At 52.3% G+C, this 45,651-nt stretch carries 33 protein-coding genes, 1 tRNA gene and 1 other RNA gene; 9 read left to right on the top strand and 26 right to left on the bottom strand.

The features are described 5' to 3' along the window. Positions 1-55: 55 nt before the first annotated feature. Positions 56-1,453, bottom strand: a complete 1,398-nt coding sequence (gene ccp / locus QZF50_RS06830) for a cytochrome c peroxidase (protein WP_000784805.1) — start codon at positions 1,451-1,453, stop codon at positions 56-58. Between the two features lie 404 nt (positions 1,454-1,857). Between ccp and QZF50_RS06825 the strand changes: the two genes are divergently transcribed. Next, the gene (locus QZF50_RS06825) at positions 1,858-3,507 is read left to right on the top strand and encodes an alpha,alpha-trehalase (protein ID WP_000934218.1); all 1,650 of its coding nucleotides are present in this window, start codon (positions 1,858-1,860) and stop codon (positions 3,505-3,507) included. Between the two features lie 50 nt (positions 3,508-3,557). Here the strand turns inward: QZF50_RS06825 and QZF50_RS06820 are convergent, their stop codons facing one another. Beyond that, positions 3,558-4,160, bottom strand: a complete 603-nt coding sequence (locus QZF50_RS06820; protein WP_001472478.1) for a response regulator transcription factor — start codon at positions 4,158-4,160, stop codon at positions 3,558-3,560. A 519-nt stretch (positions 4,161-4,679) separates the two neighbouring features. On the opposite strand from QZF50_RS06820, the gene QZF50_RS06815 reads away from it, so the two are divergent. The 3 genes from QZF50_RS06815 to QZF50_RS06805 all read left to right on the top strand — a co-directional run bounded on the left by QZF50_RS06815 (position 4,680) and on the right by QZF50_RS06805 (position 8,374). Then, positions 4,680-5,579: a LysR family transcriptional regulator gene (locus QZF50_RS06815; protein WP_001307449.1), complete on the top strand. Its 900-nt coding sequence runs from the start codon at positions 4,680-4,682 to the stop codon at positions 5,577-5,579. Between the two features lie 48 nt (positions 5,580-5,627). Next, positions 5,628-6,641, top strand: coding sequence for an inner membrane protein YhjD (gene yhjD, locus QZF50_RS06810; protein ID WP_000191257.1), 1,014 nt, complete (start codon positions 5,628-5,630; stop codon positions 6,639-6,641). Between the two features lie 410 nt (positions 6,642-7,051). Beyond that, positions 7,052-8,374, top strand: coding sequence for an MFS transporter (locus tag QZF50_RS06805; protein WP_001149003.1), 1,323 nt, complete (start codon positions 7,052-7,054; stop codon positions 8,372-8,374). A 233-nt stretch (positions 8,375-8,607) separates the two neighbouring features. Here QZF50_RS06805 and QZF50_RS06800 read toward each other — a convergent pair whose 3' ends face one another. Then, on the bottom strand, positions 8,608-10,668 hold the full coding sequence (locus QZF50_RS06800; RefSeq protein ID WP_077899903.1) for an AsmA family protein: 2,061 nt from the start codon (positions 10,666-10,668) through the stop codon (positions 8,608-8,610). A 69-nt stretch (positions 10,669-10,737) separates the two neighbouring features. After that, on the bottom strand, positions 10,738-11,505 hold the full coding sequence (gene pdeH / locus QZF50_RS06795; protein ID WP_001295219.1) for a cyclic-guanylate-specific phosphodiesterase: 768 nt from the start codon (positions 11,503-11,505) through the stop codon (positions 10,738-10,740). Positions 11,506-11,736: 231 nt separating this feature from the next. Here pdeH and kdgK point away from each other — a divergent pair, with 231 nt between their 5' ends. Beyond that, complete coding sequence (gene kdgK, locus QZF50_RS06790) at positions 11,737-12,666, top strand: 2-dehydro-3-deoxygluconokinase (protein WP_001296796.1); 930 nt, start codon at positions 11,737-11,739, stop codon at positions 12,664-12,666. A gap of 95 nt (positions 12,667-12,761) precedes the next feature. On the opposite strand, the gene QZF50_RS06785 is transcribed toward kdgK, so the two are convergent. From QZF50_RS06785 to bcsR, 9 genes are all read right to left on the bottom strand, one after another. Beyond that, the gene (locus QZF50_RS06785; RefSeq protein ID WP_001163149.1) at positions 12,762-14,258 is read right to left on the bottom strand and encodes a pitrilysin family protein; all 1,497 of its coding nucleotides are present in this window, start codon (positions 14,256-14,258) and stop codon (positions 12,762-12,764) included. A gap of 220 nt (positions 14,259-14,478) precedes the next feature. Further along, positions 14,479-15,765, bottom strand: coding sequence for a C4-dicarboxylate transporter DctC (gene dctA / locus QZF50_RS06780; protein WP_000858214.1), 1,287 nt, complete (start codon positions 15,763-15,765; stop codon positions 14,479-14,481). Between the two features lie 182 nt (positions 15,766-15,947). After that, a complete protein-coding gene (hmsP, locus tag QZF50_RS06775; protein ID WP_001266306.1) occupies positions 15,948-17,936 on the bottom strand; it encodes a biofilm formation regulator HmsP in 1,989 nt (662 codons plus the stop codon). An 81-nt stretch (positions 17,937-18,017) separates the two neighbouring features. Beyond that, positions 18,018-21,491, bottom strand: coding sequence for a cellulose synthase complex outer membrane protein BcsC (gene bcsC / locus QZF50_RS06770; RefSeq protein WP_290388837.1), 3,474 nt, complete (start codon positions 21,489-21,491; stop codon positions 18,018-18,020). Beyond that, positions 21,473-22,579 (bottom strand): cellulose synthase complex periplasmic endoglucanase BcsZ, encoded by a 1,107-nt coding sequence (gene bcsZ, locus QZF50_RS06765; RefSeq protein ID WP_001307453.1) that lies wholly within the window; start codon positions 22,577-22,579, stop codon positions 21,473-21,475. The genes bcsC and bcsZ overlap by 19 nt, the downstream gene beginning before the upstream one ends. Before the next feature lie 6 nt (positions 22,580-22,585). Continuing rightward, positions 22,586-24,925, bottom strand: coding sequence for a cellulose biosynthesis cyclic di-GMP-binding regulatory protein BcsB (gene bcsB, locus QZF50_RS06760; protein ID WP_001748969.1), 2,340 nt, complete (start codon positions 24,923-24,925; stop codon positions 22,586-22,588). Between the two features lie 10 nt (positions 24,926-24,935). Continuing rightward, a complete protein-coding gene (gene bcsA / locus QZF50_RS06755; protein WP_061892561.1) occupies positions 24,936-27,554 on the bottom strand; it encodes a UDP-forming cellulose synthase catalytic subunit in 2,619 nt (872 codons plus the stop codon). Then, positions 27,551-28,303 (bottom strand): cellulose biosynthesis protein BcsQ, encoded by a 753-nt coding sequence (bcsQ, locus tag QZF50_RS06750; protein WP_000279528.1) that lies wholly within the window; start codon positions 28,301-28,303, stop codon positions 27,551-27,553. Before bcsQ ends, bcsA begins: the two co-directional genes overlap by 4 nt. An 11-nt stretch (positions 28,304-28,314) precedes the next feature. After that, a complete protein-coding gene (gene bcsR, locus QZF50_RS06745; RefSeq protein ID WP_001063318.1) occupies positions 28,315-28,503 on the bottom strand; it encodes a cellulose biosynthesis protein BcsR in 189 nt (62 codons plus the stop codon). Between the two features lie 272 nt (positions 28,504-28,775). Here bcsR and bcsE point away from each other — a divergent pair, with 272 nt between their 5' ends. Genes bcsE through bcsG form a run of 3 tightly spaced genes read left to right on the top strand, consistent with a single transcriptional unit; the run spans position 28,776 to position 32,211 of the window. Continuing rightward, the gene (gene bcsE / locus QZF50_RS06740) at positions 28,776-30,347 is read left to right on the top strand and encodes a cellulose biosynthesis c-di-GMP-binding protein BcsE (RefSeq protein ID WP_001204931.1); all 1,572 of its coding nucleotides are present in this window, start codon (positions 28,776-28,778) and stop codon (positions 30,345-30,347) included. After that, positions 30,344-30,535: a cellulose biosynthesis protein BcsF gene (bcsF, locus tag QZF50_RS06735; protein WP_000988308.1), complete on the top strand. Its 192-nt coding sequence runs from the start codon at positions 30,344-30,346 to the stop codon at positions 30,533-30,535. Before bcsE ends, bcsF begins: the two co-directional genes overlap by 4 nt. Further along, positions 30,532-32,211: a cellulose biosynthesis protein BcsG gene (gene bcsG, locus QZF50_RS06730; protein ID WP_000191596.1), complete on the top strand. Its 1,680-nt coding sequence runs from the start codon at positions 30,532-30,534 to the stop codon at positions 32,209-32,211. The genes bcsF and bcsG overlap by 4 nt, the downstream gene beginning before the upstream one ends. An 86-nt stretch (positions 32,212-32,297) precedes the next feature. Here bcsG and QZF50_RS06725 read toward each other — a convergent pair whose 3' ends face one another. Continuing rightward, positions 32,298-32,405 carry a type I toxin-antitoxin system toxin Ldr family protein gene (locus tag QZF50_RS06725; RefSeq protein WP_001295224.1) on the bottom strand — a complete coding sequence of 36 codons (108 nt, stop codon included), beginning with the start codon at positions 32,403-32,405 and terminating at the stop codon, positions 32,298-32,300. Between the two features lie 375 nt (positions 32,406-32,780). Beyond that, positions 32,781-32,888, bottom strand: coding sequence for a type I toxin-antitoxin system toxin Ldr family protein (locus QZF50_RS06720; RefSeq protein ID WP_001295224.1), 108 nt, complete (start codon positions 32,886-32,888; stop codon positions 32,781-32,783). A gap of 475 nt (positions 32,889-33,363) precedes the next feature. Here QZF50_RS06720 and QZF50_RS06715 point away from each other — a divergent pair, with 475 nt between their 5' ends. Further along, the gene (locus QZF50_RS06715; protein ID WP_001307456.1) at positions 33,364-34,635 is read left to right on the top strand and encodes an aromatic amino acid transport family protein; all 1,272 of its coding nucleotides are present in this window, start codon (positions 33,364-33,366) and stop codon (positions 34,633-34,635) included. Positions 34,636-34,664: 29 nt separating this feature from the next. On the opposite strand, the gene dppF is transcribed toward QZF50_RS06715, so the two are convergent. The 11 genes from dppF to QZF50_RS06660 form a co-directional block, all read right to left on the bottom strand. Next, on the bottom strand, positions 34,665-35,669 hold the full coding sequence (dppF, locus tag QZF50_RS06710; protein WP_000107035.1) for a dipeptide ABC transporter ATP-binding subunit DppF: 1,005 nt from the start codon (positions 35,667-35,669) through the stop codon (positions 34,665-34,667). Further along, positions 35,666-36,649 (bottom strand): dipeptide ABC transporter ATP-binding protein, encoded by a 984-nt coding sequence (gene dppD / locus QZF50_RS06705; RefSeq protein WP_001196496.1) that lies wholly within the window; start codon positions 36,647-36,649, stop codon positions 35,666-35,668. Before dppD ends, dppF begins: the two co-directional genes overlap by 4 nt. Positions 36,650-36,659: 10 nt before the next feature. After that, positions 36,660-37,562: a dipeptide ABC transporter permease DppC gene (gene dppC / locus QZF50_RS06700; protein WP_000084677.1), complete on the bottom strand. Its 903-nt coding sequence runs from the start codon at positions 37,560-37,562 to the stop codon at positions 36,660-36,662. 9 nt (positions 37,563-37,571) lie between these two features. Beyond that, positions 37,572-38,591: a dipeptide ABC transporter permease DppB gene (gene dppB / locus QZF50_RS06695; protein WP_000938855.1), complete on the bottom strand. Its 1,020-nt coding sequence runs from the start codon at positions 38,589-38,591 to the stop codon at positions 37,572-37,574. 150 nt (positions 38,592-38,741) lie between these two features. After that, complete coding sequence (gene dppA, locus QZF50_RS06690; protein WP_001222883.1) at positions 38,742-40,349, bottom strand: dipeptide ABC transporter substrate-binding protein DppA; 1,608 nt, start codon at positions 40,347-40,349, stop codon at positions 38,742-38,744. Positions 40,350-41,093: 744 nt separating this feature from the next. After that, a non-coding RNA gene (locus QZF50_RS06685) (RtT sRNA) lies at positions 41,094-41,227 on the bottom strand. A gap of 34 nt (positions 41,228-41,261) precedes the next feature. Then, positions 41,262-41,338: transfer RNA gene (locus QZF50_RS06680), tRNA-Pro, on the bottom strand. Between the two features lie 91 nt (positions 41,339-41,429). After that, a complete protein-coding gene (gene eptB / locus QZF50_RS06675; RefSeq protein WP_001269222.1) occupies positions 41,430-43,121 on the bottom strand; it encodes a kdo(2)-lipid A phosphoethanolamine 7''-transferase in 1,692 nt (563 codons plus the stop codon). Between the two features lie 252 nt (positions 43,122-43,373). After that, on the bottom strand, positions 43,374-43,898 hold the full coding sequence (gene lpfE, locus QZF50_RS06670) for a long polar fimbrial protein LpfE (protein WP_000831422.1): 525 nt from the start codon (positions 43,896-43,898) through the stop codon (positions 43,374-43,376). 5 nt (positions 43,899-43,903) lie between these two features. Beyond that, positions 43,904-44,959, bottom strand: a complete 1,056-nt coding sequence (gene lpfD, locus QZF50_RS06665) for a long polar fimbrial protein LpfD (RefSeq protein WP_000694926.1) — start codon at positions 44,957-44,959, stop codon at positions 43,904-43,906. A gap of 10 nt (positions 44,960-44,969) precedes the next feature. After that, positions 44,970-45,651, bottom strand: a 682-nt coding sequence (locus QZF50_RS06660) for a fimbria/pilus outer membrane usher protein (RefSeq protein WP_160461606.1), incomplete at its 5' end; no start/stop codon positions are given.

Genomic DNA, 45,651 nt, shown 5'->3' with positions numbered 1-45,651 from the left:
CTTTATTATCGTAATAAAAATCGCCCAAACATTCCTGTTCGGGCGATCAAATTAATTATTGTTTATCCTGCATATACGGCGTGTACACCCCGTTCAGACTGTGCAGGAAAGCTACGATATCATCCACATCCTCCTGCGGCAGCTCTTTGCCTACCTGATAGCGCAGCATCAGTTTCACCGCCCCGTCCAGCGTCGGCACGTCACCGCGATGGAAGTACGGTGCCGTTAAAGCAACGTTACGTAAACCGGGTACTTTCTGACGCAATTTATCACGCTCTTCTTTAGTCACATTCATACGACCAATATCCGCCGCCGTAATTTCCCCAAAGTTAAAGTCTTTTTTCAGCCCCAACGGTTCAAAGGAACGTCCGCCGAGAATAATACCACCATGACAAGTTGCACATTTATTATCTTTAAATAATTGATAGCCTTTTTTCTGTTGCGCCGTCAGCGCATTTTCATCTCCACGCAACCATTTATCAAATGGGGAATCCGGCGTAATTAATGTTTTCTCAAATTCAGCAATGGCATCAGTAATATTTTCGCCACTGAAACCTTGCGGATAAACTTCGAGGAACTGCGCTTTAAGCTGCGGATCTTTTTCCAGCTTAGCAATAATTTCGTCCCAGGATTTCGACGCCATTTCAATCGGGTTCAACGGCGGTCCACCTGCCTGATCCTGCAATGTTGCCGCACGACCATCCCAGAACTGCTCAACGTTAAATACTGAGTTAAATACCGTCGGCGCGTTAATCGGCCCAACTGCGCCACCAACACCAATCGATGTTTTTCTGCCATCGACGCCCCCCGCATTCAACGCATGGCAATGAGCGCATGAAATGGTGCTATCAGCCGATAAACGGGGATCGTGATACAGCGCAAAGCCCAACGCCACTTTTTGCGCATCGGTAGGCAGTTTTTGCGGGATGGGCTGCACCGGTTCATTGCGATGCTCCGGAGCAGTATCATTGCTGGCGTAATATTCCGCGCGCTGTTTTGCAATCCAGGCCAGTATTTCCGCCCGCTCTTCATCACTCACCTTACCCGCCCAGTGTAGCGCGGTATAACGCGTTGGTGGCATAGTTTCATACTGCATCACCCATTCAATCTTATTCAGATCGCTTTGCGAAACGGGTTTATCAGCCAGCAGTGCCGCACGCACGGCCTCGAGGTTAAAAGATTTATATCCAAGCTTAATGTCGTAATCCATCAACTGTTTCGCGCCAGGAATATAATAATAGGCGGGTAATTCTGCCGAAGGTGTGTGGCAATAGTCGCATCCTTTTTCGCGGAGAAAGCCTAAAACCTTATTATTTTCACTGACAGCAGATGCCTGAACATCGGCCTGTTTACTGCGTTTATTATCGTCGTACCACACATAACCAGATAACCCTAAATAGCAAATCGCGACGCCAGCCAGGCCGATCGCGGTAATACGTGAGACCATTTTCATTATTCTTCCCTCACGGTGGTGAGTTATTGTGACCCAGAAAATTTTCCAGAATGCTGCAAACGTCTCTGCGAGACAAAGCCATCATAAAAAACAGGGAGATACGCTTTTTGATAGGAATCAATCAATTACATGAATATAAACTATCAATAAGATAGCCTGTGCCTATTACCCAGATCAGGAATGGCATATCATGATTGCGGCGAGAGCAGGATTGAATGTTCTGAAAATGAAAAACAACACGAAATCCGTATTTTTATAAATTCCATGGATATTAGTGCGTTATATTTTTTGACAGGTTAATAAACGTGATCCACCGCACGCTTTGTCGCCCACCAGGCGGAGCGAATGACTACCCTTAAAGAAAAGCCCGATAATTAGCGACGAATTTCGGAGGTTGGATCCTTATGCTCAATCAGAAAATTCAAAACCCTAATCCAGACGAACTGATGATCGAAGTCGATCTCTGCTATGAGCTGGACCCGTATGAATTAAAACTGGATGAGATGATCGAGGCAGAACCGGAACCCGAGATGATTGAAGGGCTGCCCGCCTCTGATGCGCTAACGCCTGCCGATCGCTATCTCGAACTGTTCGAGCATGTTCAGTCGGCGAAAATTTTCCCCGACAGTAAAACCTTTCCCGACTGCGCACCCAAAATGGACCCGCTGGATATTTTAATCCGCTACCGTAAAGTGCGCCGTCATCGTGATTTTGACTTGCGCAAGTTTGTTGAAAATCACTTCTGGCTGCCGGAGGTCTACTCCAGCGAGTATGTATCGGACCCGCAAAATTCCCTGAAAGAGCATATCGACCAGCTGTGGCCGGTGCTAACCCGCGAACCACAGGATCACATTCCGTGGTCTTCTCTGCTGGCGCTACCGCAGTCATATATTGTCCCGGGCGGCCGTTTTAGCGAAACCTACTATTGGGATTCCTATTTCACCATGCTGGGGCTGGCGGAAAGTGGTCGGGAAGATTTGCTGAAATGCATGGCCGATAACTTCGCCTGGATGATCGAAAACTATGGTCACATCCCCAACGGCAACCGCACCTATTATTTGAGCCGATCGCAACCACCGGTTTTTGCGCTGATGGTGGAGTTGTTTGAAGAAGATGGTGTACGCGGTGCGCGCCGCTATCTCGACCACCTTAAAATGGAATATGCCTTCTGGATGGACGGTGCAGAATCGTTGATCCCTAATCAGGCCTATCGCCATGTTGTGCGGATGCCGGACGGATCGCTGCTCAACCGTTATTGGGACGATCGCGACACGCCGCGTGACGAATCCTGGCTTGAGGACGTTGAAACCGCGAAACATTCTGGTCGCCCGCCCAACGAGGTGTACCGCGATTTACGCGCGGGAGCGGCCTCAGGTTGGGATTACTCTTCCCGTTGGCTGCGTGATACTGGTCGTCTGGCGAGCATTCGTACCACCCAGTTCATCCCCATCGATCTGAATGCCTTCCTGTTTAAACTGGAGAGCGCCATCGCCAACATCTCGGCGCTGAAAGGCGAGAAAGAGACAGAAGCGCTGTTCCGCCAGAAGGCCAGTGCCCGTCGCGATGCGGTAAACCGTTACCTCTGGGATGATGAAAACGGCATCTACCGCGATTACGACTGGCGACGCGAACAACTGGCGCTGTTTTCCGCTGCCGCCATTGTGCCGCTCTATGTCGGCATGGCGAACCATGAACAGGCCGATCGTCTGGCAAACGCCGTACGCAGCCGGTTACTGACACCTGGCGGGATTCTGGCAAGCGAGTACGAAACCGGTGAACAGTGGGATAAACCCAATGGCTGGGCACCGTTACAATGGATGGCAATTCAGGGATTTAAAATGTATGGCGATGACCTTCTGGGTGATGAAATCGCGCGCAGCTGGCTGAAAACGGTGAATCAGTTCTATCTGGAACAGCACAAAATGATCGAGAAATACCATATTGCCGATGGTGTTCCCCGCGAAGGCGGCGGTGGCGAGTATCCGTTGCAGGATGGGTTTGGCTGGACTAACGGTGTGGTACGCCGTTTAATTGGTTTGTACGGCGAACCATAATATTTTTACAGCCAGCCGCTAACTTCCTGCTGGCTGTAAAATTATCCTCTTCAGGAGGAGATATTTAACATCATTGCCGCCTGGGTGCGATTTTTCACTTCCAGACGGCGATACAGGGATTCCAGATGCGCTTTTACCGTTCCGGTACTGATATTCAGCGCTCTGCCGATCTCCTTATTTGATTCGCCCGCCGCTAACATGGTTAAAATCTCCCGCTGGCGGGCGCTTAACGATTTGAGATCTTTAATGTCCTTTTCCGGCGTCGTCCGCCAGTCTCCAGGCAGAAACATCATCCCCATCGCCGCACTATTTACCGCCAACGCAAATGTCTCGACGGTTGAATCACGAGGCACAATGGCCAGCACATTAAAATGAATAACTTCCTGTAACCACCGTTTATTGCAATCCGTCGCCGTGATTAACACCTTAACCTCAGGAAACTGCACCACGGTTTTTTGCAGCAACCAGTAGCAAAACTCACCATCCTGATCGCCATCGAGCATAACTAAGGCTTCAGGGTAACTTTCCAGCTTTTGCCATAACTCGTCTGCCTGACTGGCCCCCTGAATATTCACTCCTGGAATACGCTGCTGTAAACTGATTTTCATTCCATGAATAAATATTGACTGCCTGTCAAACATGACTATTTGCATAACTGAATCTCCACCTGAATACGTTAAAAAGACTTAAGTAGTGGAAGGGTATTACCCGCGAGAAAAAATAAGAATTCGCCATTTGGCGGTGGCCATTCTACAGAGATGACGCGTAGAAAATAGTTACCGATATAAATAGTTACAGCTAAACGCCTGAAATTACATGTCGAGGGCACTATTTAAAACAATTTTGAGGATTTCCTTATATTGGTGGTTAGTACGCATGCAATTAAAAATGAAACTCCGCGACCACAAGCAAAAATAACAAACGGCAATGAGACAAAAATAAGCACAAATAGCCAACACGTCCTCTATTCACTTTAAAGGGAATCGCTGAAAAATACGCTCTGTTTAGGGGGATTCACCTTTCTCAGAAAGCTATTCCGCCCTTTTCCTGCTGAGAAATCGCCACATTCGTCATGACAACATTGTGAAACCCGGCATTAGATGTTAGAAAAAACAATAAACAATGCGATATGCGCGTTACTGTTTCGCTGTGAACAACAATCGGTCAAAGAAATGGATAAAATTCACGCAATGCAGTTGTTCATCAAAGTCGCGGAGCTGGAAAGTTTTTCCCGCGCGGCGGATTTCTTTGCTTTGCCAAAAGGAAGTGTTTCGCGCCAGATACAGGCACTGGAACATCAACTTGGCACCCAGCTTCTCCAGCGCACCACGCGACGGGTCAAACTCACGCCAGAAGGCATGACCTATTATCAACGAGCAAAAGATGTGTTGAGTAATCTCAGCGAACTGGACGGTCTCTTTCAACAGGATGCCACCAGTATCAGCGGTAAATTACGCATCGACATCCCGCCAGGAATCGCGAAAAGCCTGTTACTGCCGCGCCTGTCGGAATTTCTCTATCTGCATCCGGGAATTGAGCTGGAACTGAGTAGCCATGACCGTCCGGTAGATATTCTTCATGATGGTTTTGATTGCGTGATACGCACTGGCGCGTTACCGGAAGATGGCGTTATCGCCCGTCCCCTCGGCAAACTGACCATGGTCAACTGTGCCAGTCCGCACTATCTGACGCGCTTTGGTTATCCGCAAAGCCCCGATGATCTGACTTCACACGCAATAGTGCGTTATACACCGCACCTGGGTGTACATCCGTTAGGTTTTGAGGTTGCCAGCGTTAATGGCGTCCAGTGGTTTAAGTCTGGCGGCATGTTGACGGTAAACAGTAGCGAAAACTATCTCGCCGCCGGTCTTGCCGGTCTGGGGATTATTCAGATCCCGCGCATTGCCGTGCGCGAAGCCCTGCGTGCCGGGCGGCTTATTGAAGTGTTGCCAGGCTACCGTGCCGAGCCGCTCTCCCTTTCGCTGGTTTACCCGCAGCGTCGGGAGCTTTCCCGGCGTGTAAACCTGTTTATGCAGTGGCTGGCTGGCGTAATGAAAGAGCACCTGGACTGACCGACTATACTTTTTAAGAATGACCACGACAGAAGGACAAAAGAGCGGATGACGCAGGAAAACGAGATCAAACGTCCCACCCAGGATCTGGAGCACGAGCCGATTAAGCAGTTGGATAATAGCGAGAAAGGCGGCAAAGTTAGCCAGGCGCTGGAAACCGTCACCACTACTGCCGAAAAAGTCCAACGCCAACCGGTTATTGCGCACCTGATTCGCGCGACAGAACGCTTTAACGATCGGCTGGGTAACCAGTTTGGTGCGGCTATCACCTATTTCTCATTTTTATCGATGATCCCGATTTTGATGGTGTCGTTTGCCGCAGGGGGCTTTGTGCTGGCCTCCCATCCGATGTTGCTACAGGATATCTTCGACAAAATTCTGCAAAACATCAGCGATCCGACGCTAGCCGCCACGTTGAAAAACACCATCAACACCGCCGTTCAGCAGCGTACGACTGTAGGGCTTGTCGGCCTGGCGGTGGCGCTTTATTCTGGCATCAACTGGATGGGTAACCTGCGTGAAGCGATTCGTGCCCAGTCGCGCGATGTCTGGGAACGCTCGCCGCAAGATCAGGAGAAGTTCTGGGTAAAATATCTGCGTGATTTTATTTCACTGATTGGTTTGTTAATTGCGCTGATTGTGACGCTGTCGATCACCTCGGTTGCCGGTTCGGCGCAGCAAATGATTATTAGCGCCCTGCACCTGAACAGCATTGAGTGGCTGAAACCGACGTGGCGGTTGATTGGCCTGGCGATTTCCATCTTCGCCAACTATCTGCTTTTCTTCTGGATCTTCTGGCGGTTGCCGCGCCACCGTCCGCGCAAAAAAGCCCTGATTCGCGGAACATTTCTGGCTGCTATTGGTTTTGAAGTGATTAAAATCGTGATGACTTACACCTTGCCATCGCTGATGAAATCCCCCTCTGGCGCAGCATTTGGTTCCGTGCTGGGGCTGATGGCATTTTTCTACTTCTTCGCCCGTTTGACGCTGTTTTGCGCGGCGTGGATTGCCACCGCCGAATATAAAGACGACCCGCGAATGCCAGGGAAAACGCAGCCTTAAAATAGGCCGGATGCGGCGTAAACGCCTTATCCGGCATACGATTTTATTCGGCCTGGCTCCCCGTAGGCCGGATAAGATGCGCCAGCATCGCATCCGGCTATAATGCGCACATAACCTCTTGAAACTCTTCCCCAGAGCCTCTTCAGCCATCTATTTGGGAGCAAACAATTTCATTCCAACTCATAACCCCAGCATATAAATCCAGTTGGTAACTTTTATTTAACCTGAAACCAGTTTTATCCACTATTTATAAAATTATGTGAAGCATTTCATAGAAGAAAAATCACTGGCCTAAACATTATCCCCTTTTTGCCTGGTTTTTGACCATTTCCGCGATTTGTTACACATTGAAATATCACTTTTGCTGTGCGTAATATGGCTATTCGTTAGCCAAAAAATAAGAAAAGATTATGCAAGCAACAGCCACAACACTCGACCACGAGCAAGAATACACGCCAATCAACTCGCGTAATAAAGTCCTTGTCGCCTCTCTCATTGGCACGGCCATTGAGTTCTTCGACTTTTACATTTACGCCACTGCGGCCGTTATTGTGTTTCCGCATATCTTCTTCCCGCAGGGCGATCCAACGGCAGCAACGCTACAGTCGCTCGCCACCTTCGCCATCGCCTTCGTCGCGCGCCCCATTGGCTCTGCCGTTTTTGGTCATTTTGGCGATCGCGTTGGGCGTAAAGCGACGCTGGTCGCCTCGTTGCTAACGATGGGGATTTCGACCGTGGTGATTGGTCTGCTGCCGGGCTATGCCACGATTGGTATTTTCGCCCCGCTGCTGCTGGCGCTGGCTCGATTTGGTCAGGGTCTGGGCTTAGGCGGTGAATGGGGCGGCGCGGCGCTGCTGGCGACTGAAAACGCCCCACCGCGCAAACGTGCACTGTATGGCTCCTTCCCACAGCTGGGCGCACCGATTGGCTTCTTCTTTGCCAACGGCACTTTCTTGCTGCTTTCCTGGCTACTGACCGACGAGCAGTTTATGAGCTGGGGCTGGCGTGTGCCATTTATCTTCTCGGCGGTGCTGGTCATTATCGGCCTGTATGTTCGCGTGTCGCTGCATGAGTCGCCGGTGTTTGAGAAAGTCGCTAAAGCGAAAAAACAGGTGAAGATCCCGCTGGGTACGCTGCTGACCAAACATGTTCGCGTAACCGTACTGGGTACGTTCATTATGCTGGCAACCTATACGCTGTTTTACATCATGACGGTCTACTCTATGACCTTCAGTACCGCCGCCGCGCCAGTTGGGCTTGGCCTGCCGCGTAACGAAGTGTTGTGGATGCTGATGATGGCAGTTATTGGTTTTGGCGTGATGGTGCCAGTCGCCGGATTACTGGCTGATGCCTTTGGTCGCCGTAAAAGCATGGTAATTATCACCACGCTGATCATCCTGTTCGCGCTGTTCGCCTTTAACCCGCTGCTCGGTTCTGGCAACCCGATTCTGGTTTTTGCCTTCCTGCTGCTGGGGTTAAGTCTGATGGGGCTGACCTTCGGGCCGATGGGCGCGCTGTTACCAGAGCTGTTCCCAACAGAAGTGCGTTACACCGGAGCATCGTTCTCTTACAACGTAGCGTCGATTCTCGGGGCTTCCGTTGCGCCGTATATCGCAGCCTGGTTGCAGACTAACTACGGGTTAGGTGCGGTGGGGTTATATCTGGCGGCGATGGCTGGCTTGACGTTAATCGCCCTGCTGCTGACCCATGAGACGCGACATCAGTCGTTGTAAGTATCGTGTGGGCAGCCACCCTCACCCCAGCCCTCTCCCTGAAAGGGAGAGGGAGAAAAGCGGAGCGAGATGTTATATCGCGAACATAACAGCCCTCCCCCAGAAAGTGAACGGAAAAGCGGTACTCGTTGTTTCAACACGCACAAAACAGTCCCCTCGCCCCTTTGGGGAGAGGGTTAGGGTGAGGGGAACACGCTGCTCCCGAACTCACCAGCAAACACAATCCAACCTCATCACTTCTTCATCTGCGACAATATCGTCCGACACTGATTAGCCTCCCCTTCGGAAGGTGAGATCAGTGCCAGTAACGCCGCCGCCGGTGTTACCAGCGTTGCCAGTGCCGCAGCAACAGCACCACGGGCAATCAACGGCCCGGCTTTCACCCCAGCCTGCGGATTTTTAAACGTCCCACGCACATACAGCGGCGAACGCAGTGTGATAATCCGAATCCCTTTACTCTCCGGATCAATAGTCAAATCCAGCTGTTCCGAAGCAAAACTTGCCGTGCCGGTAACATTAATCAACGCGTTCTCAGTATCGAAAGCAAAAATCTGCGGGCGCGCCACGCCGTTGGCAATATTCAGATTCGCCGCCGCGCAGTTCACCCGCACCTCATCGTCACCAAATATCGCACCGACAATGTAGTTGCCGACATTCAGCCCAACAATCTCCATCAGGTTGCGGCTCACCAGCCCGTCATTCATCAACAGTTTCAGGTTGCCGTTACTGTTGCCTAAAAGCGCCGCCACCGAGTTACCGCTACCGCGTAGTTCCGCGTCACCGTTCATTTCCCCCAGCGTCTTCTGCATCAGTTCCACATCGGGCATCAGTTCTTTCAGTTTCAGTCGACGAGCCTGAATATCTGCCCGCCCCTGCATCGGCTTTTTATCGCCTTCCAGATGGATATTCGCCGCAATGCTGCCGCCCGCCATGCCAAATTTCAGCAGTTGCAGGCGCAGGTCAGCATTTTTGAGGATGATATGAGTAGAAAGATCGCTAATCGGCAGGCTACTGCCATGCTCAATGCGCCGCCCTTTGAAGCGAACATCGGCATCCATAACGTCCCATTTATCGGTTTCGAAGCGGTCATAAGGCAGCACTTTGCCCGCAGGCTGAACGCTTTTTTCGCCCTTCTTCTGTTCAGACCGTTTCGACTTTTCTGCCCCTTTCCCGGAGTCAACGCCAATTAACGGTCCCAGGTCCGCCAGCCGCAATTGCCGCGACTCGACATCACCTTCCAGTTTTGGTCGTGGCTTTCCGGTGGTGTAGACCAGAGAACCGTGGATATCGCTATCGCCAATTCGCCCATTAAAACCGCGATAATCAAAGACCGACGATTTTTCAGTGTCGATTTTCGCTACCAGCCGACCATCCGTTTCAAACGGCGGGGTATCGGGCAGCAGAACGCCCGTCAGTTCATAGAGATCACCCAGTGAATCGCCAGAAAATTTAAGCCGTAAATCGACACCGCCCATCTTCATTGGGTCATTCACGACGCCATCAAAAGCAACACGGGTGTTACCAGAGCGGAAATCAGCCTGTACCGGAAACGGCGTCCCTTCGCCACGCAGCGCCAGCATACCGCCTATTTTTCCCGTACCCGTGAGCGGTTCACCGTTATAACGTCCCTGCGCCTTCAGGCCAAAAACGTAATCGCCCACCTTTTCTTTATCCGCTTTACCTTTCGATCCAGTAACTTCGCTGAACGGCAGCGGCTTGCCTAACGGATCAACAAAAATCTCCAGATCCGCTTTGCTTACTTTGTCATCAATGGCGATCCGCCCTTGATCGAAAAGAATATTATCCAGCCGAAACGACCATGCCGACGGCTTTGCATTCGCGTCTTTGTTATCATCGTTGGCGAGATTAAACGTCCAGTTATTGTTCTTTTCGGAGAGGCGAATCAGGCGCGCGTCGGGCTTTTCGAGCTTGATCCACGGCAGCCAGACCGTTTTGGTCAGCAGCGCCAGCGGGGCCAGCGTTGCCTCTACGCGTGGCAAATGCACCATCGTGACTTCGGGAATATCCGGTGGATTGCCAAGAATGATGTCTTCCGCGTGTACATGGGGCCACGGCACCCAGCTGCGCCAGCCAGTTTCTTGTTTTTGCCGCTCCCACACCACGCCCAGATCGCCACGGATAGCGAACGGACGATTCAACTCCGCAGAGACTTTCTGGTTGATGGTCGGTTTGAGTCGATTCCAGTCAAAAGTTGCAATCAAAATGATCGCCACGACAATCAACAACAAGAAAGCCCCTGAAATCGCAGCGGTTATTTTGCCTGCCTTGCTCATCGTTCGCTTCCTCATATTCTTCCTGTGCCAGTCCTAAAGATAGTCCAGCCAGGCGGAAAATGAGGCAGCTTATAGCGCCAGAACCGCCGTATTCAGCGTTTCTATCGGTGCCGGGCGTGAAAGAAACCAGCCTTGTGCGGCGAATGCGGGCGAGTTCTGAACATCACGCCACTCTTCCGGTGTTTCTACGCCCTCGACAATCACCCCGCGACAATAGCGATTCATTAGATGTAAAAGCTGAGAAAAGAGTGTGCGGCCTTCCGGCGACTGACGCAGCATCACGAACAGCTCTCGCGCGATTTTGATGTAGTCATAACGCACTTCACTTAGCGCAGAGAAATTTGCCATCCCGGTACCAAAATCATCCAGCCACAGCGGGCCAAATTCACACATCGAGGCAAAGGTTGAATCTTTCGGCAGACGGATATGCTCCACCAGTTCGAAACGCAGCCAGGGAAGACGCTCAATCTGGCGCAGGATTTTTGGTTGCTGACGCAGGGCGATGAGCGTAGGGCCATCAATATTGACCGATGCCAGCAGGCCGTGCTCTATAAAGAAGTCGGCTTTTTGCGCCAGCAAATCAATCTGCTCTTTCACAACCTCCATCCGATGGCTGACGGTGATTTCAGTAAAATAGCGATCCGGCGGCAGGCGTTGCGAAGGGTTCAAGGGATGCGTGACCACCGTTAATAGCTCCACGGCCATTAACCGTCCGCATGTTTGATAGATCGGCTGCCAGGTGTAAGCACGCTCACACTGCAACCAAAAACGCCGTTCCTGCAAGCTCTCGATGCTTGCTTCAGGGTTGCTTATTCGCTGGATAACCTGCCTTATCATCAAAGATGTCCTGTGTTTAAAAGTGATGCTGCCCGGACTCGACAAAGATTATCGGCGCGCAAGGGCAGAACTTTACCGCCTGGCCGGGGTAAATTTCCTCACTCCACAACGGAATCTTTCAGGAATACGTTCTGGCTCAAAAAAATAATGGAACACTGTTTTAATATGGTTGACCAGCAAACCACCACAGCGCAAACTAACGCTAATTTTTTACAGATCAGGTTCACGACTATGTCCAAAAAGATTGCCGTGATTGGCGAATGCATGATTGAGCTTTCCGAGAAAGGCGCGGACGTTAAGCGCGGTTTCGGCGGCGATACCCTGAACACTTCCGTCTATATCGCCCGTCAGGTCGATCCTGCGGCATTAACCGTTCATTACGTAACGGCGCTGGGAACGGACAGTTTTAGCCAGCAAATGCTGGACGCCTGGCACGGCGAGAACGTTGATACTTCCCTGACCCAACGGATGGAAAACCGTCTGCCGGGCCTTTACTACATTGAAACCGACAGCACCGGCGAGCGTACGTTCTACTACTGGCGGAACGAAGCCGCCGCCAAATTCTGGCTGGAGAGTGAGCAGTCTGCGGCGATTTGCGAAGAGCTGGCGAATTTCGATTATCTCTACCTGAGCGGGATTAGCCTGGCGATCTTAAGCCCGACCAGCCGCGAAAAGCTGCTTTCCCTGCTGCGCGAATGCCGCGCCAACGGCGGAAAAGTGATTTTCGACAATAACTATCGTCCGCGCCTGTGGGCCAGCAAAGAAGAGACACAGCAGGTGTACCAACAAATGCTGGAATGCACGGATATCGCCTTCCTGACGCTGGACGATGAAGACGCGCTGTGGGGTCAACAGCCGGTGGAAGACGTCATTGCGCGCACCCATAACGCGGGCGTGAAAGAAGTGGTGGTGAAACGCGGGGCGGATTCTTGCCTGGTGTCCATTGCTGGCGAAGGGTTAGTGGATGTTCCGGCGGTGAAACTGCCGAAAGAAAAAGTGATCGATACCACCGCAGCTGGCGACTCTTTCAGCGCCGGTTATCTGGCGGTACGTTTGACGGGCGGCAGTGCGGAAAACGCGGCGAAACGCGGGCACCTGACCGCAAGTACCGTTATTCAGTATCGCGGCGCGATTATCCCGCGTGAGGCGATGCCAGCGTAAACGCAGCATATGCAAAAGGCTGGATAAAGTGTTACCCCTCTATCCAGCTCATCCATAAATACCTGATGGTTGTGCTAACTCATCACCATCAGGCATTACTGTGCAGGTGGAATATCCGTCACTTCAGGATGTACGTCATCCGTGGCGACAGAGGTGGCGGCAGCAGCAGTCGATGGGGCCATGATTTGATCCCAGGCCGCCTGCAACGCTTTCATGTTAAATTCCGGCTCGCCTTTCGGCTGCAGCAGTATTAACGCCATATCATTCGACAACTGCTGACGCAGATCCTGATTTAACATCTCCACCGTCAGGCTGTTAAGGAAATCCTGCCGCAGTTTCTGATACTGCTCCGGCGCGATATCGACGACCTGATTTTGCAACGAACGCATCCGCTGACCCATCAGAATATCGGTATCAGCCCGCGCATAGGCGGCAAACAGTTTCTGCAGCTCCAGTTTCTTTTGCGCCACTAACGCATTGAACTCTTCTTCCGGCAGACCTTTATCGCGAACCTTCGCCAGTTCACGCGCCACCAGATTAAGGTTGCTGTTCAGCTTGTCGTTTGGTGATTCGATGTTGATGGCACACTGCGCACGCAGATACAGCACACGGCAGTCAAATCCAAGACCGATGTCTTTGCTGTTACTGGCGCTTAACGCTTGCTGAACATGCCAGAACAGCGCCTCGCGGGCCAGGTCCGCACGCCAGTAGCGCAGCAGTGCGGCTGATTCACGAATCGGCTGCCACGGCGTATCCCACATGATAGATAACCGGTCCTGACGCACCGCGTCAGTCATAATACTCACCGCTTCCGCACGCAGCGGAGAAAGCGTCGGCACCGGAGCTGGCGTTTCACGTTTGCCTTTCAGTTCGCCAAACGTTTTGTTTATTTGGTCGACAACCGAGCGCGCATCCACGTTTCCCACCACCAGTAGCGTCATTGCATCCGGGGTGTACCATTTCTGATAGAAATCTTTAATTTTTTCCGCTTCAACGGGTTGTTTCAGCGGATCGGCAGGATCGTGACCTAACAAGGTTGATCCTTTCAGACGATAACGCCACCAGCCCTCTTTAGTATCGGCAGGCCAGGTTGCCACCATGTCCTGACTTTGCAGCGCGTGGCTGATGGTTTCTGGCGTGATAGTCAGTTTGCCAGTGGCATTTGCCAGGTAAGAGAGCGCCTCTTTCAGCAAATCGTTACGGTTATTGGGCAAACTCAGATTAAACAGCGTAGTGTCATACGAGACAATTACCGGCGGCATCGGGCGTTTAGGGTCGATCCCCTGCTGCCACAATGAACGCGCCTGTGCTGCGTCAAGGCCACCGCTTTGCGTTAGCGCAATACGAGGGATGGCGTGACTGTAACCGCTCTGTTGTGTACTTTCGGCGAGCGAACCGGTATTAACCAGCAGGCGAATTTCAACACGATCGCTGGGACGCTGGGGGGTGGTCAGCACTTGCCACTGTAAACCGTTGGAAAGCGTCCCCTGTTGCCATGCTGGATCAGGCTGGAGCGCATCTGCCTGCACATAGCCAGCAGTGGCCATCATCAGCAAACCGCCCGCTAAAAGTCGAATTTTTGTGCCCTGCATGTGAACCCCTGATCAACTATCCTGGTAATAAAAAAACTGCCCGTTGTCGGTCAGTCTAAATGACGTTAAAAACACTTCGTGTTAGACCGCAAGAACATGAAAATGTCACGGAAGAAGTGAAATAAACCTGAACTCACCCAGGTGGTAAGTTCAGGCACAGGGGTCAATTATGCGCAAACACCCGCACTCGGGGAAGGGAGTGCGGGCATAAGTGATGAGATTAAGAGGATAATTCGTGCGTTTTGCCATCCGGCGCACGATTATTCAGCACATCGTCCAGTTTTTTGTGGTCCAGTTCTTTCACCCACTTAGCAACGACAATGGTCGCTACGCCGTTACCGACCAGGTTAGTCAGCGCACGAGCTTCTGACATAAAGCGGTCGATACCGAGGATCAGCGCCAGACCCGCTACCGGCAAATGGCCCACCGCAGAGAGCGTCGCCGCCAGCACGATAAAGCCACTACCCGTTACCCCTGCCGCCCCTTTAGAAGAAAGCAGCAACACGATTAACAGCGTGATTTGGTGGACGATATCCATCTGACTGTTAGTGGCCTGGGCGATAAACACCGCCGCCATTGTCAGGTATATCGATGTGCCATCAAGGTTAAACGAGTAGCCTGTCGGGATGACCAGCCCCACCACCGATTTGCGGCAGCCGAGTTTCTCCATCTTGTCGAGCATACGCGGCAGCGCCGACTCGGAAGATGAAGTCCCCAGTACAATCAGCAGTTCTTCACGGATGTAGCGGATAAATTTGAAGATACTGAAACCAGTCGCTTTAGCGATTGAACCCAATACCAGCACCACAAACAGGATACAGGTAATGTAGAAACAGATAATCAGCTGCCCCAGTTGCACCAGTGTGCCGACGCCGTATTTACCGATGGTAAACGCCATTGCCCCGAACGCACCAATAGGCGCCAGACGCATGATCATATTGATGATGCCGAAGATGACCTGCGAGAAACTTTCGATGACGTTAAAAATCAGTTGGCCTTTGCTGCCCAGACGGTGGAGCGCAAAACCAAACAGTACGGCAAACAGCAGCACCTGCAGAATGTTACCGCTGGCAAATGCGCCAATGACGCTCGCCGGGATGACATCCATAATGAAGGCGACAATGCCCTGGTCTTTCGCCTGATCGGCGTAAACCGCTACCGCTTTCGCATCAAGCGTTGCCGGATCGACGTTCATTCCGGCACCAGGCTGCACGACGTTAACGATGATAAGACCAATAATCAGCGCGATGGTACTGACAATTTCAAAGTAAAGCAGTGCGACTGCGCCGGTACGACCGACCGCCTTCATGCTTTCCATGCCCGCAATGCCCGTTACGACGGTACAAAAGATGACAGGAGCGATGATCATCTTAATGAGCTTAACGAAGCCGTCGCCAAGCGGTTTCATTTGCTCGCCTATTTCAGGATAGAAATGGCCAAGGAGAATACCAATGGCTATCGCTGTCAGGACCTGAAAGTAAAGGCTTTTAAACAGAGAGGTTTTCATAGGGTGTCCTTTAGTAAAACCACAGGTCTTGTAAGGTTATGGGGTACCTGCGGCCTTAAAATAACACCCAGACAACATCACAGAAATGTACCTGGATCATAATTGAAACAAAAAGGTTAAAAAGTTTGAGCTGGCTCGCACAAACCAGCACTTTTTAAAGTTTTGTAATCAGTTTGGGGTAGCTACTTTTCTTCCAGGTAACTCTCTTCGAAGATTTCAATAGGGAGTGGGCGAGCAAAAAGGAAGCCCTGGGCAATACCAACGCCCGCTTTTGCCAGCCAGTCGCGTTGTGCTTCAGTCTCCACGCCTTCGGCAATCATTTGTAAGTTCAGGCTCTGCGCCAGCATGATAATTGCAGCAATCATGCTGCTATCTTCCGGCAAGCCTTCAACAAACATTTTGTCGATTTTCAGTACGTCGATTGGCAACGATTTCATATGCTGCAGCTGACGCAGCCCTGCGTAGCCCATGCCGAAATCATCCAGCGCCACCCGAACTCCGGCATTGCGCAGCGGACGGAGGATTGCCACCGCAGCATGAGGGTCGTCAATACGTCGGCTTTCTGTCACTTCCAGAATCAGTGTTCCCGGCTGAATGCGATAGCGGGTTAACAGTTCCAGCATATCCGCCACCATATTTGGGTGCATCAGTTGCAGCGCAGAGAGGTTTACCGACAAGGGCAGCATAATGCCGCGCTCTTGCCAGGCTGCAAGCAATCGACAGGACTCTTCCAGCACCCAGTGACCGACGGTAACCATCAGCCCACAGCACTCAATGCGATCGATTAAGCCATCCGGCAGGTCCCAACTGCCATCCGGTTGCTGGATACGCAGTAACACTTCCGCACTGACCAGTTTACCGCTGGTCATCTCGACCTGTGGCTGTAACCAAATTGCAAACTGATGATTTTCCAGTGCATTAAGGATATCGCTCTCTTCCGTCAACCGCTTCTGGGCGGCTTCCATCTGCTGCGGATCAAAGAACTGAATCTGATTCTTGCCTTTATGGCGAGCGGTAAATGCCGCAGAAATAGCGCGACTGTAAAGCTGTTCGGCGGTGAGATCGCCGTAGAACATCGCCACGCCAATGCTACAGTGCGGACGGAGTTGAATACGTTCAATCGGCAGGCGCTCGCTCATGATAGTGAGCACTTGCTGACCTAAGGTGATTGCGTGCCACGGTTCCTGTACACCGTTGGCAATGACAGCAAAGTCATAACCGCTAATCTGCGCGAGGATCATACGTGGCGACAGTACCGATTTGAGTTTTTCCACCAGCGTCAGCAGCAGAATTTCTCGTTGCGCCTCTTTCAGCACGCCCGCAGTATCACGCAGGGTTTCACAGGTGATGATCATCAGCGCGGTGGTTTGTTTACGCGCGACAACCTGCTCCAGCATCTCCATCAGCAAGGCTTTGTTCGGCAAATCCGACACCGGGAAGCGCATCGCATTTTCGTTCTGTTCTTCATAATGGCGCTGCAGCAATTGCTGGTTGAGGTTGTAACTGCGCACCAACATACCGATTTCATCGTCCTGATGCAGACGCGGTAATGCCAGTTGGTGACCAACAAGCTCCTGGGCTGGGATGGCGTTAAGTTCGCGAGCAATATTGCGTAACGGATGCAAAATCAGGCGGTTAATGCACCAGCTGATGGCGACGGTCAGGATAAGCGACAAAAGTAAGTAAATGGTCACTAACGTTGAGAGGGTGCTCATCACGAACTTATACATACGGAAGGAATCCGCCTGTAGTACCAGATAGGCAATTGGCTGCGGGTTTGCCGGACGTTCGAGCGAGTAAACGCCCAGCGAGATTTGAACCGGTAGCTCAAACAGGCGAGTAACCATTACCGGCACCGGGCGCTCTGGAATAAAACTTTTACGCAGCGCCTGGAACTGGTTAGGCAGCACTACATCGGCACGGCTGACCACGCCTGCCGGTTTAATGCTGGCAAGAATAGCTTCCGCTTCGGGAATATCGCCTTTCAAAATAGCTGAAGATAAGGGTTCGCGGACAGAGCGAGCAATGCTTTCCAGTTGCGTAGCCGTGTTATAGCGATTCTGTTGGACCAGATGGAACAGCAAAACGGTGCAAAAAATAAAAACGAACACCAGGACAACGGCTGCCACCATTGCCATCTGCTTGATTGTTAACGAGCGACTTACGCGCAAATTGTCTCCCCCCGGAAATCCCAGATTGCCGCCCGAGTATACCCGATCGCAGCGGCATTAAGAGAGGCGCTATCTGAAAACTTACCAGTCGGCGTAAGGTATCAGCGGCTGCGGCGGTAAATCCATGTCACCCTGCCATCCGGCGGCGGAATAACGTACGTAGAGCAGGAAATGGCTGGGTGCGTAATCTTTCGCCTGCTGGATATCAATTGCCGTGCCAACAAACCAGTTGGAAGTAACACGTCGTTCAAGTAATGCCCGCGCCGTGTAGCCGAAGCCCTGACTGCTGCCGCCATCGTTGGATTGCCGCGCAGCTTCTTCCTGCCAGTCGGTCGGGATCAGATTCATCAGCGGATAACGCGGCATGGTTTTGGTGCGTGAATGCGACCACGAGCCAGACGCCCCCAGCTCCCACGACCAGTTTTCCGTGCGCTCCCGCCACATCACCGGTATGGCAAACGACAGGTATTCCTGCGGACTGTAGTAACCGCCCTGACCGAGTGAGTAGCCACTCAGATCTTTGTCGTAATGCCAGATCATGTTGTTCAGGCCGATTGTGACGCGGCGATTGTTCTGGTTAATGACCTTATAGTAATAGCCCGTCATCCAGCGCACGCGCCAGTTATCTTCGACATTTTTACCGGTTAACTGGTCGCCACTAAGCGATGCCCAGACGCCGTTTGCTTCACCTTTATCGTAGCTCAGACTTAGCCCCACACCGTCGGCACGTACGCCACCCCATTTTTTCCCGGTATTGCTCGGGGAGTCTTTTTGCCCACCAAAGGCCAGCAAAGAACTGGAGATGGGCCGACGGTGGGCGTCAACCGTGTAAGCCCGCGGCCCGATATCATCGCTGTAACTGATGCCGCCGACCACATCCACCACGTTGAAGCCCATCGGCGTGGTACCGATATCCCAGCTCCAGACGTCATTTCGCCAGCCGACCGCCACGCTGGCACCGGAATCCGACTGGCTGCGGTTGCCGCTACAGTCCTGTAATGTACAGGTGCCCCAGTTGTCATCCCATTTGCCATCGGCATTAGTGGAGAAACTGCCGACGTTCATATTGACGAAATCACTGCGAAAGAACATCCGCCCGTCAGAATACGGCGCATCCACCTGCAACATGGTAGTGTGCGCTTTCAGATCGGAGTAACCACCGGTGCCGCTCGAACCCCAGTAATCGTGCTCAAGGGTGACGTTAAGATCCTGCTGGCGATAGAGGTCCGCCGCATCGCTGCGCACGCCGCGTTTCAGCCAGTCATCTTTCTCGTCGTTACGGGTCAGTCGGGTGAATGTGTCGTTATCCTGCGGACGCGTCGTAGTCACACCGGATGCGACCATGGCGTCTTTGTAGGTTTCCAGCGCCTGCTTTGGATCGCCCGCCTGCGCTTCAAACTTCGCACCGTCGCGCAGCACCATCGCGCTTTCCATCGACGGTGGCTGAGATTTTGCCTGCGGGATCAACTTATTAAACGTCTGCTGCGCCGCTGCGGTATCTCCAAGCTGCGCCTGCGCCAGCGCCACGCGCCGCTGTGTGTTCAGCGAGGCGTTATCGGTAGCGGGCAGTTTCGCCAGCTGGCTACGTGCCGCCGCTGTGTCACCGGCAGCAATATCCACTTCCGTCAGCCCCAGAATGGCATCGGCGTTAGTTGGCTCCCGCGTCAGGACATTCTGATATGCAGCGCGGGCGGCGGTGTAATCACGTCGCTGCTGCGCCCAGTCAGCCAGCGTGAGGTCAATACGCGTGGAAGGTGGTTGCTGACGCAGCATCGCTTCCGCTTCAGCTTCTTTGCCGCTTTCTCGCAGGCGATTAGCGGTTTCCAGCACCTGATCGCTTTGCAGTCGATTAACCAGCTCCTGAATATTGCTGTTCCACTGCGCGCGCGGCAGGCTGTTGATATGCGCCAGCGCCGCTCTGTCCTGGTCATGACCAGAGAGGTACAGCCCGTAAGCGTAAACCTGCTCCGGGTCGTTCGGCTTCTGCTGCGCCAGATTGCGCATTAACGTATCGGCCTGGCTGCGTTGTCCGGCCTGCCAGAGATCCTGCGAAAGTCGGTAAGTAATCCATACGCTGCCGGGGTCCAGCGCCAGTCGTTGCCGCTGAAGTGCTGCCGCCTGCGCCCATTTGCCCTGGTTTTCCAGTGCCTCTGCCTGCTGTGCCAGACGGTCGTTTTGCAGGCTGCGTTCGATATCATCAATGCTACGCCGCTGACTGGCAGAGAGCGAGGCGATAAACGCTTCAGCTTTTTCTGGCGATTGCTGGCGGTAAATATTTGCCAGCCCGCGCACGGCGTTAGTGTTGCCGCTGTCCATACGCAAGGTCTGCTGATAATAACGTTCGGCGGCGGGATAATCTTTTCGCGCCATCGCCACATCGCCCAGCCCCAGCACTGCATAACTGTCGGTGTTATCGACATTACGCGCCTGCTGGAACAGGCGTTCTGCCCGGTCAGGATTATTGGCTTTCAGCGCAGCATCGCCCTGCTGGATCGCCAGCCAGTAGCGGTTTACTTTCAGCAGACTGTTCCATTTGTCGTTGTTGCTGCTGTGCGGGTCCAGTGCGAGGGCTTTTTCCAGATTCGCCACTGCATTGGCGCGATCGCCTTTCTGAGAATACGCCTGGCCCAGCGCCCCCAGAGCTTCACTGTCTTTCGGGTTCGCCCGCACCGCCTGTTGTAGTTCGGGAATGGCTTTACCCGCCATACCAGAGTCCACCGCCGCTAAACCTTGCGCACGAGCGCGGAAAGCAGGATCGGCCAGCTGTTTTTGCTGTTCTGCCAGTTGCGATTGCGCAGCCGCCACGCTATCGCCATCACTAAAGATCGAGAGATATTTTTTCAGCGCCGACACACTGGCATCACTGACGGGCATGTCTTTAATCTGCCCGTACCAGATTTTAGAGGCCCCTTCGCGCCCGGCGTTCGATTTTGCCATCTGTTCCAGGACGGCAAAACCTTCGTCACGGCGATCGCTACTAAACAGCAATAGCGCCAGATTGTTTTGCAGGCCCGTATTGCCCGGTGCATCCGCATTGATGCGTTTTAACTGATTAATCGCTTCGCCACGGCGAGCCGGAATTTTCGCCACCGTACTCCAGTACTCGACAGCAATGTCACCTTCCGGCGGCGCACCGTTGAACAGTTTGTTGTAACTCGCCACAGCTTCTTCTGCATGACCGGTCGTCGCCTGCAATCGTGCCTGTTGCAGTGCCTGACGACCATCCGGCGTGGAAAGTAGCATCGTAGTCCGCGACGATTTATACGCATTTGAACTCGGCGCTAACTGCGACAGCCGATCGAGCTGTTTTTGCGCGCCATCAATATCGCCCTGACGTAACAAAGAACGGAAACGGGCGGCAACGACGTCCGGGTTATTCGGATCAATAAGTTCCAGCCGATATAACGACTGTTGCACCAGATCTTCACGATGGGTCGCTTCGCCTAACCGAACTTGCTCCAGCAACTGTTGCTGAGCGGTTGGTGCTGCCTCGACCATCGGCATGACGGCCAGACCGAGGGAAAGCGTGAATATGTTTAGTGTGAATTTGCGCATTCCTGGCCCCAGTCAGGTAATAACTCACCTTTTGTCGAGAAGCGGAAACGGTGTTGATCCCAGCCTTGTCCAAACAGGGTCAGCACATAGTTGTAATAGGCATCGCTGCCGGGAAAGTTATCGGCCACGCGCTGGCGCTGAACGGCCTGCGCATCGCGGTTTTGTAAAAAGGGCAGCATGGCGGCAGAAAAACCGACCGGTCCTTTACCCTGCGCTTTCCCCGTAGCCACATCCACTTTTTCCGGCGGATAACCGTTTTTCTCAGTGAATGTCGCCATCGGTTTAAACCGGTTGAGCATCCGCGCTTTTTGCGGATCGCTGTCAGGCATCATGCCTACCCACATGTAAACGCGGATAGCGTCGTAGCTGCTGATCAATGTTTTTTCGGCTTTTAGCTGCCAGCCTTTGTCTTTCTCATAGCGCACCCAGTCTGGCGAAAAACCTTTCGGGGCGGTTTCCAGCAATAAACGTTGATTGGTTTCGCGCAGCGTGGTCCACGGCGCGCCAAAGCGGGTGAAATACTGCGCCAGCGTCGGCGGCAGGTAGCTGGGGTTAAAACGCCAGCTGTTATCCTCAGCAAAACCCACTTTGCCCGGTAACAACATGGAACCCAGCCCAGGCACCGTCACCACTTCCTCCCGCGCGATACGTTTTAGCAACGCGCTGCCGATGTCGGTATAACGCTGCTCTTTCCACAAACGCCCCGCCTCCAGCAACGACCAGGCCATCCAGACATCACCATCGGAGGCCGAATTGCTGTCCAGCACTTCCCACTTACTGTTCTCTTTCTTGCCCCACAGCCAGGCGGGCAAACGTTCTTTTAAAGAACCCTGAGCGAGATTGTTCTGCGTCCAGTCGAGAATATTATCGAAAGCTACACGGTCGTTAGCCGCCAGGGCAAAGAACATACCGTAACTTTGCCCTTCGGAGGTGGTGATTTTGCGCGCGTCGCTGGGGTCGATGACGCGCCCTTCCTGACTGATGTAATCCTTTTTAAACTGCTCCCAGGCAGGCCAGGTACAGGCTGCCTGAACACTAAAGGCAGCCAACAGCAGCATCGTCACGATTCCACTACGCAACACATTCATCTTCAATTACTCGTTATCCGGGTTAAGACGACGACGACTAATAATTCGCAGCAGACGCCACAGTACCCATGCCAGCAATATCACACTGATAGCCGTCAGCACCGCCAGCAGAATCGGATGGTTTGCCAGCGCATACCACAAGCGCTCGAACCACGGCAGATGACCTACGTAATAAACGTCGCCAACACGTAGGCTGTTGATACCGGACTCGCGGATCACCGCGACCGAACCGAACATGGTGGCGCGTTTGCCGCTATCGTTCACCGCATCGTTAAGCATTTCATAACCGCGTGGGCTATCTGCCAGCAGCGCAATCACGCTGCGCTGGTCGTTATACGGCGACTGGAAGCCAATCACCGCCGCCATCGCACCGGAAGAGGTCAGCGTTGACTGGGTTTCTGCCGCGCGATCGCTCTCGTCCGGCACAATGCCGGGGAACGGGGTCTGGCGCATCGGTGTTTTCACCCAGCTTTCGGTCGCCTGCACCAATAGGTCGATCTGCTTATCGTCTTTCAGTTTGTCCGGGATACCACCGATGATCATGATGTCGGCATCTTTGCCCTGAATGGTGCTGCCATCATCGGTCACCGTCAGATTAATCGCCGGGAAGCCCGTCTGTGCGCCGATAAAACCAACAGTATTCAGCAACGTTTCCATCTGTGCTTCGTTAGGCGCTTTCGGCATCACGGTGATGGTTTGCGACAGATCCGCCATCCGGCTGAATGGGAAGCCCGCGTTAGCAAAGGCGCGTAGATCCGGCATCGGGATGAAGTGGTAATACTTCGAGAAGTCGATGGTGGAGTCGTCACCAATCACCACATGATTCTGCACCGGCTGGAACGTAATACAGTTATCCACCGAACCGCCCGGCATCGGGTTCATATACTCAAAGTCGAAGCGCAGCTGGTTGGTCGCGCCCAGTTTCAGCGCCGGAATAGAGACATCTGTTTTGCCATCCAGCAAACCTTGTAATACCGGAATCCGCAGCAGCAGGCGGTTCGCCTCCTGTTTGCTGCTCAGGTTGAAGGATTGCAGGAACTGGTTATTCAGGCTGATATCCATCCGCGAACTGTCTTTCACCGGCGGCATGGTGTAGCGGTAATTAATATCCATATCAATGCCGGTACTGCGCATCAGGTAGAGATCCGGCGGCAGGTTTAGCGAAACGTTAATCGCTGCTGGCTCAAGACCGCTGGATTGTAACTGTTCTTCATAGGTTTTCAGTTCGCCAAATGTGACCGGACGATCGGTACGTACCCAGTTCGGCGCATCGTACGGCTTACGCGGTAGCAGCGGTTTCACTTCATTCACTACCACGCTTTCACCACGGAACAGAATGTTACCCTGAGCGATACCTTTCGCTGCCTGCAACAGGTCTTTGTCGTCACGACCAAACACCACCAGCAGTTTGACGTAAGGATTCTGCGGATGGTTAATCATCTCAATCACAGGGGCTTTTACCGCCGGATGATCGCGCAGGAAGTCCGGCCGTTTGTCGTTGGTTGCAAAGACAATGGCATTACGATCCGGCAGTTGGTTATAGAGCACCGGGAAGTTCTGCCCACGCCAGCCAGAACGCGAACCAAACCACGAGGCGACAATGGCAGAGGCTTGTTGCAGCCCAACATCCGGCGCACCCGCAAAGACCATCGGCAAGGTGTTAGTACGGTTATCGCGCGGGTCAAAGAATGGCACCGGGAAGTGTGACAGGTCATTCTTCACATTCAGGGTCTGATAGGTCAGATCCAGTCCACTGCTCCGCCCAACATCCAGCCAAAGCGTGGTGCTGGCCGGGTTTTCGCACACGTCCTGATAATGGCCGACAAACTCCAGCCGCACACGGTTGAAGTCGGTAATAAACAGTGGGTTAATGGGCATTTGCGCCAGCGTTTTTTTACCCAACTGTTCTTTGGTCACTGGCAGCACGCCCATCAGCTCATCATTGAGATAAACCTTTAACTGCGACTGGACAGGCAGTAACGATGGCGATGGCGTGTATTCGAGGTTGAGCATCGCCTTCGTCACCACTTCATCGCTGCGCATACCAAACTCAATGCTGCCGTTCGGGTTAATGCCACGTAGCACCATGCTGCCCGGCGGCGGCGCAATTTGCGCAAAGGTCAGCTTCACATCACGCGAAGGACCGTTCTGCGCCACGACTGGCGCATCAGCGCCCTGCACGCCCGGCATCACTTGCCCCACCTGCGGATTTTGTTCCGTCTGGGCGGCTACAGCTGGCTCAGCATTGATCAGTGGTTGCGTTGCTGGCGTCGCCTGCGTCATGAAAGAGGGGAACGCACTCATCCCCATAGCCACTGCACAAATCCAGAATAGTTTTCTTTTCATCGCGTTATCATCATTGTTGAGCCAAAGCCTGATCCGATGGTTGTGCCGTTTCGCTCCGCTCCGGGCGGCGCGGAATAAACGATACAACCCAGGAAACCAGAGAAGTCAGCACACGGAATATGCCCTTCACCGAAGAAGGCGCAAACTCCGCCAGATGGCGGTAGCCACGGAAGCCGAGCTTCAGAATATCCAGCAGACTTTCCAGCGGCTTATCTTCCGGGTAGCTGTCCTGCCAGAGCGCCCATGTATCCGCACGGGCAAACGTACACTGCACAAAATCGATATGTTGCTGGGTGGTGAGCGGCATTAATTTCAGCCCAACTTCATTACCCATCACGCGCGCCACCTGGGTCGGGAAGACGTATTCCTGCTGACCGCGTTTAAGCAACAGATTCACTTTCTGCCCTTCCAGAATCTGCGCCTGACCGTTGATCTTGATCCCCAAACCACCGTCGGAGAAATCCTGAACGGTACACGAGAAGAGGTGACCATCTTCGCGGGCAATTGCCGCGGGCATCGTCATCTCCACGCGGTGCGATCGGCGTACCTGTTTGCTTTCTACCGATACTGCAACTGCGCCGCCAAGAACAATCAGGTTGTAGAATACCCACACCATACTGACGACCACGGTGAGCATCTCGGTTGGCGGGCCATAGAAGTAGCGCCAGATGCCTACCGCAACGCCCACCAGGTTGAGCAGGACAAGGAAGATGTAGGGCCGCGAGATCACCCAGTCGACGTACTCTTCTTCCACCAGTCCACCTTTGGCGGTGACGTTAAATTTGCCTTTGTGCGGGTTAATCAGCGCCACCAGCGTCGGTGGTGCGATATACCACGCCAGCACCGTTTCGTAGATTTCACTCCAGAAAGAGTGGCGATATTTGCCCTGGATCTTGGAGTTGGTCAGGCTGGCATGGATCATATGCGGCAGCACGAACAGGGCGATCATCAACGCTGGCGCATAGATGATGTAGGCATGAAGCAGCAGGAACGCCAGCGGCGCAGTCAGGAAGATCAGTCGTGGAATGCCCGACAAGAAGTGGAACATGGCGTTGACGTAGCACAGCCGCTGGGCGAATTTCAGCCCTTTACCGGTAAGCGGGTTATCGAGACGGAAGATTTGCACCATCCCGCGTGCCCAGCGAATACGCTGACCGATATGCGCCGACAGACTTTCGGTCGCCAGCCCCGCCGCCTGCGGAATACGCATATATGCAGAGGTGTAGCCACGACGGTGCAGGCGCAGAGACGTGTGCGCATCTCCGGTTACCGTTTCGACAGCAATACCGCCAATTTCATCCAATGGTTTGCGACGAATTACTGCACAGGAACCGCAGAAGAAAGTGGCGTCCCACATATCGTTGCCATCCTGCACCAGACCATAGAACAGCGTGCCTTCGTTCGGCGTTTTACGAAAACGCCCCAGGTTGCGTTCAAACGGGTCCGGCGAGAAGAAGTGGTGCGGCGTCTGCATCATCGCCAGCTGTTTCTCTTTCAGGAACCAGCCCATGGTCATTTGCAGGAACGATCGCGTTGGTACGTGGTCGCAGTCGAAAATCGACACGAACTCGCCTTTGGCATATTTCAGCGCATTGTTGATGTTGCCCGCTTTCGCATGTTCATGAGTGGTACGGGCGATATATTTCACCCCCACGTTTTGCGCAAACTGGCGAAACTCTTCCCTACCGCCGTCATCGAGGATCCAGATGTTCAGCTTGTCTTTCGGCCAGTCGATACCCAGCGAGGCGTAAATAGTATTTTTCACCACGTTGAGATCTTCGTTGTAAGTCGGGACAAAGATATCCACCGACGGCCACAGCGACATATCTTTCGGCAATGGCACCGGCTGACGATTCAGCGGCCATACTACCTGGAAGTAGCCGAGCACCAGCACAATCCACGCGTACGTTTCAGCGAAGAGCAGAATAAGCCCGCACACCAGGCTGACCGGATCGTCCCAGTTCAGCGTAGAGGTGTAACGCCACCAGATATAACGGCAAGAAACGGTCAGCGACAGCACAATCAACATTAGCGCCGAGAAGCGCCCCGGCATCCGCCGTACGATCAGCGCTACACCCCACAGCAGCATCAGGAAGATAAACTGCGCCAGCGGGTTAAACGGTTGAGTAACGCAGATTAACGCCAGAATCAGCGAGAAGGTGACGATGATACCGAGGATCAACCGCCGCGCCCCGGCACTCAAATGACCGAGCTCTTTTTTCTCATCAAGATGCTGTGTTTTATGGCTAACGCGCTCAGGCAGCTCGTTCATCCATTGATGGTAACGTCCACGAATATTCTGCAGACCTGAAAATGCCCGCCTGCGCGGTTTCGGCGTTTCTTTGCGCGATGTACCGATCAGTAACCAGCATGTTTGAATGAGATAACGGACCGGGTCCAGCGGACGCGGACGCGAGGCGTTGATATGCGGATACAGGTTTTTATGTTCTGCGCGAATACGCTGCCAGCGCGGGTGCTCCAGCGGAATAAAAATCCAGGCCAGGATCATCCAGAAACAGCCGAGCGTCGCGCTGAAAGCCGACGCACCGTGACGACGATAATCGCGATAACGCCCGATAAGCCGCGCGTTGACCGGCGGGATAAGCAACCACCGGGTCAGGATACTCATGATGCACTCCCGACTGGCGTTTTCAGCCCGGAGTAGTTCAACAGGCACCAGTTCGCCAGCGTCAGTATCTCTTCAGCCGCCAGCGCATCACTGCGATATTCACCTACTGGTTGCTTAGCCGCCAGGCATTCAGCCATCGCTTCATCACGATGAATGAGCATCGGCAGTAATCGGCGCTGGCTTTGCAACCAAAGCTGGTAAATATCGTCCTGAACCTGACTGCCAATACGGAAGTCATTAATCAAAATATGTGCGCCATCCGGCAGCGCTTGCTGATGCAGGCGGATATGGCAGTTGGCATCCACATTGACGATAGCCAGCGAGTGATCGCACAAACTCAGCAGCTGGTGGGTTATCTGCGAGGCATCACGCGGTAAGTCGATTAAAATCCACTGGTAACGCCCGCTGGCTTTTAGTTGCTGTAAGCCGGAGCAAATATCGCTCAGCCGGGTTTGCCAGTGCTGTGGATTTTCTTGTTCTTCAATGGATAACTGACCAAAAGGCAGCAAATCGAGCTGCGAGGTGTAGCGCAACCCAGCGTCACGCCAGTCCTGGCCATCCAGCATCGCTCTGGCCCAGCCCTGACGGTGGGTAAAATCAACATTAAATGACAGGCGCAACAAGTTGTCCGGGCAGGCATCGACCACCAGAACATTTTCTCCCAACATTTGTAATGACCAGGCTAATGCGGCGGTGATGGTTGTTGTCCCCACGCCTCCCCGCACCCCCTGCAATCCCAGTACGGCCATTCACCAATCCCCTACTTTTGTTGCGCAAACTCTGCCAGCAACGGCCAGCGTTTTAATGCCGCGGCCAACTGTTCGCGTTGGGAAATATCGGCATAATCAATATCAGGCAGTGAAAATGCCTGCTTTAACGCCACAATATCATTCTGGAAGATATAGCCTATCGCGGGATCAGGCAGAGTATCTGGTTCATTGTTATTCATTTTGCTTGATCCCTATGAAATAACCGTACCGTTCATGAGACAATTCTAACCGTGAGCATTTCGCCGGTTTATTGTTTACGGCGAGACGGGAATTTGCTCACTTTTTGACTTTCCGTTACGCAACAGAAAAAGTTAAAAACGAAAAGACTAAAATCACACGTCTTGTGACCTTCTAAATTGATTCACATGCTAAATCTGATAAGTTTTAATTTCAATGGTAGGTTTATTTCTTAGCTTTCGCTAGTAAACTGATAATCAGACAAAATGGTGACATGAGGGACATTGTGGACCCTGTATTCTCTATCGGTATCTCATCATTATGGGATGAGCTGCGACATATGCCAGCAGGCGGCGTCTGGTGGTTTAACGTCGATCGCCATGAAGATGCTATCAGTCTGGCGAATCAAACAATTGCATCCCAGGCTGAAACCGCACACGTCGCGGTCATTAGCATGGACAGCGATCCGGCGAAAATCTTTCAATTAGATGATTCTCAAGGGCCGGAAAAAATAAAATTATTTTCAATGCTAAATCATGAAAAAGGTCTATACTATTTGACCCGTGATTTGCAGTGTTCTATTGATCCCCATAATTACCTTTTTATTCTTGTTTGCGCAAATAACGCATGGCAAAACATTCCTGCCGAGCGGCTTCGCTCATGGTTGGATAAAATGAATAAATGGAGCAGGTTAAACCATTGTTCGCTTTTGGTAATTAATCCCGGAAATAATAACGATAAACAATTTTCATTGTTGCTTGAGGAATACCGTTCACTTTTTGGTCTTGCCAGTTTGCGTTTTCAGGGTGACCAACATTTGCTGGATATTGCCTTCTGGTGCAACGAAAAAGGGGTCAGCGCCCGTCAGCAGCTTAGCGTTCAGCAACAAAATGGTATCTGGACATTAGTTCAAAGCGAAGAGGCGGAGATCCAACCACGCAGCGACGAAAAACGCATTCTGAGTAATGTTGCTGTACTGGAAGGTGCGCCGCCGCTATCGGAACACTGGCAACTGTTCAACAATAACGAAGTCCTGTTCAATGAAGCCCGTACCGCTCAGGCGGCGACGGTGGTCTTTTCTTTACAGCAAAATGCGCAAATCGAGCCACTGGCCCGCAGCATTCATACCCTGCGTCGCCAGCGCGGTAGTGCGATGAAAATCCTCGTGCGGGAAAATACCGCTAGCCTGCGCGCCACCGATGAACGTTTGTTATTGGCCTGCGGTGCAAATATGGTTATTCCGTGGAATGCGCCACTCTCCCGTTGTCTGACGATGATCGAAAGCGTGCAAGGGCAGAAGTTTAGTCGCTATGTGCCGGAAGATATCACTACCTTGCTGTCAATGACCCAGCCGCTCAAACTGCGTGGTTTCCAGAAGTGGGATGTGTTCTGTAATGCCGTCAACAACATGATGAATAACCCTCTATTACCTGCCCACGGTAAAGGCGTTCTGGTTGCCCTACGTCCGGTACCGGGTATCCGCGTTGAACAAGCCCTGACGCTGTGTCGCCCTAACCGTACCGGCGATATCATGACCATTGGCGGTAATCGGCTGGTGCTGTTTCTCTCATTCTGTCGGATTAACGATCTGGATACCGCGTTGAATCATATTTTCCCATTGCCTACTGGCGACATTTTCTCAAACCGTATGGTCTGGTTTGAAGATGATCAAATCAGTGCCGAGCTGGTGCAGATGCGCTTGCTTGCCCCAGAACAATGGGGCATGCCGCTGCCTTTAACGCAAAGTTCTAAACCGGTCATCAATGCCGAGCACGATGGTCGCCACTGGCGACGAATACCAGAACCCATGCGACTGTTAGATGATGCTGTGGAGCGCTCATCATGATGACCATCAGCGATATCATTGAAATTATTGTCGTTTGCGCACTGATATTTTTCCCGCTGGGCTATCTGGCGCGGCACTCTTTGCGACGCATTCGCGACACCTTACGTTTGTTCTTTGCTAAACCTCGTTATGTTAAACCGGCCGGGACGTTACGCCGCACGGAAAAAGCCAGGGCAACCAAAAAATGACTCAATTTACGCAAAATACCGCCATGCCTTCTTCCCTCTGGCAATACTGGCGCGGCCTTTCCGGCTGGAACTTCTATTTTCTGGTTAAGTTCGGCCTGTTGTGGGCGGGATATCTTAACTTCCATCCGCTCCTCAATTTGGTGTTTGCCGCGTTTCTGCTGATGCCCATTCCGCGCTACAGCCTGCATCGCTTGCGCCACTGGATTGCCCTGCCGATCGGCTTTGCTTTGTTCTGGCATGACACCTGGTTGCCTGGCCCGGAAAGCATAATGAGCCAGGGTTCGCAGGTGGCGGGGTTCAGTACCGATTATTTAATCGACCTTGTCACACGCTTTATTAACTGGCAGATGATTGGGGCCATTTTTGTTTTATTAGTGGCCTGGTTATTCCTGTCACAATGGATTCGCATTACCGTTTTTGTGGTTGCCATACTGCTATGGCTGAACGTACTTACCCTGGCGGGACCAAGTTTCTCCTTGTGGCCAGCCGGACAACCGACGACCACTGTAACAACGACGGGTGGTAACGCAGCGGCAACCGTTGCGGCGACGGGTGGCGCACCGGTAGTGGGTGATATGCCCGCACAAACTGCACCGCCAACAACGGCGAACCTTAACGCCTGGCTGAATAATTTCTATAACGCGGAGGCAAAACGTAAATCGACCTTCCCGTCTTCGCTGCCCGCTGATGCTCAGCCATTTGAACTACTGGTGATTAACATCTGTTCGCTTTCCTGGTCGGATATAGAAGCCGCCGGGTTGATGTCGCATCCACTGTGGTCGCATTTCGATATTGAGTTCAAGAACTTTAACTCCGCCACCTCCTACAGTGGCCCGGCGGCGATCCGTTTACTGCGCGCCAGCTGCGGGCAGACTTCGCACACTAATCTGTATCAACCGGCAAATAACGACTGCTATCTGTTTGATAACCTTTCGAAACTGGGCTTTACCCAGCACCTGATGATGGGGCATAACGGCCAGTTCGGCGGTTTTTTGAAAGAAGTTCGCGAAAATGGCGGCATGCAGACTGAATTGATGGATCAAACAAATCTGCCGGTTATTTTGCTGGGCTTTGATGGTTCGCCGGTTTATGACGATACCGCCGTGCTTAACCGCTGGCTGGACGTTACCGAAAAAGATAAAAACAGCCGTAGTGCCACGTTCTACAACACGCTTCCACTGCATGACGGCAACCATTATCCGGGGGTCAGCAAAACAGCGGATTACAAAGCGCGGGCGCAGAAATTCTTTGATGAACTGGACGCCTTCTTTACTGAACTGGAGAAATCGGGTCGTAAAGTGATGGTGGTCGTGGTGCCGGAACACGGCGGCGCGCTGAAGGGCGACAGAATGCAGGTATCTGGCCTACGTGATATCCCTAGCCCGTCTATCACAGACGTCCCCGTTGGGGTGAAATTCTTCGGCATGAAGGCACCACATCAGGGGGCACCGATTGTCATTGACCAACCGAGCAGCTTCCTGGCTATCTCCGATCTGGTGGTTCGCGTTCTTGATGGCAAGATTTTCACCGAAGACAATGTTGACTGGAAAAAACTCACCAGTGGGTTGCCACAAACAGCACCGGTCTCCGAGAACTCAAATGCAGTAGTTATTCAATACCAGGATAAACCGTACGTTCGCCTGAACGGCGGCGACTGGGTGCCTTACCCGCAGTAAGCACGAAAAAGGCCGCAGAGTTTAACCTCTGCGGCCTGATCCGGGCGCAAATTGCCATTACGGCAGCCTGACGCCCGCATGGCACGTTACTTCCGCTTGTTCAGCCAGTTCACGATCATACTGGCAAGAATGCCAGCAATGACCGGAGCCGCTAAATCATGCCAGAAGGCCATGCCCAGTTCTGCGAGCGTCATATAGCCGCCTGTGTTGTAATGACAACGTTTCGCGGCTATTCTTGAGTTGTTCAGGTTCAAGAATGGCCCCCGTGATGTTGTCAGGTGCATACCTGCAACGTGCGGGGGTTTTCTCTCTCCAGCAACCAATGCCACCAGGGATAAAGCCCCCGCAACATTGCGCCTCACCGGAATCCTTCCGGCTTGACGCTGATTCTACGACTGTTTTTCTGTTCCGGAATCCATCACTTACTCACTCTGTGCTGCGCATTCCGCAGAATATTATCCGCTTGCAACCGTTGCATTTTTCTTACGAAAAAGGCCGCAGAGTTTCACCCCTGCGGCCTGATCCGGGCGCAAATTGCCATTACGGCAGCCTGACGCCCGCATGGCACGTTACTTCCGCTTGTTCAGCCAGTTCACGATCATACTGGCAAGAATGCCAGCAATGACCGGAGCCGCTAAATCATGCCAGAAGGCCATGCCCAGTTCTGCGAGCGTCATATAGCCGCCTGTGTTGTAATGACAACGTTTCGCGGCTATTCTTGAGTTGTTCAGGTTCAAGAATGGCCCCCGTGATGTTGTCAGGTGCATACCTGCAACGTGCGGGGGTTTTCTCTCTCCAGCAACCAATGCCACCAGGGATAAAGCCCCCGCAACATTGCGCCTCACCGGAACCCTTCCGGCTTGCCGCTGATTTTACGATTGCTTTTTACTGTCAGCACCCGGCAATCTTCCTCATTGCGTGATGCCTTCCAGCTTAATTTCTTAATTTGCAATAGTTGCAGTTCATATCCGGGCTGACTCCAGACTGGTAGTGAAATGCGCAATTTTGTAGAATTGCGCCTCCTCGCGACCTCCCCAGTGAATCTGTTGCCTCATTTTTTACATACTGCGTATTCGACTTCTCCACCTGTTGCGCAAGAGAATCTGGGTTTATTCATTTTTGCGAGGCCGACTTCTTTCTGGACAGGACTTTATGCAGCACAACACACTACCGAAACACGATCAGAAATTGCCGTTTACACGCTACGACTTCGGCTGGGTTTTATTATGCATAGGCATGGCGATTGGTGCCGGAACCGTGCTGATGCCAGTACAAATTGGCTTGAAGGGAATTTGGGTATTTATTACCGCAGCGATCATTGCTTATCCTGCCACTTGGGTAGTGCAGGACATTTATTTAAAAACCCTTTCTGAAAGCGATTCCTGTAATGACTACACCGATATTATCAGTCATTACCTGGGGAAGAACTGGGGAATTTTCCTCGGGGTTATCTACTTTTTGATGATTATCCACGGGATTTTTATCTACTCTCTCTCCGTGGTTTTCGACAGCGCCTCGTACCTGAAAACCTTCGGTTTAACCGATGCCGATCTTTCACAATCTCTACTTTATAAAGTCGCTATTTTCGCCGTACTGGTGGCGATTGCGTCTGGTGGTGAACGATTACTGTTTAAGATTTCTGGGCCAATGGTGGTGGTCAAAGTAGGGATTATTGTCGTGTTCGGTTTTGCGATGATCCCGCACTGGAATTTCGCCAATATAACCGCCTTCCCGCAAGCCTCCGTCTTTTTCCGCGATGTCCTGCTTACCATTCCCTTTTGCTTCTTTTCTGCGGTATTTATTCAGGTACTTAACCCAATGAATATTGCCTATCGTAAACGGGAAGCGGATAAAGTACTGGCAACCCGGCTCGCGCTGCGTACCCACCGAATTAGTTATGTCACGCTCATCGCGGTGATACTGTTTTTTGCCTTTTCGTTTACCTTCTCAATTAGCCACGAAGAAGCCGTTTCTGCCTTTGAACAAAATATCTCGGCACTGGCACTGGCCGCGCAGGTGATCCCTGGGCATATCATTCATATCACCTCTACGGTACTGAATATCTTTGCCGTACTGACCGCATTCTTTGGCATTTATCTCGGTTTCCACGAGGCCATTAAAGGCATTATTCTCAATCTGTTAAGCCGTATTATTGATACCAAGAAAATTAACTCACGCGTGCTGACTCTGGCGATCTGCGCTTTTATCGTCATTACGTTGACGATTTGGGTTTCGTTTCGTGTATCGGTGCTGGTGTTCTTTCAGTTGGGAAGCCCGTTATATGGCATTGTGTCGTGCCTCATTCCGTTTTTCCTGATCTATAAAGTCGCACAACTGGAAAAACTTCGCGGATTTAAAGCCTGGCTGATTCTGCTGTACGGCATTTTGCTATGCTTGTCGCCACTGTTGAAGCTGATTGAGTAAACCGGAGCACAAGGCTCCGGTTTTGAACATTACCGCTGCGGATTTTCATCCTGATCAACGGCAAAGCAGGCCACCAGTTGACCGCCGTAATCTTTCAGTGCTGGCTGCAACTGGGTGCAGGGGCCGAAGCGTCGACGACAGCGGGCGTTGAAGGCGCAACCCGGCGGAGGATTCAGCGGGCTTGGCAGTTCACCGGTGAGCTTGATGCGCTCGCGGCGATCGTCCGGGTTCAGGCGCGGCGTCGCGGAGAGCAGCGCCTGAGTGTAAGGATGACGCGGGTTATTGAAGATTTGGTCCTTCGTCCCCTTCTCCACGCAGCGGCCCAAGTACATCACCATCACTTCATCGGCAATGTGCTCCACAACCGACAGGTCGTGCGAGATAAAGACATAAGAAAGCCCCAGTTCCTGCTGCAAATCCATCATCAGGTTGAGCACCTGCGCGCGCACCGAGACGTCCAGCGCAGAAACCGGTTCATCGGCAATCACCACGTCCGGGTCGAGCATCAGACCACGGGCAATAGCGATACGCTGACGTTGTCCGCCGGAAAACATGTGCGGATAGCGGTCGTAATGCTCGGTTTTCAGGCCGACTTTCGCCATCATCGACAGGGCTTTTTCCCGACGCTGTTCTTTGCTTAAGCTGGTGTTAATAAGCAGCGGCTCTTCGAGAATTTGCCCAACTTTTTTACGCGGATTCAGCGAACCGTAGGGATTCTGGAAGACGATCTGGATTTTCTGCCGACGCAGCTTCTGCGCCTGCGGATCGTGCTTAAGCAGATCCTGCCCCTGGTAATACAGCTCACCGCCGGTGGGCGTTTCGATCATCGTCAGCAACCGACCGAGGGTCGATTTACCGCAGCCAGATTCGCCCACTACCGCCAGCGTTTTGCCACGTTCAAGGTTAAACGAAACGCCGTCCAGCGCCTTCACCAGACGTTCCGGCGCAAACATCCCTTTCTTCACCGGGTAATGTTTTTTCAGGTCAATCGCCTGCAACAGCGGTTGTTGCGAGGTGGCCTCTTGCGTACTCATAGTGTGGGCCTCCCGGCATCATCAAGTGGGTAATGGCATTTGGACTGACGCCCGTCAGCGAGCATATTCAGCGCCGGTTCTTCAGCGCGACATCTGTCAGTGGCATAGGGGCAGCGCGGGTTAAGCAGGCAGCCGTTCGGGCGATCGTACTTGCCGGGAACGACGCCAGGCAACGATGCCAGACGTTCTTTGTCCTGAGCAAATTCCGGCAGCGCACGCAGCAATGCCTGAGTATACGGGTGACGCGGCGCATGGAAGATGGCATGCGCATCGCCCGTTTCCACCACCTGGCCTGCATACATCACGATGATTTTATGTGCCGCTTCCGCCACCAGCGCCAGGTCATGGGTAATTAACACCAGCGCCATGTTCTCTTTCTGCTGTAGCTCCAGCAACAGTTCGATGATTTGCGCCTGAATGGTCACGTCCAGCGCGGTGGTCGGCTCATCGGCAATCAGCAGTTTTGGTCGACAGGCAATCGCCATGGCGATCATCACGCGCTGGCTCATGCCGCCGGAAAGCTGATGCGGGTAAACATCCAGACGCGAAGCCGGATCGGGAATACCGACCTGATTCAGCAGGTCAATCGCCCGCTGACGGCGGGTACTTTTGTTGCCGCCCTGATGCACCTTAATCGCTTCCATAATCTGGAAACCCACGGTGTAGCACGGGTTAAGGCTGGTCATCGGGTCCTGGAAGATCATCGCCACTTCGGCACCCACCAGGTTGCGGCGCTCTTTTTCCGAGATACGCTGCAAATCCTGACCGTTAAACACCAGTTTTTCCGCCATTACGCGGCCCGGATAATCAATCAGCCCCATAATCGCCAGGGAACTGACCGACTTACCGGAGCCGGACTCACCCACAATCCCAACCACTTCGCCCTGTTTTACGCTGTAGCTGATGCGGTCTACGGCGCGGAACGGTGCGCTTTCGTCGCCGAAATGCACCGATAATTTATCTACATTTAATAACGCCATCTCGAACCTCTTACTGCTTCAGTTTGGGATCGAGCGCGTCACGCAGACCGTCACCCATCAGGTTAAATGCCAGCACCGTCAGCAGGATCGCCAGACCCGGGAAGGTCACGACCCACCAGGCGCTTTGCGCGAACTGCAACACGTCGGAGAGCATGGTGCCCCACTCCGGCGTTGGCGGCTGTGCCCCCATGCCGAGGAAACCAAGAGCAGCCATATCGAGAATGGCGTTAGAGAAACCGAGCGACGCCTGAACAATCAGCGGCGCAAGGCAGTTCGGGAAGATGTTAATAAACATCTGACGCATCGCCCCGGCACCCGCCACGCGAGACGCGGTGACGTAATCGCGGTTAACTTCCACCAGCACGGCGGCGCGGGTTAAGCGCACATAGTGCGGCAAGGCAACGAAGGTCAGTGCCAGCGCGGCGTTACCAATCGACGGGCCGAAAATTGCCACCAGCACCAGCGCCAGCAGCAGACTTGGCAGCGCCAGCATGATATCGACCACGCGCATAATGATGTTATCGACCAGGCCGCCAAAGTAACCGGCGATCAGGCCGAGAATAACGCCCATAATCAGCGATAACACAACTACCAGACAGCCAACCAGCAGCGACAGGCGCGCACCGTACATCAGGCGCGACAGCACATCACGGCCTACGTCATCGGTGCCCAGCAAGTGCGCCATGCTGCCGCCTTCCTGCCAGGCTGGCGGGGCGAGCAGTGCATCGCGGAACTGTTCCGCCGGGTTATAGGGTGCAATCCAGTTGGCAAAGATCGCGATGAACAGCACGATGACGACGTAAACCAGCCCGACGACCGCGCCTTTGTTGCGTTTAAAATAGTGCCAGAACTCCTGTAACGGGGTCATCGGCACCGGTGCGCTAATCACTTTATTTTCAGTAACCTGTGACATGATGTCCCCTTACTTCTTATGACGAATACGCGGGTTCACCACGCCGTACAGCAGATCGACCAGCAGGTTGACGAGGATAATCATCGTCGCCACCAGCAATACGCCGCCCTGCACTACCGGATAGTCGCGGCGTTGCAGCGCGTCAATCAACCAGCGCCCCAGACCGGGCCACGAGAAGATGGTTTCGGTCAGAATCGCCCCCGCCAGCAATGTTCCCACCTGCAGGCCGATAACGGTCACTACCGGCAGCATCGCGTTACGCAGCGCATGGACGATAATCACCCGCATGCGGGTCAACCCTTTGGCGCGCGCGGTGCGGATGTAATCTTCACCCAGCACTTCCAGCATCGAGGAGCGTGTCATACGTACAATGACCGCCAGCGGAATAGTACCCAGCACAATGGCCGGTAAGATCATATGGGCAACGGCATCGATAAAGTTGCCGTCTTCACCCCAGATGGCGGTGTCGATTAGCATAAAACCGGTTAACGGATTGGAGTCATCGAGGAACACCATATCGCTCACGCGACCGGAGACGGGCGTCAGGTTCCAGTGCACCGAAACCAGCATGATCAGCATCATGCCCCACCAGAAGATCGGCATCGAGTAGCCGGTCAGCGCCAGGCCAACTGCAGTGTGATCGAAAATGGAACCGCGTTTAACCGCAGCCAGCACACCAACCGGAATACCGACTGCCGTAGCAAAAATCATCGCGCAGACGCCAAGTTCCAGCGTGGCCTGAAAGCGCGGCACGAACTCTTCCCATACTGGAATTCGGCTTTTCATTGAAATGCCTAGATCGCCGTGCATTACGCCCCAAATGTAATGGAGATACTGCTGCCACATCGGTTTATCTAAGCCGAGTTCAGCCAGCAGCTGCGCGTGACGCTCAGGGGAGATCCCACGTTCGCCCGCCATGATCATCACCGGATCGCCCGGGATCATGTGGACAAAGGCAAATGTGAGAAGGGTAATACCGATAAACGTGGGGATGACGAGTCCCAAACGTCGGAGAATAAACTGCAACATAACCCGGATTCTCTATAATGACCCGCAGCCTGGAACTGCGTGTCTGTATTGCTCACAAATCAATTCCCGCCCTTGTCGGACAGAGAATGAAGTATTGCTGCCGGATGGCGCTGCACGCAGAGGCACAGCGCCACCGGGTATGGCTTTTAATTATTCGATAGAGACGTTTTCGAAGTGATGTTTGCCTAATGGATCAACCACATAGCCTTTAACTTCTTTACGTACCGGTTCAAACACGGTGGAGTGAGCGATGATCAGTGCCGGAGCCTGATCGTGCATCACCACCTGTGCTTGTTTGTACAGTTCAACGCGTTTGTTATGGTCGTCGGTAGCACGCGCCGGTTGAATCAGATCTTCAAACGGTTTGTAGCACCATTTTGAGTAGTTGGAGCCTTGTTCAGAGGCGGCGCAGCTGAACAGGGTGGCGAAGAAGTTATCCGGATCCCCGTTATCGCCAGTCCAGCCCATCATTACCGTCTGGTGCTCGCCATCTTTCGCACGCTTGAGGTACTCACCCCATTCGTAGGTGACAATTTTGGCCTGCACGCCGACTTTCGCCCAGTCTGCCTGAATCATCTCCGCCATGCGGCGAGCGTTCGGGTTATACGGACGTTGTACCGGCATCGCCCACAGGTCGATGGAGAAACCTTTTTCCAGACCCGCTTCTTTCAGCAAGGCTTTCGCTTTTTCAGGATCGTAGGTGTAGTCCTGAACGTCGTCGTTATAGCCCCACATGGTTGGCGGGATCAGGTTTTTCGCTGATACACCCGCGCCCTGATAAACCGCTTTGATGATCGCGTCTTTGTTCACCGCGTAGGTCAGAGCCTGGCGAACTTTCACGTCATCCAGCGGTTTTTTCTGCACGTTATACGAGAGGTAGCCGACGTTCAGCCCCGGCATTTCCATCAGGTTGATGGATTTATCCTGCTTCATGCGAGCGATATCTGCCGGGTTCGGGTACGGCATCACCTGGCATTCATTCTTCTGCAATTTCGCGTAACGCACGGAAGCATCAGGGGTAATAGAGAAGACCAGCGTATCGATCTGCGGTTTGGTGCCCCAGTAGCCATCAAACGCTTTGTAGCGGATACGGGAATCTTTTTGGTACTGCTGTAACTGGAATGGACCGGTTCCGATTGGGTTGAGGTCCAGTTTTTCCGGTGTACCGGCTTTCATCATCGCATCAGCATATTCTTTTGACAGAATAGAGGCGAAGTCCATTGCCAGATCAGCGAGGAACGGCGCTTCCGGGCGAGTCAGCACGAACTGAACTGTGTTGTCGTCCACCTTTTTCACTTCGCTGATCAGCTCCGGCAAGCCCATGCCTTCGAAGTATTCGTAGCTACCGCCAGAAACTTTATGGTACGGGTTTTGCGCGTTTTTCTGACGATCGAACGAGAACACCACGTCATCGGCGTTCAGTTCGCGCGTCGGTTTGAATTCTTTATTGTCATGCCACTTCACACCTTTACGCAGATGGAAGGTATAGGTTTTACCGTCTTCGCTGACTTCCCACTTTTCAGCGAGGCCCGGGATCACTTCAGTGGTGCCGATTTTAAATTCAACCAGGCGGTTATAAAGCGGTACGGAAGAGGCGTCATAGGTGGTGCCGGAGGTAAACAGCTGCGGGTTAAACCCTTCCGGAGATCCTTCTGAGCAATAAACCAGAGTTTTAGCCTGAACACTTGCTGCGACGGTCATAGCCACCAGGCTGAGACCAAGCTTCAGCATCCCTGACTTTTTCAAGGAAATACGCATTATTCTGCTCCAATTGTGATGTTTGTTGTTTTAACCCTTTGCAGTGGGTTGTCGCTGCCTGACCTTTTTTGTTTTTTGCCCGGTCGGGTCAACGTTATGAGGTGGGGATGCCGTACTAATTAACATCAGTGTAACAGTGCGGATCCTCCATAAAATGCCCCTCGTGACCTACAATCTGTCAACAGAATGTGAAAACGTCAATACAGCCAACCGGGATTTACACCAACGGTGAGAATCCACAAACAAAGATTAAAAAAACTTCAAACAGCTATTTGCAGCAGAGAAATTTGTGCTACTCCAACATGACCAGAACAATCAGCTTAATATTTAGCAACATTTGGTGATTAAGTTTTATGCATTTAATGAAAAAAATCTGAGGAAAAGGTGGATATCTGAGCGATTAATACCATGAACGCTAAAACGCACAGCGGAAAATGCCAGCGCCAGCCATAAGTAACGCAAAAAAAGATTTAAGCAAATATAAAAAAAGACAATGGTTTCTGTCACAAATCCGTTAATGGATAGTGAGATATGGGGCGCAAATTTGGCAGGGAAATGTGTGGCGTGTAGGTCGAATAAGGCGTTCACGCCGCATCCGACAATAAGTGCGGTGCCGTTGCCTGATGCGACGCTGACGCGTCTTATCAGGCCTACGTCGAGTCGAACCTCCCCGCCCCCGGAGGTTCTCATCCTCATGAGCTACAAATGCAAAAAAGCCTGCTCGTTGAGCAGGCTTTTCGAATTTGGTCGGTGATAGAGGATTACTCGCCACTTCGTGGCTCGCCCTGCGGGCCGTTGCTGGCGCAACGTTCTCTCGCTTCGCTCGAGTCGAACCTCCCTGCCCCCGGAGGTTCTCATCCTCATGAGCTGCAGATGCAAAAAAGCCTGCTCGTTGAGCAGGCTTTTCGAATTTGGTCGGTGATAGAGGATTCGAACCTCCGACCCCTTCGTCCCGAACGAAGTGCGCTACCAAGCTGCGCCAATCACCGAATGCGGGGCGCATCTTACTGCGCAGATACGCCCTCGTCAATCCCTTAATAGCAAAATGCCTTTTGATCGGCGAGAAAGTCAGCAGGCCGCTTAGTTAGCCGCTGCCTCTTTTGCCTGCGGGATGTGACACCAGTTGTTGTTTTCGTTAATTCCACCATCCGGTGAAGTATAGCCAAGACAACCCATGATGGTGTCGTACAGCTCTACGTGACGGCGTGGCACTTTCATGTCGGCTTCTTTTTTCAGCTGCGCAAACGCCTGCGCATTGGCCGGATTTTCCAGATATTTATCTGACATCCAGACCATCATCGGTACGCGGAACTGCTCCGGCGGTGCCAGTTCACGCGGCGTGCCGTGCAGGTGCTCGCGTTCATTAATTGACTCACCGTGGTCAGCTGCGTAGAACACAATCGCTTTCTTATCGCGAACCTGATCAATCACGCTGGAGATAAAGTGATCCACATAGGTCACCGAGTTGTCATAGGAGTTGATCATCTGCGCTTTGGTACAGCCGCTATCAACACCAATACATTCCGGCTTCCACTGCGCGAAGCTACGCGGATAACGCTGGGTGTAGTTAAAATGCGAACCTTTGGTATGCAGAATGATCAGATGCTTACCATCCGGGTTGCGCCCTAGCGATTGCTGCATTTCGTCTACCAGCAACATATCATCTACCGGCTTGCCACGATTACGTGGCTCCGCACCAATCTGCTCACGATAAGCAATGTTGTCCGCCATCGTGTTGCTGTAGAACCACATTTCGCTCTGCATAGCGTAGAGGTCAGAACTGAATCCTAACTGCTTCAGAACCGCGAAAATGTTCTGTTCTTTTAATGTGCGCTGCGGATTATCTTCCGCGCCCCCCTGACGTACAAACATGCAACGCAGTGAGAGTTTGGTTGCGGTATCACAGGAGTAACCACGGAACGCCGCCAGATTTTTCTCCTGGGCCAGTTTCGGCGTGGTATTACGCTCATAGCCGAAAATGCCCATATGGTCCCAACGCGTGGTTTCACCGATGATAAACACGACATAAGTGTCATCAACGTTTTGCGGTGCCTGATAAGTGAATTTCTTCGCCGGATTAAGCAATGAATTATTATCGGAAGATTCATCGACCCGCGCCCAGGCATACAGCCCCAACGCAGAAAGCCAGTTTGATGGCAGATAAGAGTTCGCTACGACACCGCCATAACTCGGCAAATCAACGCCGGTCGCCCTCTCCACTTTCTTCTGCTGGATATCCAGCAAACGAATCGGTGCCCAAACCATAATACCCGCCAGTACGACGACCGCCAGGCTGCGAATACGCTGCCCTGGGGTTCGCAGTTGTCGGAGCAAGGTGTAGCGACAGCGGTTATTCCAGATAAGGATAAGAGGCAATGCACTAACGGCGATTAACCAGAGAATAAAGTTCAGACCAACAACTTCTTTTGACAGGTCGATATCGGTGGTCATGACGGAAGCGATGATGCCATAACCAATGACCACATTAAGGAAGGTCATGTAATAGCTGGCACCTGCGGAAAAGAGCACCACCAGCGACGCCAGAATACGCCAGCTGCGGCGGCCAAACAGCGATAGAAGACGTAGTAAAAAGAAGGTCACCAGTACGGTGGCGGCCAGTTCAACAACAGCAGAAACGCCTTTCCAGACGGTAAAATCGTGCGCATAGCTGCCGAAGCGGCGATAAAAAACCGCGCCATTCATAAAAAGGCCAATATAGATTGCAAGCAAAAAGCTCAGCTTCTGCTGTGTAATCGATTTGATGTATCTCATGCAAACAAACCCTGGACAAACAGGTGATAACACCCTGCTTAGCGGCTTTTCAGGCCCGGCAGGGGAAAAGTGCGGAGGTAGTCAGATAAGTAAAATCTACACGCGCGAATAAGTAGACCACAGCAAAGCGAAAAAGTGTGGGGAAAGAGTGTGCATGAAGCACAAATTTACAAAAATGCAAGTTTGAAAAGAGACTTTAGCGTTACAAAAAGCAGTAAAAAGGGCCAGTTAACTGGCCCTTAAGATGTGAAATTATTCGTACTGTACAGTAAAGTCGACCGTTGCATCTGCGCGACCAATAGTTGCATCGGCGCGAATAGGCACGTAGCTGGCGATATAGTTCAGTTGATGTGCGCCATCACCGTTAATTGCAAACTCAACCGGTGTCGGCGTTGTATTTTCCGGGAACTGTTGTACTCCAGCAGCGGTTTTGATTTTCAGCCCAACGCCTGTAGCGCCACCCGCATCCAGCGCAAAAAGATTTGAGTCGTCTGCATTGGGTGTACCGTCCATAGTCACGTAGGCTCTGACCACTTCGCTACAGTTTTTCAGGCCGATGGAAAAAGGAGTGGGATTAATTTCCGTTCCGATTCTTACCGGCTTTTTGAGAACCGCGGTGCCCATGTCAACCTCAACGCTGTCTTTCACCAGTTCGCAAGCACCCTGGCTGATTTTAAGGGTGAATTTCAATGTTCCTTTCGGCCCTAAATCCGTGGTTGCCGCGAATGACGAAAAGGAAAGAGGCAGCAGGCATAACGCAAGTATTGTTCGCTTCATGACTGTTACTCCAGTTCGACATGTATGGTAGCAATACCGCTATAATCCCCGGCAGCGGGTAATTTTCCGGTAGTGCTAACGGGATAAGCGGTAATTGTGGTTGTCGCTTTGCGTTTGACATCTTCATACAGCGAGCCTGGGTTCATTTCTAATAAGCTATTACTGTCATTCGGCTTAAGAATATTACCTTTACCGTCCTCAATGACTGCACCAACATCGGCGTTGCCTAAATCAATTGCGCTGGGATAGGCAGTATTTGGTGTTGCATCAATACTGAGATAAATTTTGACGCCATCTGAAATATTATTGCAGTCAAAGCTTAATTCTTTTTGTACCTTCTGAACATTTTGTGGTGGTTGTCCGGCACGCCCTTTAAAATCATGGGCCTGATATTCTCCGAATGGAATATCCAGTACGGTGCCAGCGGCAAGTTCACAGCCTTGAGTAACTGTAATACTCCCGGAAATACTGACATTGGCCATGGGCTGACTATCATTGTAAACACCTTTCTTTTTTGTCCCAAAGAGGGACGCAACTCGTGTTTTAGGAATAATCATTTGCCCAACAAAAGGATGTGAAATATAAATACTGATACTTCCTTTACCACCTGTCCCCCAATTGTTAGCAGTATAGGGCGTACATTCTTTCTGTGCCGTGCCATTGCTTCGATCGGTAAAAGGCACCGGGATATCTAATTGTGTGTAGACATATATTTTGGTGAGAATATCAATGTAATTATTGAATTTATAGTACCCATCTACAGTTCCAGGCTCAGGCAGAAGCGTTACACCTTTAAAATAAGTCACAACTCCATTATCTGGAATGGGATCCGGGCATTCACAATAAGCGGAATATTTTGTACCTAAAGCAAAGGGCTGAGTTAATATTTTCCCAGCCTTATTTTCTGAAGGTACCTGGATAGTCTGTACGAAATCAAAACTATACTCATGGGCCACCCCATTTGATGTCTGACATGGTCCCCAATCCGCAGCCCATATATTTCCAGCAAAAGTGCTCGTCCCTAACAGCACCATACCTGCCAACAAATTTTTAATTTTCATCTAAATATCCTTATTTCTCGCATACCGCATTAACCATCACGATAGCCGCATTGTCCTTGTTCTCTGGCAAGCGGAATGGCACACGGCAACGTTGCGCCTGCTCGTTCCCCCAGCTCACCTGCAATTCGCCCTCTTCTGGCATCCCGCTGATATAAAGCTGTCCTTCTTCACCCACAATGCTGCTGGCAGGTTTGCTCTCATCAATTAACGCTGCGGTTGCACCAAACGGTACTGCGTTGCCATTCGCCTGTTTTAAGCTCATCAGCACACGGTAACCGACGCGGGTATCAAAGCGGGAACGCACAACTGCACCACGAGTAGGCACGACTTTCTGGAACGCTTCCTGTAGTTCAACGTTTTGCCCCAACGTGTCGCTACGCAATTCCACAATGGTTTCACGATATGGTGTGAGATAAGGCACCACGGCGTTGCCCATCCAGTCAACTTCTACGCCGCTGCTGTTAACCACATGTCCACCACGCGCGCCCGGTGCAGAAACAATCGCCAGACTTTCGCCTAAAGGCTGCGAAAGCGTTATACCTTCACTGTGAACGATGACACCGCCGCGCACGCCATAGTTAACCTGTTGGTTATCTTTAGAATAGTTATAGCCTACGTCAATGTTACCAGAGCCACCCATATACCCCATGTTGACGCTGCCACTGTAGCCTACGCCATTACTGGTGTAACCC

Source organism: uncultured Escherichia sp., from assembly GCF_948475835.1.
GTDB lineage: Bacteria > Pseudomonadota > Gammaproteobacteria > Enterobacterales > Enterobacteriaceae > ECMA0423.
This window is presented reverse-complemented; position numbering and strand designations above follow the sequence as displayed.

Bases quoted from the DNA above. Each gene is read 5' to 3' on its own strand.
- ccp (WP_000784805.1), bottom strand. From the start codon at position 1,453: ATGAAAATGGTCTCACGTATTACCGCGATCGGCCTGGCTGGCGTCGCG.
- QZF50_RS06825 (WP_000934218.1), top strand. From the start codon at position 1,858: ATGCTCAATCAGAAAATTCAAAACCCTAATCCAGACGAACTGATGATC.
- QZF50_RS06820 (WP_001472478.1), bottom strand. From the start codon at position 4,160: ATGCAAATAGTCATGTTTGACAGGCAGTCAATATTTATTCATGGAATG.
- QZF50_RS06815 (WP_001307449.1), top strand. From the start codon at position 4,680: ATGGATAAAATTCACGCAATGCAGTTGTTCATCAAAGTCGCGGAGCTG.
- yhjD (WP_000191257.1), top strand. From the start codon at position 5,628: ATGACGCAGGAAAACGAGATCAAACGTCCCACCCAGGATCTGGAGCAC.
- QZF50_RS06805 (WP_001149003.1), top strand. From the start codon at position 7,052: ATGCAAGCAACAGCCACAACACTCGACCACGAGCAAGAATACACGCCA.
- QZF50_RS06800 (WP_077899903.1), bottom strand. From the start codon at position 10,668: ATGAGCAAGGCAGGCAAAATAACCGCTGCGATTTCAGGGGCTTTCTTG.
- pdeH (WP_001295219.1), bottom strand. From the start codon at position 11,505: ATGATAAGGCAGGTTATCCAGCGAATAAGCAACCCTGAAGCAAGCATC.
- kdgK (WP_001296796.1), top strand. From the start codon at position 11,737: ATGTCCAAAAAGATTGCCGTGATTGGCGAATGCATGATTGAGCTTTCC.
- QZF50_RS06785 (WP_001163149.1), bottom strand. From the start codon at position 14,258: ATGCAGGGCACAAAAATTCGACTTTTAGCGGGCGGTTTGCTGATGATG.
- dctA (WP_000858214.1), bottom strand. From the start codon at position 15,765: ATGAAAACCTCTCTGTTTAAAAGCCTTTACTTTCAGGTCCTGACAGCG.
- bcsC (WP_290388837.1), bottom strand. From the start codon at position 21,491: ATGCGCAAATTCACACTAAACATATTCACGCTTTCCCTCGGTCTGGCC.
- bcsZ (WP_001307453.1), bottom strand. From the start codon at position 22,579: ATGAATGTGTTGCGTAGTGGAATCGTGACGATGCTGCTGTTGGCTGCC.
- bcsB (WP_001748969.1), bottom strand. From the start codon at position 24,925: ATGAAAAGAAAACTATTCTGGATTTGTGCAGTGGCTATGGGGATGAGT.
- bcsA (WP_061892561.1), bottom strand. From the start codon at position 27,554: ATGAGTATCCTGACCCGGTGGTTGCTTATCCCGCCGGTCAACGCGCGG.
- bcsQ (WP_000279528.1), bottom strand. From the start codon at position 28,303: ATGGCCGTACTGGGATTGCAGGGGGTGCGGGGAGGCGTGGGGACAACA.
- bcsR (WP_001063318.1), bottom strand. From the start codon at position 28,503: ATGAATAACAATGAACCAGATACTCTGCCTGATCCCGCGATAGGCTAT.
- bcsE (WP_001204931.1), top strand. From the start codon at position 28,776: ATGAGGGACATTGTGGACCCTGTATTCTCTATCGGTATCTCATCATTA.
- bcsF (WP_000988308.1), top strand. From the start codon at position 30,344: ATGATGACCATCAGCGATATCATTGAAATTATTGTCGTTTGCGCACTG.
- bcsG (WP_000191596.1), top strand. From the start codon at position 30,532: ATGACTCAATTTACGCAAAATACCGCCATGCCTTCTTCCCTCTGGCAA.
- QZF50_RS06725 (WP_001295224.1), bottom strand. From the start codon at position 32,405: ATGACGCTCGCAGAACTGGGCATGGCCTTCTGGCATGATTTAGCGGCT.
- QZF50_RS06720 (WP_001295224.1), bottom strand. From the start codon at position 32,888: ATGACGCTCGCAGAACTGGGCATGGCCTTCTGGCATGATTTAGCGGCT.
- QZF50_RS06715 (WP_001307456.1), top strand. From the start codon at position 33,364: ATGCAGCACAACACACTACCGAAACACGATCAGAAATTGCCGTTTACA.
- dppF (WP_000107035.1), bottom strand. From the start codon at position 35,669: ATGAGTACGCAAGAGGCCACCTCGCAACAACCGCTGTTGCAGGCGATT.
- dppD (WP_001196496.1), bottom strand. From the start codon at position 36,649: ATGGCGTTATTAAATGTAGATAAATTATCGGTGCATTTCGGCGACGAA.
- dppC (WP_000084677.1), bottom strand. From the start codon at position 37,562: ATGTCACAGGTTACTGAAAATAAAGTGATTAGCGCACCGGTGCCGATG.
- dppB (WP_000938855.1), bottom strand. From the start codon at position 38,591: ATGTTGCAGTTTATTCTCCGACGTTTGGGACTCGTCATCCCCACGTTT.
- dppA (WP_001222883.1), bottom strand. From the start codon at position 40,349: ATGCGTATTTCCTTGAAAAAGTCAGGGATGCTGAAGCTTGGTCTCAGC.
- eptB (WP_001269222.1), bottom strand. From the start codon at position 43,121: ATGAGATACATCAAATCGATTACACAGCAGAAGCTGAGCTTTTTGCTT.
- lpfE (WP_000831422.1), bottom strand. From the start codon at position 43,898: ATGAAGCGAACAATACTTGCGTTATGCCTGCTGCCTCTTTCCTTTTCG.
- lpfD (WP_000694926.1), bottom strand. From the start codon at position 44,959: ATGAAAATTAAAAATTTGTTGGCAGGTATGGTGCTGTTAGGGACGAGC.